The sequence below is a fragment of the Collinsella sp. AM33-4BH genome, assembly GCF_003469205.1.
Lineage (GTDB): Bacteria > Actinomycetota > Coriobacteriia > Coriobacteriales > Coriobacteriaceae > Collinsella.
This window is the reverse complement of the sequence record NZ_QSIN01000003.1, coordinates 153,529-206,522: the sequence shown is the minus strand read 5'-3', so window position 1 is coordinate 206,522 and position 52,994 is coordinate 153,529. Positions and strand designations below refer to the sequence as shown.

47 protein-coding genes and 1 pseudogene are annotated in these 52,994 nt (G+C 58.0%); 19 read left to right on the top strand and 29 right to left on the bottom strand.

Translation table 11 applies throughout. From position 1 onward, the window contains the following. From DW821_RS10180 to DW821_RS03910, 8 genes are all read right to left on the bottom strand, one after another. A partial coding sequence (locus DW821_RS10180; protein ID WP_199584264.1) for a hypothetical protein occupies positions 1–220 on the bottom strand: 220 nt, incomplete at its 3' end. Between the two features lie 56 nt (positions 221–276). Then, positions 277–810: a hypothetical protein gene (locus DW821_RS03945; RefSeq protein WP_033500213.1), complete on the bottom strand. Its 534-nt coding sequence runs from the start codon at positions 808–810 to the stop codon at positions 277–279. 201 nt (positions 811–1,011) lie between these two features. Beyond that, positions 1,012–1,800, bottom strand: a complete 789-nt coding sequence (locus DW821_RS03940) for an ATP-binding protein (RefSeq protein WP_158567539.1) — start codon at positions 1,798–1,800, stop codon at positions 1,012–1,014. A gap of 14 nt (positions 1,801–1,814) precedes the next feature. Beyond that, positions 1,815–2,330, bottom strand: a complete 516-nt coding sequence (locus tag DW821_RS03935; protein WP_117817937.1) for a hypothetical protein — start codon at positions 2,328–2,330, stop codon at positions 1,815–1,817. Positions 2,331–2,335: 5 nt separating this feature from the next. Continuing rightward, complete coding sequence (locus DW821_RS03930) at positions 2,336–2,584, bottom strand: AlpA family transcriptional regulator (RefSeq protein WP_101677788.1); 249 nt, start codon at positions 2,582–2,584, stop codon at positions 2,336–2,338. Positions 2,585–2,662: 78 nt separating this feature from the next. After that, positions 2,663–2,881, bottom strand: a complete 219-nt coding sequence (locus tag DW821_RS03920) for a helix-turn-helix domain-containing protein (RefSeq protein ID WP_117817940.1) — start codon at positions 2,879–2,881, stop codon at positions 2,663–2,665. A 738-nt stretch (positions 2,882–3,619) separates the two neighbouring features. Further along, the gene (locus tag DW821_RS03915) at positions 3,620–4,039 is read right to left on the bottom strand and encodes a YjdF family protein (RefSeq protein WP_233539241.1); all 420 of its coding nucleotides are present in this window, start codon (positions 4,037–4,039) and stop codon (positions 3,620–3,622) included. A gap of 504 nt (positions 4,040–4,543) precedes the next feature. Next, the gene (locus DW821_RS03910; protein ID WP_117817984.1) at positions 4,544–5,506 is read right to left on the bottom strand and encodes an Abi family protein; all 963 of its coding nucleotides are present in this window, start codon (positions 5,504–5,506) and stop codon (positions 4,544–4,546) included. 853 nt (positions 5,507–6,359) lie between these two features. Between DW821_RS03910 and DW821_RS03900 the strand changes: the two genes are divergently transcribed. From DW821_RS03900 to DW821_RS03885, 5 genes and pseudogenes are all read left to right on the top strand, one after another. Then, a complete protein-coding gene (locus tag DW821_RS03900) occupies positions 6,360–6,560 on the top strand; it encodes a type IV toxin-antitoxin system AbiEi family antitoxin domain-containing protein (protein ID WP_117817992.1) in 201 nt (66 codons plus the stop codon). Positions 6,561–6,729: 169 nt separating this feature from the next. Further along, on the top strand, positions 6,730–6,942 hold the full coding sequence (locus DW821_RS03895; protein ID WP_117583309.1) for a hypothetical protein: 213 nt from the start codon (positions 6,730–6,732) through the stop codon (positions 6,940–6,942). 16 nt (positions 6,943–6,958) lie between these two features. Beyond that, positions 6,959–7,291 carry a nucleotidyl transferase AbiEii/AbiGii toxin family protein gene (locus tag DW821_RS03890; protein ID WP_117817995.1) on the top strand — a complete coding sequence of 111 codons (333 nt, stop codon included), beginning with the start codon at positions 6,959–6,961 and terminating at the stop codon, positions 7,289–7,291. Further along, a pseudogene (locus tag DW821_RS10290) lies at positions 7,291–7,461 on the top strand (IS30 family transposase); the annotation flags it as partial. The gene DW821_RS03890 and the pseudogene DW821_RS10290, both read left to right, overlap by 1 nt. A 58-nt stretch (positions 7,462–7,519) precedes the next feature. Further along, positions 7,520–7,882 (top strand): hypothetical protein, encoded by a 363-nt coding sequence (locus DW821_RS03885; protein WP_117583307.1) that lies wholly within the window; start codon positions 7,520–7,522, stop codon positions 7,880–7,882. 26 nt (positions 7,883–7,908) lie between these two features. Here the strand turns inward: DW821_RS03885 and DW821_RS03880 are convergent, their stop codons facing one another. The 7 genes from DW821_RS03880 to DW821_RS03850 form a co-directional block, all read right to left on the bottom strand. Further along, on the bottom strand, positions 7,909–8,469 hold the full coding sequence (locus tag DW821_RS03880) for a restriction endonuclease subunit S (protein WP_118065718.1): 561 nt from the start codon (positions 8,467–8,469) through the stop codon (positions 7,909–7,911). Positions 8,470–8,490: 21 nt separating this feature from the next. After that, positions 8,491–9,483, bottom strand: coding sequence for a site-specific tyrosine recombinase/integron integrase (gene xerA, locus DW821_RS03875; protein ID WP_117818001.1), 993 nt, complete (start codon positions 9,481–9,483; stop codon positions 8,491–8,493). A gap of 37 nt (positions 9,484–9,520) precedes the next feature. Continuing rightward, entirely contained in the window at positions 9,521–13,366 is a 3,846-nt protein-coding gene (locus DW821_RS03870; protein WP_117818004.1) for an N-6 DNA methylase, read from the bottom strand. A 370-nt stretch (positions 13,367–13,736) separates the two neighbouring features. Further along, positions 13,737–14,483: an NAD-dependent protein deacetylase, SIR2 family gene (locus tag DW821_RS03865; RefSeq protein ID WP_118065716.1), complete on the bottom strand. Its 747-nt coding sequence runs from the start codon at positions 14,481–14,483 to the stop codon at positions 13,737–13,739. A 199-nt stretch (positions 14,484–14,682) separates the two neighbouring features. Further along, positions 14,683–15,591 carry a radical SAM mobile pair protein B gene (locus tag DW821_RS03860; protein ID WP_055252675.1) on the bottom strand — a complete coding sequence of 303 codons (909 nt, stop codon included), beginning with the start codon at positions 15,589–15,591 and terminating at the stop codon, positions 14,683–14,685. After that, positions 15,579–16,268 carry a radical SAM mobile pair protein A gene (locus tag DW821_RS03855; RefSeq protein ID WP_118065714.1) on the bottom strand — a complete coding sequence of 230 codons (690 nt, stop codon included), beginning with the start codon at positions 16,266–16,268 and terminating at the stop codon, positions 15,579–15,581. Before DW821_RS03855 ends, DW821_RS03860 begins: the two co-directional genes overlap by 13 nt. Next, the gene (locus DW821_RS03850) at positions 16,265–16,465 is read right to left on the bottom strand and encodes a hypothetical protein (protein ID WP_089572807.1); all 201 of its coding nucleotides are present in this window, start codon (positions 16,463–16,465) and stop codon (positions 16,265–16,267) included. Before DW821_RS03850 ends, DW821_RS03855 begins: the two co-directional genes overlap by 4 nt. A gap of 143 nt (positions 16,466–16,608) precedes the next feature. On the opposite strand from DW821_RS03850, the gene DW821_RS03845 reads away from it, so the two are divergent. After that, positions 16,609–16,959 (top strand): TetR/AcrR family transcriptional regulator, encoded by a 351-nt coding sequence (locus DW821_RS03845; RefSeq protein WP_118065712.1) that lies wholly within the window; start codon positions 16,609–16,611, stop codon positions 16,957–16,959. A gap of 28 nt (positions 16,960–16,987) precedes the next feature. Here the strand turns inward: DW821_RS03845 and DW821_RS03840 are convergent, their stop codons facing one another. Genes DW821_RS03840 through DW821_RS03830 form a run of 3 tightly spaced genes read right to left on the bottom strand, consistent with a single transcriptional unit; the run spans position 16,988 to position 19,491 of the window. Beyond that, positions 16,988–17,836 carry an NAD-dependent protein deacetylase, SIR2 family gene (locus DW821_RS03840; RefSeq protein ID WP_118065710.1) on the bottom strand — a complete coding sequence of 283 codons (849 nt, stop codon included), beginning with the start codon at positions 17,834–17,836 and terminating at the stop codon, positions 16,988–16,990. Beyond that, a complete protein-coding gene (locus DW821_RS03835; RefSeq protein WP_118065708.1) occupies positions 17,824–18,522 on the bottom strand; it encodes a hypothetical protein in 699 nt (232 codons plus the stop codon). The genes DW821_RS03840 and DW821_RS03835 overlap by 13 nt, the downstream gene beginning before the upstream one ends. A 3-nt stretch (positions 18,523–18,525) precedes the next feature. Then, positions 18,526–19,491 carry an NAD-dependent protein deacetylase gene (locus DW821_RS03830; protein WP_118065706.1) on the bottom strand — a complete coding sequence of 322 codons (966 nt, stop codon included), beginning with the start codon at positions 19,489–19,491 and terminating at the stop codon, positions 18,526–18,528. 143 nt (positions 19,492–19,634) lie between these two features. Here DW821_RS03830 and DW821_RS03825 point away from each other — a divergent pair, with 143 nt between their 5' ends. Next, positions 19,635–20,195 carry a TetR/AcrR family transcriptional regulator gene (locus tag DW821_RS03825; RefSeq protein WP_118065704.1) on the top strand — a complete coding sequence of 187 codons (561 nt, stop codon included), beginning with the start codon at positions 19,635–19,637 and terminating at the stop codon, positions 20,193–20,195. A gap of 198 nt (positions 20,196–20,393) precedes the next feature. Next, positions 20,394–20,924, top strand: coding sequence for a flavodoxin family protein (locus DW821_RS03820; protein WP_118065702.1), 531 nt, complete (start codon positions 20,394–20,396; stop codon positions 20,922–20,924). 108 nt (positions 20,925–21,032) lie between these two features. Here DW821_RS03820 and DW821_RS03815 read toward each other — a convergent pair whose 3' ends face one another. The 4 genes from DW821_RS03815 to DW821_RS03800 all read right to left on the bottom strand — a co-directional run bounded on the left by DW821_RS03815 (position 21,033) and on the right by DW821_RS03800 (position 28,193). After that, positions 21,033–22,127 (bottom strand): ATP-binding protein, encoded by a 1,095-nt coding sequence (locus tag DW821_RS03815; RefSeq protein WP_117758294.1) that lies wholly within the window; start codon positions 22,125–22,127, stop codon positions 21,033–21,035. Between the two features lie 247 nt (positions 22,128–22,374). Continuing rightward, complete coding sequence (locus DW821_RS03810) at positions 22,375–24,615, bottom strand: DNA gyrase subunit A (RefSeq protein ID WP_118065700.1); 2,241 nt, start codon at positions 24,613–24,615, stop codon at positions 22,375–22,377. 45 nt (positions 24,616–24,660) lie between these two features. Continuing rightward, a complete protein-coding gene (locus tag DW821_RS03805) occupies positions 24,661–26,658 on the bottom strand; it encodes a type IIA DNA topoisomerase subunit B (RefSeq protein WP_118065698.1) in 1,998 nt (665 codons plus the stop codon). A 152-nt stretch (positions 26,659–26,810) separates the two neighbouring features. After that, a complete protein-coding gene (locus DW821_RS03800; protein ID WP_118065696.1) occupies positions 26,811–28,193 on the bottom strand; it encodes an ATP-binding protein in 1,383 nt (460 codons plus the stop codon). Positions 28,194–28,347: 154 nt separating this feature from the next. Here DW821_RS03800 and DW821_RS03795 point away from each other — a divergent pair, with 154 nt between their 5' ends. Further along, the gene (locus tag DW821_RS03795) at positions 28,348–28,581 is read left to right on the top strand and encodes a hypothetical protein (RefSeq protein ID WP_118065694.1); all 234 of its coding nucleotides are present in this window, start codon (positions 28,348–28,350) and stop codon (positions 28,579–28,581) included. 90 nt (positions 28,582–28,671) lie between these two features. Here DW821_RS03795 and DW821_RS03790 read toward each other — a convergent pair whose 3' ends face one another. Then, on the bottom strand, positions 28,672–33,039 hold the full coding sequence (locus DW821_RS03790) for a hypothetical protein (RefSeq protein ID WP_118065692.1): 4,368 nt from the start codon (positions 33,037–33,039) through the stop codon (positions 28,672–28,674). A 155-nt stretch (positions 33,040–33,194) separates the two neighbouring features. After that, positions 33,195–34,199 carry a helix-turn-helix transcriptional regulator gene (locus tag DW821_RS10235; protein WP_199411428.1) on the bottom strand — a complete coding sequence of 335 codons (1,005 nt, stop codon included), beginning with the start codon at positions 34,197–34,199 and terminating at the stop codon, positions 33,195–33,197. A gap of 297 nt (positions 34,200–34,496) precedes the next feature. On the opposite strand from DW821_RS10235, the gene guaA reads away from it, so the two are divergent. Continuing rightward, positions 34,497–35,477, top strand: coding sequence for a glutamine-hydrolyzing GMP synthase (guaA, locus tag DW821_RS03780; protein WP_118065690.1), 981 nt, complete (start codon positions 34,497–34,499; stop codon positions 35,475–35,477). A 116-nt stretch (positions 35,478–35,593) separates the two neighbouring features. Here the strand turns inward: guaA and DW821_RS03775 are convergent, their stop codons facing one another. Both DW821_RS03775 and DW821_RS03770 read right to left on the bottom strand, forming a co-directional pair. Then, on the bottom strand, positions 35,594–36,742 hold the full coding sequence (locus tag DW821_RS03775) for a cell wall metabolism sensor histidine kinase WalK (RefSeq protein WP_118065688.1): 1,149 nt from the start codon (positions 36,740–36,742) through the stop codon (positions 35,594–35,596). Further along, positions 36,739–37,413 carry a response regulator transcription factor gene (locus tag DW821_RS03770; RefSeq protein WP_118065686.1) on the bottom strand — a complete coding sequence of 225 codons (675 nt, stop codon included), beginning with the start codon at positions 37,411–37,413 and terminating at the stop codon, positions 36,739–36,741. The genes DW821_RS03775 and DW821_RS03770 overlap by 4 nt, the downstream gene beginning before the upstream one ends. An 89-nt stretch (positions 37,414–37,502) precedes the next feature. Between DW821_RS03770 and DW821_RS03765 the strand changes: the two genes are divergently transcribed. From DW821_RS03765 to DW821_RS03740, 6 genes are all read left to right on the top strand, one after another. Further along, a complete protein-coding gene (locus tag DW821_RS03765) occupies positions 37,503–37,649 on the top strand; it encodes a CD1871A family CXXC motif-containing protein (RefSeq protein ID WP_197032826.1) in 147 nt (48 codons plus the stop codon). Further along, positions 37,594–38,553, top strand: coding sequence for a 4Fe-4S binding protein (locus DW821_RS03760; RefSeq protein ID WP_118065684.1), 960 nt, complete (start codon positions 37,594–37,596; stop codon positions 38,551–38,553). Before DW821_RS03765 ends, DW821_RS03760 begins: the two co-directional genes overlap by 56 nt. A gap of 35 nt (positions 38,554–38,588) precedes the next feature. After that, the gene (locus tag DW821_RS03755) at positions 38,589–39,551 is read left to right on the top strand and encodes a redoxin domain-containing protein (RefSeq protein WP_118065682.1); all 963 of its coding nucleotides are present in this window, start codon (positions 38,589–38,591) and stop codon (positions 39,549–39,551) included. 228 nt (positions 39,552–39,779) lie between these two features. After that, positions 39,780–41,471: an FAD-dependent oxidoreductase gene (locus DW821_RS03750; protein ID WP_117798075.1), complete on the top strand. Its 1,692-nt coding sequence runs from the start codon at positions 39,780–39,782 to the stop codon at positions 41,469–41,471. 221 nt (positions 41,472–41,692) lie between these two features. Beyond that, positions 41,693–44,947 carry an ATP-binding cassette domain-containing protein gene (locus DW821_RS03745; protein WP_118065680.1) on the top strand — a complete coding sequence of 1,085 codons (3,255 nt, stop codon included), beginning with the start codon at positions 41,693–41,695 and terminating at the stop codon, positions 44,945–44,947. A gap of 159 nt (positions 44,948–45,106) precedes the next feature. Then, positions 45,107–46,387: an MFS transporter gene (locus tag DW821_RS03740; protein WP_117635845.1), complete on the top strand. Its 1,281-nt coding sequence runs from the start codon at positions 45,107–45,109 to the stop codon at positions 46,385–46,387. Positions 46,388–46,589: 202 nt separating this feature from the next. Here DW821_RS03740 and DW821_RS03735 read toward each other — a convergent pair whose 3' ends face one another. Next, positions 46,590–47,153: a TetR/AcrR family transcriptional regulator gene (locus DW821_RS03735; protein ID WP_117563584.1), complete on the bottom strand. Its 564-nt coding sequence runs from the start codon at positions 47,151–47,153 to the stop codon at positions 46,590–46,592. A 239-nt stretch (positions 47,154–47,392) separates the two neighbouring features. Between DW821_RS03735 and DW821_RS03730 the strand changes: the two genes are divergently transcribed. The 3 genes from DW821_RS03730 to DW821_RS03720 all read left to right on the top strand — a co-directional run bounded on the left by DW821_RS03730 (position 47,393) and on the right by DW821_RS03720 (position 51,094). Then, entirely contained in the window at positions 47,393–48,631 is a 1,239-nt protein-coding gene (locus DW821_RS03730; RefSeq protein WP_117635844.1) for an agmatine/peptidylarginine deiminase, read from the top strand. Positions 48,632–48,752: 121 nt separating this feature from the next. Beyond that, positions 48,753–49,817, top strand: a complete 1,065-nt coding sequence (locus DW821_RS03725; protein ID WP_117635843.1) for an ornithine carbamoyltransferase — start codon at positions 48,753–48,755, stop codon at positions 49,815–49,817. An 11-nt stretch (positions 49,818–49,828) separates the two neighbouring features. Continuing rightward, positions 49,829–51,094: an MFS transporter gene (locus DW821_RS03720; RefSeq protein WP_117635842.1), complete on the top strand. Its 1,266-nt coding sequence runs from the start codon at positions 49,829–49,831 to the stop codon at positions 51,092–51,094. 123 nt (positions 51,095–51,217) lie between these two features. Here DW821_RS03720 and DW821_RS03715 read toward each other — a convergent pair whose 3' ends face one another. Beyond that, on the bottom strand, positions 51,218–52,351 hold the full coding sequence (locus DW821_RS03715) for a hypothetical protein (RefSeq protein WP_118065678.1): 1,134 nt from the start codon (positions 52,349–52,351) through the stop codon (positions 51,218–51,220). A gap of 63 nt (positions 52,352–52,414) precedes the next feature. Then, positions 52,415–52,994, bottom strand: a 580-nt coding sequence (locus DW821_RS03710) for a DUF3592 domain-containing protein (protein ID WP_233552991.1), incomplete at its 5' end; no start/stop codon positions are given.

The window sequence follows — 52,994 nt, the reverse complement described above, 5'->3', positions numbered from 1 at the left end:
GCCCAGAGAGCTCCTCGAGGCTGAGCTTCGCGTAGGCCGGCACGCCGTCGGCCGCGATGGGCTCGGCGCGCCCGCCGGCGATGGTCCCGCGGATTCCCGCGAGGCGCTCGGAGAGCTCCCTCGCGCTGCGCGTCATTGCCTCGGCGCCGGCCTCCTGGCCGATCCTCAGCATCCAGTCGAGCAGCTTGCCGCCCGCCTCGTCCCCGTAGTCGCTCGCCATCCCGCGCCTCCCTTCCAGTCGAGATGAAAAAGGGCGCCTTCGCGCCCCGGTCGTCCCTATTCGGCCCCGACGGCCCTCTCGCGCGCCATTGGGGCGCGGGCTTCCTGCCCGGCGTGCGCGCGGCTCGCCTCGCGGGCGGACGCGGCGCGCTGCGCCAGCGGCTCGGGAGCCTTCTCGTGCAGATGGGCCCACTCGCCGCTGCGGCACTGCTCCGGCGTCGCCTCGCACATGTCGCGCATGGCGCGCTCGAACCGCTCGGGCTCCTGGGCGATGGCGCCGAAGCTCCAGCTCTCGAAGCCGGTCCACGCGTCGCCGTCGCGCTTGAGCGTCCACCACTCGTCGCCGCCGTTCACCTGCTGGATGAACGCGAGGTCGCGGTAGCAGAACCCCTGGCGTATGGCCCAGTTGCCCGAGCCGAGCGCCTCGCGGAGCCTGTCGACGCTGTCCGTGCGGGAGAACTCGTAGGGGTACTCCTCGAGGAACGGGTCGTCCTGCCAGTCGAAGCCGCCGACCTTGAGCCAGCCGTTCTCCTGGCACTTCTCCACGAGCCCGTCGTGCTCGCGGCCGGTTATCCTCTCGAAGCCGTCCATGGGCCCTCCGCCTTTCGTTTGTTGCTTGGCGGGCGGCGTCCTCGCGATGGGGGCACGGTGCGAGTCGGAGCAGGCGTGCGTGCCGGCGCGCCGGCGCCGCCCAAGACGTGTATAGCGATTTCGATTGCGGCGGGCATCGGGGCCGCCCGCGATGGGTCGAGCTGGGTCGAGCCGTCCGCGCCTCCACGGGAAGCGCACAAGCTAGCCGAGGCGGCGCCTGTCCCTTCCGCCCAGGTAGACGGTCCTGCAGGTCTGGGAGATCCTGCTCGCGATCGCCTCTGCCGTGACGCGCTCGCCGCGCCTTGCGAGCCTGTCCGCCAGCGCGCCCGGCGCGTAGTTCGACGTGACGATGGTCGGGCGCATGTCCTCGTAGCGCGCATCGAGCACGCTGAACACGGTGCCGACGGACCATTCCGTCGCGTCCTCCTTGCCGAGGTCGTCGAGCACGAGGACGTCGCACTTGGCGTACCGCGCGACGGCGGCCTCGGTGCCGCCCTCGTCGAACGTGGCCTTCACGCGCTCGAGCATGCCCTTGGCCGTCGTGAAGGCGACGTCGTAGCCGGCCTCGGCGAACAGCCTGGCCATGGCGGAGGCGGCGTGCGTCTTGCCGGCGCCGACGCCCCCGTGTATGTAGAGCCCGGCGCCCCCGTTGCCGGCGAACGAGGCGATGTACTCGGCGAACTCGGGGCGGTCGGCCTCGGCGGCCCAGTAGCGCCTGGGGATGCCCGCGCACGAGAGCGCCTTCTCCCGGCGGGCGGCCTCCTCCTTGGCGGCGAGGGCCGCGCGCCTTCGCGCCTCGGACTCCCGCTCGCTGGCTGCGCCCTCGCACGGGCAGGGGGCGGCGGAGACCCAGGCGACCCTGCCCGCCAGCGCCGCGCCGAGCGGATCGAGGGCGGCGCCGCAGTGCGGGCACGCCCTCGGCTCCGGCTCGTCGAAGGAGAGCCCGGCCGCACGGGCCTGCTCCAGGGTGATGAGTCCCGCTCGGTCCATCGGGCGCCCCTTCCTTATCTTCTGAAGTCCTTGTTGTCCCTTTTGCTTATTGGGTGGCATATCGTCAGGGGTTTCCCTGTCATCTCGTCAGGGGTTCGGGCTGCGAACCCTGACGGTTCGTCACCCTTGCTCTCGGCGAACCCTGTCATTTCGTCACCCTTTCGGGCCGGGAACCCTGACGAACCGTCAGGGGTTGCCAGCGCTCCGGGCGGCAGTCTCTCGCGCACGATGCGGTACCGCTTGGTGGCGTGCCCGCGCGCCGGGGCGTGCACGCCGCACTCCTCGATGAGGCCCCGATCGAGCAGGTCGCGGATGGCGCGGTGGACGCTGCGCTCCTGCACGTTGAGGAAGCGGGCCAGGCCGCCCTTGCTCTCGAAGTAGCCGCACCCGGCGTCGCAGAAACCGAAGATGCGTGCGTAGACGAGCAGGGGAAGGCCGGAGAGGCCCAGGTCCGCCATCATGAAGTGCCGTACCGTCGTGAACTCGCGCGGGGAGGGGCCGTCGCGCCCCTTCGGGCCTGCGGCTGCCATCGGCGCTAGCCCCTTCTGGGCGAGCCGACGATGCTGTTCCGCTCGACCCATGCGACGAGCTCGTCGTGCAGCACGATGCCGTCGCGAGTCTTGCCGCCGATGTAGCGGATCGGGAACGGGTCGTCGGGGTCCTTGGCGAGCCGGTACATGGCGTCGCGGCTGATGCGCAGCATCGCGCACGCCTCGTCGGCGCCGAATATCGCGTTGGTCGATGCGATGAGCCTCACCTGGCTCCTGCTAATGCTCTTGGTCATGGTCGTCCTCGAGCTCCTTTCGTCTCGAGGCTCCCTCGCGTGCCCGGCCGCGGGCGGCTCCCGGGGCGGTCGCCGCCGTCATTTCCTGCCGCTCCTCGACTCGATGTAGGCGTCCACTGACGCCCTCGACACCAGGAGCTTCCTTCCGAGCCTGTACGAGTCGATCTCTCCCGACCAGACGAGGTCGTATGCCTTGCTCCGGCTCGCCCCCATGTACTCCTGCATCTCGATCACCGTCATCCATTCGTCCCGATCTTGGCTTCCCTCGGGCGCGGCGCATTCGGCTGTGCGTGCCATGGTTCCTCCAATCTTCCCGTGCGGCACCGCGCGAGGACACCGCACGACACCGTGTGCCTTTTCGTCTGCGCGACGATTGAACCGCCTGATGTCGATTGGTAAGCACGGCAGGAGCGGAGACGGGTCGAGCTGGGTCGAGCTGGTCGTGCCTTCACGAAACGGCTATGAGCCGCGTGCCTTAGCTCGCAGCTATGTCCCTGAAAAGTAAAAGGCGCCCATGCGGGCGCCTGCCTAGTAGCTGGAGTTGTTCGGTTGTGGTCGGAATGCTCGTCTTCCGCGGTGCTGTCGTCCGGGGTCCGGCATCTGTCGTTCGCCTCTTCTGTCGTGTTTGATGTTGCGTGTTATGCGAGCGACCTTGCGCGGGCCTGCTGGCCCGTTGCCCCAGGTGCACCCGGATAAATGGTACCCATCCGTTGGGACATGGACATCGCGGGAGGGCTGTTTGGGCAAGCTAGGATGGATGAGCGGCGGGGTTCTAAATGCAATAATTCGAGCTAAAGGGCCTTGTACTCTCTTTTGTAAAACGCGAGGGCGCAATAAACTCGACGATCCCCCTGAACCTTTTCTGAACGAATCAGCTCTTAGGCGGTATGACGCGACACGCATCGGTAGTGCTCGGACTGGGTTAGTCATCGAGTGGGTATAGAACATACGTTCTGTATAACGTTATAGCACCAGGTGGCAGGCGTAGTTTCAATCGAAGCTACGCCTGCTGCTATATATGGGTTGATGGTGGTATCAATGACCGCGATGCTTCTGTTTGCGCTTCAGTTTTCGCTGCTCGAAGCGCGCCTCCGCCTCATCCGCGCGACGCTGGCTTCTTGCTTGAGCCGATTCCCGCTTCATCGTCTCCCGCTGATTCGCGAGCGCCTGCTGCGCCTTGGTGCTCATCGCCGGCTGCTTAAGTGCTTTCGCCGCCTCGCGGGCGCGTCGCTTGGGGTTCTTCGCGGGCTTGCTCGCCTCGGTCGAATCGTGACCGAAGAACGAGAGCTTCGCCCATTTGTTGACAACGAATCGCAGGATCTCCTCATTGGACGGTTCTGCGCCGAAGACGATGCGGGCGGCGCCGTATCTGCCGTCCTCGACATGCTCCGCCAGCCCGACCCAGAATTGGCCGTCGTGATATACGGTCAGGGTGGATGACACGCTGATCTGCATGGCTGGTTCCTCCTTTATGTAGATGACCATGCAGAGAAGGGACAACCAAGGAGGCAGGTTACTGATGCGGACTCCCGCACGCCCACGACTACCCGACGGGGACTGTGTTTTCATCTCTGATGGTTGGATTGTAGCACGTGCGGATTCACGATGTTGATTGCCGGCGCCTAGACGGAGATGAAGGCGGTTCGATCTAGGTCAAGCCGGTCGCTCATTCATGAAGCGGCCGATTCCCTGAAAATAAAAGGCGCCCACGAGGACACCTACAGGCTATCTTCGAACTACTTGGTTTGGGGCAGACGGAGGAAAAAATAGGGCAGAATCGCTCTCACGATCCCGCCCCGCAAACCCGAGGGTTTCTAACTGGCTCCATTATTCCGGGCTTCTCAGTTCTGTCATTGACCCAGGTATCACCCGTCTCCTATAGCGAGTGAATATAAAAATAGGGCAGAGTCGCTTGCGCAAGTCCGCCCCTAAAACCGTGAAGGTTTTGCTATCTGCACGCTATTTTACCAACCCGAGCGATTCTGTCAACCTGCGAAGGAACTCGAGCGCGGAGCGAGCTGCGGCGTCGGGCCCCTTGTCGGGCAGCGCCTCGGTTTCGCCGTCGGCCCTGGCGAACATCTCGGCGAGCTCGGATGCGGCGCGCGAGCGCGAGGAGCCCTCGGGTACCAAGCCGGAGTGCGCCACGAGCACGGTCGCGACCTCCTGCATGGCCGTATTCCCCATCCACTTCCTCCTGGTCGCCTTGGGAATTCCCACGGCGGCGACCCTTCGGGAGACGCCGCTGGACGCCGAGCCCCGGGCGGCGCCCCTCTCGGCGAAGCAGTTGATCAGGCACGAGCCGTGCGCGGCGCAGTTGCGGACGGACTTCACGCGCTTGAGGTCGTAGTGGGAGGCCTCGAGGCGCCTGTCGCCCCATCGCCTGGCGCAGAAGCGCACGAAGTCGATGAGGGTGCCGAACGAGGTGAGCTCAAGGAAGGCCCAGGCAGGCATGTCGCCGGAGTACTTCGCGTAGAGGCTCGAGCTGTAGGGGCTGCGGCCGCTCATCTTGAGCTCGCGCAGGCGGTACTCCCTGTTTGCAGTGGTAAGCGATGCCATGTAGTCGGCCACGATGGCGTAGCCGTCCTCTCCGCGGTCCTCCATCTCGCGAAGCAGTGTCACCTTCTGGAAATGCTCGATGTCGAGCGTCATGCCGAGCAGGGCGTGGCGCAGCTCCTGGTCGAGCGCCGCGAGCAGGCGCAGCTGGCCGAAGTCGAGGTCTACGTAGCGGCCGTCGCGCGGGCCTCCCTCGTATTTCGAGAAGAGTTTGCGGTAGGATGCGAGCTTGAAGAAGTTGCACTTGTCGCGCAGGTAGTCCGCGGCCTCTTCCTCGGAACACAGCTCGAAGGCTACGCCCTTCTGCTTGAGGTGCTCTATCTGCTGCTCGATCGTGAGGATCGGCTTCCTATCGTGGGGTTCGGCCATGCTCGTTCTCCTGTCATAAAAAGTATTGCCTATTTTACCAGCATGTCCTCGACATTCGGTGGAAGCCTCATCGTCGACTCATGGGCAAGCCGCCCGATACGACTCCCTTTCCCTGTCAGTAGTGCAGTCGCCTGACCTGCGGCTTTGGAATCTCGTTGGAAGCCGCTCGCGACCAATCATTTGCAGTTGTTGCGAGTGGCTTGCGCGTGATGCTGCGGTTGAGTTTCAGAAACGGGCGATTCCGCCCAATTGGGCACCCGAATCACGGTCGGAAGCTCCTTTGGGACAAAAACAAAAACTCAATGCCCTGAGTTTGAAAAAAGTTTTTGAGGTTGTCCCAACTTTTGTCCCCGAAGCCGACGAAACGCGACATCGCGTCATTCGGCGGCACGCGTTCCGTGTCGATGCCGAAAACTGGGTGCAACTGGAATGACGGGACGGCAGAACCGAAGCCACCAGCGAAATAGTGGGAATAACAGCCCTCGAACCCTTTGGTTCGAGGGCTTTCTTTTTGCATCTCTACCTGGGAAAACGACCCAATTATTCCCGTGTGTCCCTACTGGGCGGTACAACGGAGTACTCGGCGGTACGGGAATAATTAGGCCCTGCGGGAATAATTCACAATTCGGGTCCCCCGAAGGCCGATTTCGAGCGGATGAAACTGACTTGAAACTGCGAGGCGGATTCAAGCCCTCTTCAATTGCATTCGCCCAGGTCAACAAATGGGAATAAAGAAATGCGAAAATCGGTTTCCGCAGTTTCAGTGACCCCGAATGCCGCCGAATAACGCCGTGTATTCTGAGCGTATTGCTTGCATTGTTGCATTATTTTCCACAATGCAAGCATGGAATAAATCGAAGTCATACGAGCCACCAACGACATCGCCTCTTCCCAAAGGGGGCTCTTCACATCTGTGCAGGCGAAGGTGCTCGGCGTCGAGCGGTACGCGCTCTCGAGGCGGGAAGGGCTCGGCAACATAGAGAGGCTCGCGAAGGGCGTCTACCGCATGGGCGGCTCGCCGAGCACGCGGGAGGAGGACGTCCTCGCGGCCTGACTGTCGATCGACCCGGGGAGGCGCCCCGTCGCCATGGGGGCGACGGCTGCATGGCTCTACGGCATCGGCGAGGTCAGCCCCTCGCCCTACGAGTTCTGCACGCCCGAGAGAAAGCAGACTAAGCGCCCGAACCTGATTCATCAGGAAGCGCCGCCTCGACCCGAAGGACGTGGCGATCGTCTCGGACATCCCGGCGACGAGGCCCTGGCTCACGGTGGTGGACCTGATAGACTCCGGGGAGGAACTGAGCCTGGTCGCGAACGTGCTCGCGGACGCGCTCGAAAGGGGCCTCGTCGAAGACGAGGGCGCGCTGAGGGAGAAAATCGACGCCGGGGGGCAAAAGCCGGGATGTCGGCGGGGGCCAGCCTGTACGATTCGTTAGCTAGGAGGCGGGAAGAATGACGTACGAGAACGGCGGTCAGCTCGACAGGGCCCTGAAGAGGGCCGTTCGCGACAGGGGCGGTGACCCCGGGGACGGCTGTCGTCGGGCTTTGCGCGACCGGTTCCTGCGCAGGGTGTTCAGCAACCCCGACGGCCGGTTTATCCTCAAGGGCGGAAGCGGGCTGCTCGCGCGCATCCCCGACGGCCGCGTCACGCGCGACATCGACTTCGCGACGGCATCTGTGTTTGATAGCGTTCAATTTACGGGTTGGGGCTGCGGTGGAAATCCTGGACCAAAAGAGGACCGGGATTTCCACCGCAGCCCCAACCCGAAAATCAGGCTTGACTAAACACAGACGGTCTGCTGCGCGAGTACTTCCCGAAGGGGACCGGCTTCTCTGCGGTCTCGGACGAGGAGGTCGAGCGGGTGTACGATGCCATCAACCGCAGGCCCCACAAGCGCCTGGGGTTCAGGACGCCCTACGAGGTCCACTACTCAGGGGTGTTGCAGTTGCTCTGAGAATTCAAGCTCGAAAAGGCGCAAGCAAAGGTATCTTGACTACGCTCTAAAGCGTGGCGTGAAGTCCGGCATCGTTGACGCGCTGAGGCTTCAGGGAATTGCCGCGAGCGAGGTTGATGCAGTTTCTGTTGTGGTTGACGAGCATTCGACTTCGATCGACGGAAAGTACAACCTGGCAGAATCGGTTGATGAGGAGCTGCGCTGCGGCATGTTCAACCCAACGTGGCAGACCTCCTACCCTCCTGTATTTAGCGACTGGCTGCCCAAGATTCCAGTCTCCTATGTCGACTCCTCCAAGGTGGCTATGGTGAGGGCGGCTGACGTGACGGCGAACTGGGCATTTATGGCCGAGCGCGACAAAGAGACATATCCGCGAGCCTACGAGATGCTATCAAAGGCGACGGTCCTCGGGCTTCTGTAGCGTTGGACATGTAACTATCTGTCTTTTCAAAAGCCGTGAAGATCTTGGTGGATGATAAATTGCGATTTGTCCGCCTCGGCAGCGAAGTCGGCGAACTCCTGTTGGAGGGACAACGGGGGAATTGCAATGGGAATAGCGGCCAAGTCTGCTGCGCTGATATTTGCCTGATGGACACTTCCCTTCGCTATATTACGAAGGACTCGCTTTCCTTCCTTTGAATTCAGGTAACCAGATACATATTCGGCAGAGCTGTGGTCAGCGAACCTTACGCACACGATGTACCCAGCAATAACCATGGTCTCTGACTGATGAAAAACGCAAGTTTTCCCAACCTTGTCAATGCTGTTGGTTCGATTAAAAAGCATATCGCCATAGCGGACGGTAGCATTTTCGAGAGCTTGGCCCTTTAGGGTGATTCGCTTTGTATCGGTTAGGTCAAGGATGCCGTCGTCGGTGATATTGTTCATTCGGATGTAGACATAATCGCCATCGGCGCCGGCTTTTGCTGAAGTGCCGTAGTGCATTTCTATGCTGTAGTTGCCAATTGTTTCGATTGGCCATGATGCGTGCGTCTTGGTTCTAAACATCTCGACAAACCGTGATTTGACTTAACAGATATACCTTCTATGAGAGTCCCTTACGTTGTCCTGATCGACCATTGCGTACATCAACGTTGTGTCAATCTTTTGATGGCCAAGCAGCTTCTGCACCTGCTCGATGGGCATTCCTTTTCCAATTGCTTTGGTGGCCAGCGTTCTCCTGAACTTATGTGGGTGGACGTGTTTGACGCCTGCTTTTGTTCCCAAGGAGCGAAGGCGGAGCTCGACTCCGCTTACTTGCAGCCTGGAACTCGGCTTTGTGAGACTACAGAATAGCGCGGCGACGTTATCGCTGCGTTCTTGCAGGTAGTTGTTTAGGTGCAGCTTTGTAGTTGCATCAAAATAGACGACTCTCTCTTTGTTGCCCTTTCCGAGTACAATGCACTCTCGCCGATTTAGATCAACGTCTTCTCGATTGAGCGAGACGAGTTCGCCTATTCTCATCCCTGTTGAACTAAGAAGGTTGATGATTGCCAGATCCCTCTTGCAAGAACAGGCGTCTGTGAGGGCTATAAGTTCTTCATCAGAATATACGGACTTGACCGTTCTCTTTGAGCGAATCTTTTTAATGCGTCGTGCAGGGCTTTTGAGTATATGGTTCTCGTCTTCAAGCCAAGAGAAGAATGACGACAGGATGCGCCTGACGTTGTCGACGGTGATGCTCCCCGCGTTATTACCTATGGGATATTCGCTCAGGTATGTTCGTAAGTCATCTGAACTAATCCGGATAATTGGTTTTTTGATTGCTTCGAGCGCCCTTGTAAGTGTGGCCTTGTAGTACCTGATGGTCTTAGGCGAGCATCCCTCGATGGTTTTGGCTGCGAGGAATCGCTCCATGTACTTTGAGGCCTCGTCTTCGACATTGCTGAGCGCGTTCACTTCAAGTTCGATGCCCCTGAGTTCGCTCATAAGGACGCTCTCGAGATACGAAAGCACTTCGCCGCTAACGAGTGCCTGCATTTTTGTGAGAACCGCGTTTGCTATTTCGACCGTCGTGTGCATCAGTTCCTCCCATCCCGATATGGATGGGAGGAACGTATCACGCGAGGAATCGGTTTAGAAGGGCGTCGCGCTCTGCGGAAAGGGCGTCGACCTCTTGCTCAAGTGCAAATTGCGATTTGTCGACCTGGGCGACGAAGTCGGCGAACTCTTGCTGAAGCTCAAGGGGAGGCAAGGGAACCGTCATTCTCTTTAGATCTTCTTTGGTAATTGCCTCCCTTGTTGCTCCAGCCGCTCTTGAGCCGTTTAGCAGGAGTCTCTGATACGAATCACTGATCAGCACCGTGTTCAATAGCACCGGTAGCATCCGTTTTTGGTCGACTCTGACAATTGAGACATGCTGATTAACACGTCCACCAGCCAATTCATCCGGCAAAAGACATGAACGAGCAACCGAAGCGCCAGTAATATTCAGAAGCACGTCACCCTTCATCAGCGTGACGCCTTCTAGTTTTGCGGCTTGTTCATCATCAATACAAGCAAGGTCCTTCCACACGAAACGACCGTTGTGAACATTCATACTTCTGACCAGCGGAACACCTTCGGCCTTGTATGCCGTTTTGCCGCCTCGTGGTGTTGCTCCGGAACCCAACTTGGTACAGAGGTCTTCAAGCCTAACGAAAGGCCATTTTTTACCATCGACCGGATCGCCAAATACCTCTACAAACCGTGATTTGACGCTTTCCTTGAGAGCGGCGATTTGCTGTCTTTTGCTATTGATTTCATCTGTTAAGCGATTGAAACCGTCGATGAGGGCTCTCTGCTCGGAGAGCGTCGGGACTGGGATGGGGTATTTGAGCAGCTCATTCTTGTCTCCGCGAGGCCTGCCGGTTCCCGTGAAGGTGGACATATCGTAGTCGAAGAAGTCCTTCTGCCACAGGAGCAGATGGAGGAACTCGGGCAATAGGCTGTCGGTATTTATGCTTCGGAATACCAAAACGTCCTTGGAGCACGCCCCATCGCGGTCTGCGAGCCAAATCTTCTGCAGATAGGGGCGAATATTGGAGACGAGCGTGTCTCCCTTCTTGTATGCGGTGCCAGCACTTGCCGGAAGCTCTCCGCTATAGGCGGTTATGCCGCCACGATCCTTGACCATGTTCTCCGTTGTTACGTAAGTGTCGGTGGTGATGGAACTCTGGGCCACGCTGTTGGTAACGTAGGATGTGATGTCTCTAAGCGTCTTGACTACGGTGCCCTGGGCGAACGAGCGGGGCTTGTAGAAAGAGCGGGGAATCGTAAGAGTCTCGTCGAACTTCTCGGCATCAAAGTCGATGAAATCGGTGGTCTTGGCATAGTAGTAGTACTGGGCAAGGTCGCCGGGCTCAACCTGCTCGCCGGAGAACCATGCTCTGATGATGCCGCTTAGCGAGTTCGTGTCGTCCGATTCGTCGTCCGAATAGAGCACGCCCTCACCATCGATGGGCTGTATCCCCTCGTTGCCTTTGCGATTGCTCCATTTGTAGCCAAGGAAAGAGGCGATTTCCTTGGTCGTGTTAGGTGAGTTGATGATGAGCGTCTGTTCGCCGCAGACGAGACCCCAAACGCGCAGGCGTTTGCGCTCTTCCTTGTGCGCATAGCGATAGAACAGCTCGTTCTCTGCTTTGAGCTGTGAGTTCTTGTCGGCCGCCTTCCAAGTCTTGCTCTTTCGAAGGGTCTTGAGCTCCTTCGATGATTCGAAAAGATGGCAATAAACGTTGAAGTGGCGAGTGTTTGCCCATTCGTTCCAGCCAGCCTCTCCTGCGAGAAAAGCCCGGTAAGTATCTCCGTCTACATTAATTGTGTCGAGATAAGCGTTGAAAGCGCTTTCGTCTTTCCAACCAGTGAGCTTCCTGCGCTCAAAAACAGCGTCAACGAAATCAAGTGCGTTCGCATTGCGGGGCGGGATCTCGTCAAAGCGACGTAGGAACATAATTGCGACGTTTGTTCCTGTGGCCGCGAATGTGCCTGATCCAAACCTGGCGATGGAGACGATCTCGAAGGAGCTCAAAAGCACATCGCGTGCGGCCATGAAACTCGAGCTCGTGCTCTTGTCGAGGATCGAGGTGGGGAGGACAATGGCGGCGTAGCCTCCGGGCCGAACAAGCTGTGCCGCACGCTCGACAAAGAGGGTCTCGATTTCCGAGCCGCTATCGCTGATGGTTTCCAGCACTTTGAGTTCGTTGTTGTGAAGCTTGAGATGCGGTTTGAAGGCCGCGACAGAGTACGGGGGATTGGCGACAAGAATGTCGAAGCGTCCCCTGTCGGTTCGGCTGTCGATTCCCTTGTCGGGATAATTTTCAAGTCCGTCGCCGAAGACCACGTTGCCCTGCCCTGCGCCATGCATGTAGAACGAGACCTTGGAAACGCGAGCGAGTCGATAGTCCTTCTCGATGCCGACGAGATTGTCTCTGACCCAGTCGGCGTCTCCGAGGTCATCCTCTATGGTCGGATCATATTGGCATGCGGCGTCGGAGATTTCTTCGAACCCTTCTGTGAGAAAGTGCCCCGCGCCGCAGGCGTAATCGATAACGCGTGGATAGTGCACGGCACCAGCCTCGTCCTGCACGATGCTGTCGAGTGGGAGTGACTTCCAAATAAAACGGGTGATGGGCACAGGTGTGAAGAATTGGCCCTCGTTTTGCTTAAAGCCCTGATTAAGGAGCTGTTCGAAGAGGTCGCCCAAGAATTGAATGTCTTGAGTTCCTACGATGCGATACGGCTGTAGAAGTTGCACCGTCTCTACGAGTACCTTGCCGTTCTGAAGAAAGAGTTCCTCGTTGTGGACGTCTTTGAACGCAAAGTCATTGTTGGTATAAAATTTAAGCTTGCGCAGCGTGCCGTTCAGCTCCTCGATGAGCTGCTTGCGGTGCTGGCCCGTATAGTTGCTTATGAGGTTTTCGGCGTAGTTGTTGGGAACGTACAGGACCTCTTCCCGCATGAGCTTTCTCATGCCGTCTGAGTGGAGTCTCTGGAGTCTGTCCTGGAGCGTTTCGTAGGTGTCTCGTCCTTGGCGGTATTGGAACTCAATCTCCTGGGTTGGCATTTTCGAGAGCTCGTCTTGGAGCTTCGCGATAAAGAGCGCAATAAGGCGATTGAAGGCGTTCTCTTTATCGGAGACGTTGTTGTGGCGGAGGATTTCCTCGAAGCGGTTGACGATGCTGTCTTCGGCCCTGAAGTCGACAAGGTCCTTCTTGAGAAGGGGAGGAACCATCGGGTGGTATGCCGTCGACCTATCGCCAAAGAGGATGTTTCCCTCGACTTGTTGGTTGTACGTTTCCGTCCAAACTTGATGGAGCTGTTCCACTGTATGGGCGTCGCGGTAGAGCGCAATGGTGTCATCGCGTTTGGCGAGCGCGATGAAGTTCTCGTCATCGCTGCAGTTAATTGAAACCTGGTCTAACACAATTTCGTTGTTGATGAAATCGCATGCAAAGAGTACCAACCAGCGAGTCGCGCGCTCTTGTTGCCAATAGGAGAGGAGTTGCCCTCCGTCTGACTGCATGTTCTTGAATTCGTTTTTGAACTCGGTTCCAGGGGTCTTGCATTCGACGATTGCGAGTGTGTCGCCCCTCTCGTCATTAATGCAGATATCAGCGCGGCCGCTCTTTTGTTCGTGCCCAAGGGCCCATTCGCGCTCCAGCTCGAGTGATTCGGGGCGATATCCTTTGTCGAGGAGCATGGTTACGCAGGCGAGTACGACGAAGTTCTCGTTATCGGAGAAGTTACAAGTTGTGTCTTTGTTGACCTTGAACCCCAGGTCTTTCGGGTAGCCGATGCGTTTCTTGGAAAAATCGACCGTGATTTGTGCGCTGGTCTCTTCCCAGGATTTCTGATAAACGGTGCCGTCGCCCGACGGCTCGTAGCACAGAGCCCTAAGTGCGTCGCGAAGATTGTCCAGCGTAATCATCTAATGTCTCCGTAGCTGCGAGGTGAAAACACAATTCGCTAATATTATCGCAGAGGGCACCGTAAGAACGTAGTGTGATTGGCGGTGCTGCTGCTTGCCGGGGCATTTGATTGGATGATGACGCGCACGGGGCGGGATTCGCCAGTCCGCTAAGCCACGCTGGCAACAGTAGCGTACCAGGCGGTTGCTTGCAGAGATCCTCACGCGCGCCGTGCTTGAACCACTGGAGGTACGTGTTTCTCGTCGTGCGTCCATCGGTGACCGATCCGCCTTTTACTAAACAAGTTTATCGAGCGCGCGAAGCGATTGAGCCAATGGCGAAGCTCCAACTTATTCGTCAACTCATGGGCAAGCCACCCGAGACTACTCATTAAGCGTCCACGCATGAAACACGGCGCGATGAACTGCGCTGCTCGTCGCCCGTTCGCGCCGCCGAGAGCAGCATGCTCAAATCGGCCAGAATCGCCTCTGCCTTGCTTCCAAGCTGCAGCGGAGCCGAGTCGCCCGAGATGTTTACGCTCAGCAGGTGCGCATCCGGCAGCTTCGCGGTCATGCTCCAGAACGGGAGCGTGATGATGCCGGGGGTCATCTCGCCCACGCCGAGCTCCAGCAACAGCACGCGGCGATCGCTGCGCTCGCGCACGAAGCGCTCATATCGTCCGAGGCTCTCGCGCCATGCCGCACCCTGCAGAAACGTGTCGTCGCGCACCCACGGCACGAGCTGCCAGCCGCAATGCGGGCATCGGGGGACGTCCTCGCTGCGGATCTCGAACCCCGCCATGCCCGCGAGCATGCGCTCGACGTAGGGGCTCGCCTCGAAGAGCTCGTCGCAGCATGGCTGCTTGCACTGAAGGTGCGCGAAGCTTCCCTGATAGTTGCAGATTCTCTCGTCGGGAAACGTCTTCTCGACCTGGGTGTCCACATTGGTGCTCAGGATGAAGTAGTCCTTATGGCCGATGAGGGACCGTAGGTCGAGATAGGGCTGCGAGGTCGGCTCGCGCAGCATGAAGTCGATGTATCGCGCGTAGTAGGCCCATTGCTGCTCGAGGCTGGGGTAGAGGTGGTAAAAGCCGTCGAAAAGGCTCTTGACTACTTTCGATTGATGCTCAGTGCCCATTGTATTCGCTACGATTAAACTCGGCACAGGGGGTACTGGTTTTCCGTGCGAAAACGCTCATGCCGCTAAATTGAGCGACCGCCTGTACTGCAGCGGGATCATCCGCCCGAGCGGTCCCTTAATCCGTCGCCCGTTGCGCCAATCGGCAGAAGCCACGCGTGGACGCTAATCGCTCGAGCGAATCGTCGTCGGTTTCCGTTTAACGATTTCTTTTTCCGCTATTATCTGACCCTCGGACTTCCTCGTGATAGAAGTAGTCCACGATCACCGGATGCCCCTGGGGGACTCTGCCATAAGGCATTTCGTTGTCCACAAAGGGGCAATCGTACTTCTTGGCCATTTCCTCGGCTTTTACTTCAAGCGCTTCAAAATAGCTACGGTTGCGCTTGTTATAGATCTCATCGTAAAGCGGTACGAGATTGGGATGTTTCTCGGCGATATAATCCAGGATCGCTTTTTTGAAACCACCCCGAAGATTGAGATTTTCGAGCCAAAACAAATCGCACCGATCTTTTACTCGCTCAAAAATCATCTCAAAATCCGTGATGCCGGGAAATACCGGGGACACGAAGCAGACCGTACGGATACCTTCGTCATACACCTGCTTCATAGCAGCGATACGACGCTCGATGCTCGACGCGGAGTCCATATCGTTCTTGAAGTTCTCATCCAGCGTGTTGATCGACCATGAAACGGTCACTCGTCCAAGCCTCTTCAGCAGATCGATATCCCGTACCACAAGATCGGACTTTGTGCAGATCAGAATATCTGCATCGCTGCCAATCAGCTGCTCCAGGAGTTTCCTGGTATTCCCGAATCGCTCCTCCTGTGGATTGTAGCCATCCGTCACAGAACCGATAACCACCCGCTGTCCAGCGTATTTCTTCGGATTCTTGATTTCCGGCCAATGCTTCACATCAAGAAAGGTGCCCCATTCCTCCTTGTGTCCGGTAAAGCGCTTCATAAAGGAGGCATAGCAATACTTGCAGGCATGCGTGCAGCCTACATAGGGATTGACCGAGTAGCCGCCTACCGGCAGGCTGGACTTGGTCATGATGTTCTTTGCTTCCACCTCATTGATGAGGATTCCATCGATCACTTCTGCCATGTTCTCTGCACCTCCAGCACTCTTTCGAATTCTTCCGGCAATTCCTGAATCATGTTTTCGTCCCCTATGACAGAGACGAGGTCTTCCTTCATAAACATTGGAATGCCAAGCGCGTACGCCTGGTCCGTCAAAGACCATGCCCACTCCGGTTCCGTATGAACCTTCCTGCTCTGCGCCCCGGTCATAGTACCGACGACGATCCAGTTGATTCCGGAAAGGTCGACCGTACCGGGATCGTCGAATAGCGGCTCAAAAGTAACGAAGAAGTGATTTGCTTTGACGTTTTTCCGAAGGGCGTCGATACGCCACAGCTCCGCTTTCCTCGTCACCGTAACGCCGAACCATGCGTTTTCCAGGTCGGTATCTAAATCCAGCAAATCGGGTCTCTTGGTCAGGAACAGGAACTGATGCTGTGGATTCTCATGGATCTTTGCAAATACCTCGTCTCGCCATTCCAGCTTCCACCCGGAGAGATCGCTCATGCCGGTAAGGAGAAAGTTCTGCGGGCGTTTCTTTTCCATCATCTTGAGCTTGCTCGGGAAGAACGCAGGATCAGCGAAGTCGTCAATCATATGCCAACGTTTCACATTGTTACGGGCATAGCAATATGGACACCCCACCGTGCAGCCGATGACGATATTCATATTCTGAATCTGATTTTTGATGCAGATGCTCATAACGCCTGCCTACCTGCCTCTCCCGTAAACACGCAATCAGCCTCCCCCACCTTGCGGGCAAAAGCCTCGATATCTTGCTTGCAAGCAGCAGGCTCGCAATCGCTCAAATCGTATGACGTGCCGCCGTTTCGATAGACGGCCCGATGGGAAAACGATCGGCTGACAAGCCCGATGCCGAGCTTCTCGCACAGGGTCATCCGTGCTCCCTTTCAGCTATAAAAAACAGGTGTCTATAAACAGTATCCTTGTTGATTTTCGCAGGGGCAATGAACAAACGCGTGCACCTGTCGATAAACGAACAGCTACTGGACATTGTCAAACGACTCAGATTGGAGAGGCGATGGGAGAAACCAAGATCGACCGCCGGCGGCGCTACACCCTCTCGGTCATACGGGAGGCGTTCTTCGCGCTGTTGGCCGAGGTCGGCTTCGCGAAGATGACGGTGGCGGACATCTGCCGCCGCGCCGAGATCAACCGGGGAACGTTCTATCTGCATTACGAGGATAAGTACGCGCTGCTCGATGCGCTTATCGACGAGGCCCCGAGTTCGCCCATGCCCAGGAGCTGCTCAACGCCTATTCCGAAGGGGGCTTACTGGCGGTATCCGCTCTTCGCGATTCCGATAACCCATCGTGACCTGCGATTCAGGAATACCAGCCTCCGAGCCCTCTCGTTCGGAGGCTGCGGCTAAAACCTCATTGCGCGTCTACCGCTCCGCGTTACTCGCCACCTGCCCGCGCCGCCGAGAGCAGGGCGCCCAAATCGGCCTGGATCGCCCCTGCCTTGCTTCCAAGCTGCAGCGGAGCCGAGCCGCCCGAGATGTTTACGCTCAAAAGGTGCGCATCCGGCAGCTTCGCGGTCATGCTCCAGAACGGGAGCGTGATGATGCCGGGGGTCATCTCGCCCACGCCGAGCTCCAGCAACAGCACGCGGCGATCGCTGCGCTCGCACACAAAGCGCTCGTATCGTCCGAGGCTCTCGCGCCAGGCAGCACCCTGCAGAAACGTGTCGTCGCGCACCCACGGCACAAGCTGCCAGCCGCAATGCGGGCATCGGGGGACATCCTCGCCGAGGACCTCGAACCCCGCCATGCCCGCGAGCATGCGCTCGACGTAGGGGCTCGCCTCGAAGAGCTCGTCGCAGCATGGCTGCTTGCATTGAAGGTGCGCGAAGCTTCCCTGATAGTTGCAGATCCTCTCGGTGGGAAACGTCTTCTCGACTTGGGTGTCCACATTGGTGCTCAGGATGAAGTAGTCCTTATGGCCGATGAGGGACCGTAGGTCGAGATAGGGCTGCGAGGTCGGCTCGCGCAGCATGAAGTCGATATATCGCGCATAGTATGCCCATTGCTGCTCGAGGCTGGGGTAGAGGTGGTAGAAGCCGTCGAAAAGGCTCTTGAAGCCAAAGGCTTGCTGCCAGTCCGCCATTCCTGCGCGCGCCATGCCCGCGCGGTTGTAATGGTTGAACCCGGCGGCGCTCGACATGCCCGAGCCGATGCCGACGATGATGGCGTCGGCATCGTCGATAAGGCTTCGAAGCCTACGCGCTTCTCTTTCTAGGGGTGGCATCGGGCGATCTCCTCGAAAGCCGGGGCCATATCGCCGTCAACGAGAATCGTCTCGCACGAAGCGTCGGGCGCCATGGCCTGGCCGTAGTTGAACACGATGTAGGTGGCGTGCTCGCAGGCGTTCGCGATCTGGGCGAGCATGCGCTTTATGACGCCGTTGTGCAGTCCCACGCCAAGTTCGAGGATGGCGACCCTGCCGTTGCGATGGGCTTGCACAAGACGCGCGAGCCCGTCGAGCTGGGCCATGGCGAGGGCGTCTGGATGGGCGAGGCGCCGCTCGTCAACCGACGTGCGCGTGCCCCCCTCAGTCTCGAGCACGCGCTCCTCGTCGAACCCGGCGCGCGCGAAGTGCCCGTCGATGTTGCATGTGACCACGAAGGTGTCGGCGTGCTCCGTAAGACGCCGCAGCCCGTTCATGAGCGAGCCGGGCTCATATTCGAGATACTCCTTTTGATGGAACCGCTCGGCCCATCGGCGTCGCACGCTGGCATCCGGGGAAGCGAGCCCCTGCAGTATGCAGCCGATGCCGTCTGCCTGGGCGAGGTCCCCGTACGCCTCTTGGAAATGAGCATCGGCGCAGAAAAGGTTGAGCCCCTCCGCCATGTCGAGTCCGTTGCTAGCGCCGATGATGACAAGATCCGCTTCGGCTAGCGCCCTGCCTATGCGAACTGCTTTCGCCGTCTCCATGCGCTACCTCCCCAGCGTCTTGCGCACGTCGGCGAGCACGTCGGCGATGTCGGCGCGAACGGCGAGCCCCCGATCCTCGATCGCGCGGGGGAGAAACTGCGTCTTGTTGTTTACGGCGATGTAGCTGGCCTGCGGTAACTGCGCCGTGAGGGCCCAGAACGGCTCCTGGATAAACGCGGGCGTCATGCGGCCCACACCCAGCTCGAGGAAGAGGACCCTCTGCCGTGCGTGCGCGTCGAGCCAGTCGGACACCTTGCGGTACTGCTCCTCGTAGAGTTCGCCCTGCAGGAAGTTGCCGTAGCCGCGAACCCAGGGGAACGCCTCTGCCCCGCAGTGCGGGCAGCGCGGCACGAGCTCTGTCGGAACCTCCAGACCGTCTCCCATGGCCTCTACCATGTGGGAGACCGGCTCGACCGCGTTCCACACCTCGTCGGTGCAACAGTGGGAGCACTGAAAGAAGCGGTGGTCGCCTTGGATCTCTGCCACTTTCTCCCAGGGATAGAGCTTCACAAACTGCGTGTCCTGGTTGGTGGTGAGCACGAAGAAATCCTTCTCGGCGAGAATGGCGTCGAGGTTCCTGTAGGGCTTGCGCAGCGGGGCGTTGAGCGTGGTGTCGAGGAAGGTGGCGAGGTATCCCCAGCGCGCCTCGGCGGTGGGCCAGCGGTAGAACGACCCCTCGAAAGCGCCCTTGAAACCGTAGCGCTCGGCGAATTTGCCGAAATGCCTGCGATAGGTTGCGTTGTCCTCGTAATAGAAGTCGCCGCCGCCCGCCGCGGAGAGCCCGGAGGCCCCGCCCGCCAGCACGCAATCGGCTTCTTCGATCATACGGGCGAAGTCCTCGATTTGCTGGTCGTAGGGCTCGGGCTCGCGGTCACTCAGCTCATAGGGCGTGCTGCCGCTGCGGTAGGCTGCTTGATGGGAAAACGATCGGTTGGTGAGATTGATGACGAGCTGCTCGTACGGAGTCATTCGATACCCTCTTTCAGCTATAATGAACAGGTGTCTATAAGCAGTATCGATGTCGATTTACGCAAGAGCAATGAACAGCTCCGAGATGCTGTCGATAAACGAGCAGCTGCTGGGTATTGTTGGGCAGATCGAACGGAGGAGCCATGGATACAGGGAAAATCGACCGTCGCCGGCGCTATACGCTCTCGGTCATACGGGAGGCGTTCTTCGCGCTGCTGGCCGAGGTCGGCTTCGCGAAGATGACGGTAGCGGATATCTGCCGCCGCGCCGATATCAACCGTGGCACGTTCTATCTGCACTACGAGGACAAGTTCGCCCTGCTCGACACGCTTATCGACGAGGCCTTGGCGGCGGTGCCGCCGCTCGAGGGAACGGAGGCGGGTGCCCTCTGCCAGCGTCCGCCGGCAAACGATGACTATTATCTGCTCTACTCGGATGACGACGCGTACGCCCGGGTGGCACAGCGCGTCGTCGAGCGCGGCGCCGAGCAGATGGTTCCCTCGATCATGGAGGAGACTGGGCTTTCGCGCGAGGACGCCTATCTGCTCTTCGTCCACAACGTCCAGGGAAATCTCGCGGTCAACCGCCTGCTCGGTTGGAGGCGAGGGCCCGAGTTTGCCCACGCTCAGGAGCTGCTCAGCGCCTATTCCGAAGGGGGCATGCGGGCGGTATCGGCTCGTCACGATCCTCGTAGCTCGTCTTGACCGCATGTCATTTCAGGCAGGCGACGTTGCTATGGCCCCTCTTTGGTTTTCGATGTTGTATAAGGCAATCGCAATCGCCTTGAGCTTCTTTAGGGAACTTGAGCAAGAGATATGGCCTGCTGGCGATTGATTAACCCCATTTGTTTTGGTTACAAGAAAAAATGCTGCGCGCCTGCAGCATGAAGGAGAGGGAATCCTATGAATATCGTTGTATTGAGCGGCAGCCCGCGTAAGGGCGCCAATACCGATACCATGGTCGAGGCGTTTGCCGAGACCGCGCGTGAGGGCGGCCATACGGTCGAGGTCATCCGCGTTGCCAGCAAGAAGATCGCCGGCTGCTTGGGATGCCAGTACTGCTTCGCCCATGAGGGCGTCTGCGTGCAGAAGGATGACATGGCCAACGTGATTGAGTCGCTGAAAGACACCGACATGGTTGTCTTCGCCTCGCCTATCTACTGGTTTGATATCACTGCGCAGGAAAAGACCGCCATCGACCGCCTGTACGCCTTCGGTGCCACGGGTTTCCCGTTCACCAAGACGGCCCTTTTGCTCGATAGCCACAGCGAGGGTGTCTATGATGCGGCGATTACCATGTACAAGTCAACCTGCGCGTACTGCAAGTGGGAGGACCAGGGCATTGTCACCATTAGCGGCATGACCGAGCGCGACAGCATGGCCTCCTCGCCCAAGTTGGAAGAGGTGCGCGAGCTCGCCCGCAAGCTCGCCTAAGGACAAGAGGAGCGCATGGCAATCAGCACAAGCGGAAATGCTTGCTGCCCTTACCAAGAGGATTGCTGATTGCCATGCAACGATGCTCCCGCGGACAATTCCGGTGTGCTAAAACGCCTTCTCGTTCAAGAATTCCCTGAACGCGGGGATGTCGAAGCCGACGAGGCCACGTCCACGTTCCCCGATAACGCCGTCCTCGAGGAGGCGGCGTTTGTATTGGCTTGCGTAGTTGCTGGCGACGCCCATGCGTTTGGCTATCTCCGAGACCCTGCTGGGGCCAGAATCGGGCAGCATCGCGAGCAAAAACTCAATGTCTTTATCGGAAAGCTCCTGATAGGTCGTTTCGAGAATACGATCGCGCAGCTCCATACGGGCAAGCAGAGAACCCTGCTGGACATCGGATGTACTGATTTGGGGCGAGTTTTCCGAAACATCCCAAGTGCGATATCCGACGAGCTGCATCATGTAGGGAAATCCGTCGACGGCCTTCACGGCATCCTCGAGCGCTTCTGGCGTGATTGAGCGTCCTCCTGCTTCAATGGTTTTACGAAATGCATTTGCAATCTCAACATCAGTGATTCGTCCCAGCTGATGATACTGGGAGCGTCTGAGGAACGAGACGGAATCGTTACGTAGCAACGCCGATACTTTGTAGGGCAGTCCTGCCATGAGTAGGGCAACTTTTTTACCTTCGCGTACAAAGTGCTGGTAAACAGAGGCAAATTGAAGCATTTCTTCGAGATCGACGGTGACTTCATCGATGGTGATGAGAAGTCCGATGTCATGTTTTTCGAGTTGCTTAAAGATGCCATTCATGCGCGTGCGCCAGTTGCCCTGAGCCTCTTGAGCGTATGTCCAATCGATGCCCACTGGGCCAATTTGAACACCGTTTATGCGCGCGTGAGGCTGTGAGAGGTAGCTATCTGCGGCTTCTTTGGTTCGCTCGATAATATCTTCGAGCATGCCTGGCATGGCGGAGACATTTGCTGCGATCCAGTCGTGTTCAAGCGCCGTTTCTGAAAGGAGCGAGAGAAGTGCCGTCTTGCCCGTTCCCCTTGCGCCAGTAAAAATGGTCGACAGGTTGGGATCTCCTGGGCCGTTGATAAAGCCACGGTTGATGTCGCGCAGGATATGCTCGCGACCCGCTAGAAAGGGAGGGACGCTTCCAAATGTTGGGGTAAAGGGGTTCTTGCTGTACTCCATGGTAGCTCCTTTGCAGGTTTTGCTAATTTTTGCAAGTTTTGCTAACTTTTGCAAGTTTTGCTAACGACTGACCAAAGGGCATCGAAGTAGTGACGCTGACATTTTTTACGCAGAAAAATAAGCAGAAATCAATTTATCTGCGTTAAAAAATAGTTGAGAAGAAAAACGACGAGTCCCGGGCGCAATGCCGTTGCGTTCCGGGCCTCGTCGCTTTGCGAAGTATCTAACGATCTCGTTGCCGTGGTACCTAGTCAAACAAACTCGGCATGTCATTTTCCTTCATGAGGGCGCCGGCGGAGGGCAGGCTCTGCGCGGTGAACTTCTCGGCCGAGACGCCGGCGCCAAGAATCTCCTCGGTCGTGCCGACGGTGGTGACCGAGCGGCCCTTCTTGGCCGTAAAGGCCTGGACGCCCTGCGTGTTGGTGGTCGTCTTGGTCTTGAGCAGCGACGTGTTGAAGTTCATCAGGCGGTAGTCGCTCGAGACCAGCGCGAGGTCGCGGTCCTCCTTGAGCACCTGCGCATACAGCAGCTTGCTGCCGCCGTAGATGGCGTTCTTAAGGCGCTTGCGGTTGGTCTTGGTAACGTATCCAGAAAGCGCGACACGCACCACGCGGCCGTTCTCAAAGACGAACAGCACGTCGGCCTTGTAGTCCTCGGGGTCGATGACCCAGATGACGCTCTCGTCGGGTTCCATCTCGAGATCGGTCGGAAGGTACGAGCCCAGCTGGGCCGACTTGGTATCCTCAAACGCCGCGACCTTGCACTTGTACACCTGGCTCTTGTTGGTAAAGACCAGCAGCTCGTGCGTGTTGGAGGACGGGAACTCGATAAAGGGTTTGTCGCCGTCCTTGTACTTGAGCGTGGTCGCCTTCTTGAGCACGCGGTCCGTCATCTTCTTGAGGTAGCCATCGCGCGAAAGCATGATGGTAACCGGGTACTCCTCGACCTCGGGCTCCAGGCTTACCTCGATAACCTCATGGGGCTCGATCCTGCCCGTGCGGCGCGGCATCACGTACTTCTTGTTGACCGCGGCCAGCTCGTCGCTGATAACCTTCTTGATGTTTTCCTCGCTCGAAAGGATCTCCTCAAGCTCGGCGATCTCGCCCTCGAGCTTTGCAATGTCCTTGGTGCGGTTGAGGATGTACTCCTCGTTGATGTTGCGGAGCTTGAGCTCGGCGACAAACTCGGCCTGGGTCTCGTCGATGTCGAAACCCTTCATAAGGTTGGGTACAACCTCTGCCTCGAGCTTAGTGCCGCGGATGATGGCGATGGCCTTGTCGATGTCGAGCAGAATTGCCTCAAGGCCGTGCAGCAGGTGCAGACGCTCGGACTTTTTGCCCAGGTCAAAGTTAATGCGGCGACGCGTGGACTCAATACGCCACTTGACCCACTCGTGCAGGATCTGGCGCACGCCCATAACACGGGGATAGCCGTCGACGAGCACGTTGAAGTTGCACGAGAACGAATCCTGCAGCGTGGTCGAGCGATAGAGCTTGGCCATGAGCTTGTCGGGGTCGACACCGCGCTTAAGGTCGATGGCGATACGCAGACCCGAAAGGTCGGTTTCATCGCGGATGTCTGCGATCTCCTTGACCTTGCCCTCCTTGGAGAGCTTGACGATGCGCTCGATGATGACATCGGTCTTGGTGGTGTAGGGGATCTCGTAGACCTCGATGATGCGCTCTTCGGGAATCCAGCGCCAGCGGGAGCGAATCTGGAAGCTGCCAAGGCCGGTCTCGATGATCTTTTCCATCTCCTCGCGGCGGTAGATAATCTCGCCGCCGGTCGAGAAGTCGGGCATGGGCATGTACTCGAGCAGGTCGCAGTCGGGATCCTGCAGGTAGTGCATCGTGGCGGTGCAGACCTCGTTGAGGTTGAAACCGCAGATGTCGGACGCCATGGCGACGCCGATGCCCTTATTGGCCGAGACAAGGATGTTGGGGAACGTGGTGGGCAGCAGGCGCGGCTCCTTCATGGCGCCGTCGTAGCTGTCGACGAAGTCGACCGGGTCCTTGTCGATGTCCTTGAAGATCTCGGCGCTGATGGGGGAGAGCTTGGCCTCGGTGTAACGCGAGGCGGCGTAGCTCAGGTCGCCCGAATAGTACTTGCCAAAGTTGCCCTTCGACTCCACGAAGGGGGCAAGCAGCGCTTCGTTGCCCGTCGCCAGGCGCACCATCGTTTCGTAGATCGCGGCATCGCCGTGCGGGTTGAGCTTCATGGTCTGACCCACGATGTTGGCGCTCTTTTGGCGCTCGCCCTTGAGCAGGCCCATCTTGTACATAGTGTAGAGCAGCTTGCGGTGCGAGGGCTTAAAGCCGTCGATCTCGGGGAATGCACGCGAGACGTTGACGCTCATAGCGTAGGGCATGTAGTTGACCTCGAGCGTCTGCGTAATCGGCTGGTCGGTGACCTCGGAGTGCAGGCCGATGACGTTCTCGGCGTTGACCTGCTTTTTCTTTGGCTGGTTCTTCGTCTTCTTCTTTGCCACGATTTCCTCTTGAACTTCTTATAGGCCGTCGTTATCGATTTGCTGCTACTGCAGGTCCAGCTGGTCCAGGTATTCCTTGCCGTGCTCGGAGATATGGCGCTTGCGGCCCGCCTCGTCGTTGCCCAGCAAAAGGTTGAACATGGTTTCCATCTTGGTGACGTCCTCGGGCTCCACCTTGATCAGGCGGCGCGTCTCGGGATTCATAGTGGTGAGCCACATCATGTCCGGGTCGTTCTCACCAAGACCCTTGGAGCGGTTGATAGAGCACTTCTGGTCGCCGATTTCCTTGAGGATGCCGTTTTTCTCGAGCTCGGTGTAGGCAAAGTAGGTCTTCTCTTTGCAGTTGATCTCGTAGAGCGGCGATTCGGCGATATACACATAACCTTCGTCGATAAGCGTGGGCACCAGGCGGTAGAGCATGGTGAGCACGAGCGTGCGGATGTGATAGCCGTCGACGTCGGCGTCCGTACAGATGATGACCTTGTTCCAGTTGAGGTTGTCCAGGTCGAAGGCGCCAAGGTTCTTGATGCGCTTGTCCTTGATCTCCACGCCGCAGCCCAGCACGCGCATAAGGTCCATGATGATGTCGGACTTAAAGATGCGCGGGTAGTCCTCCTTTAGGCAGTTGAGGATCTTGCCGCGGACGGGCATAACGCCCTGGAACTCGGCGTCGCGCGACGTTCGGATGGCGCCAGCTGCCGAGTCGCCCTCTACGATGTAGATCTCGCGACGGTTTTTGTCCTTGGAACGGCAGTCGATGAACTTCTGCACGCGGTTGGCCATGTCGGTCTTCTGCTGCAGGTTGGTTTTGATGCTCTGGCGGGTCTTCTCGGCGTTCTCACGCGAGCGCTTGTTGATGAGCACCTGCTCCACAATCTTGTTGGCGGCGTCTTTGTTCTCGATCAAATAGGTCGAGAGACGCTCCTTAAAGAAGGCGGTCATGGCCTGCTGGATAAAGCGGTTATTGATAGCCTTCTTGGTCTGGTTTTCGTAGGACGTCTGGGTGGAGAAGCAGTTGGTCACCAGTACCAGGCAGTCCTGGACGTCCTGCCATTTGATGCCGCTCTCGTTTTTGTTGTACTTGCCCTGTTGCTTGATGTAGGCGTCGACGGCGCTGGTCAGAGCACTGCGGGCCGCCTTCTCGGGCGAACCGCCGTTCTCGAGCCAGGAGGAATTGTGGTAGTACTCCTGCATCATGAAAGTGCGCGAGAAGCACATGCAAGCAGTGATTTTTACGTTGTAATCGGGCAGGTCCTCGCGATCGCGACCGCGACGGTCGGCCTCGATAAAGAAGGGCTCGGTAAGGTAGTCGGTACCGACCTTCTCGAGCACGTAGTCCTCGATGCCCTTGGGATAGCAAAAATCCTCTTCGGAAAACTCGCCATCGTCGCCCTCGATGCGCAGGCGGAAGGTCACGTTGGCGTTGACCACGGCCTGACGACGCATGGTCTCGCGATACCAGTCGTGGGGAATGCTAATCGAGGTAAAGACCTCAAGATCGGGGCGCCACTTGATGGTGGTGCCGGTGCGGTTCTCGTCGCTGGGCTCAATCTCGAGTGCCTTCTTCTTGGCGCCGACGACCTTGCCTTTCTTAAAGTGCAGGGAGTACTTGTTGCCGTCGCGCCAGACGGTGACGTCCATGTACTCGGAAGCGTACTGGGTCGCGCACGAGCCCAGGCCGTTGGTGCCGAGCGAGAAGTCGTAGTCGCCGCCCTGGTTGTTGTTGTACTTGCCGCCGGCGTAGAGCTCGCAGAAGACGAGCTCCCAGTTAAAGCGCTTCTCGGAAGGGTTCCAGTCGAGCGGGCAGCCACGGCCATTGTCCTCTACCTGAATAGAGCCATCGCGAAAGGCGGTGAGGGTGATGAGCTTGCCGTAGCCCTGGCGCGCCTCGTCAACGGCGTTGGACAGGATCTCGAAGGCGGCATGCGCGCAACCGTCGAGTCCGTCCGAGCCAAAGATGACGGCGGGGCGCAGGCGTACGCGCTCCTCGTCCTTGAGCTGGCGGATACTGTCGTTACCATAGTTTGCGGTGTTTTTTGCCATACTCGCTCTCTCGGTGCTCCTTTTCTGCGTTTTAGTCATATAGATAGTCAAGGTAGCATAGCCCAGGCCTTGGGCGATTCCAACCAACACGAATTCCATCGAACAATAGTTCGATTAGATAATGGATGCTTGGGATGCGGGTGGGGTCTGTCCTATTCAAACATCTGCGGCAGGTCGATGAAGACGGTTCGATCGCTTTCGTCAGCTTCGAAGCCCGAACGGGAGAAGAATCCGTAGCGATGGCATTTGAGCCCCGTTGCCTCGACTTGGGTGATTTCCTCGTCGACCATTTTTTGCGTGACGGGGGATTTGCGGAACTTTGCTTCGTAGAATGCGTAGCCCTCGGGGTCTTGCGTTACCACATCGAATTCGCCGCTCGTTTTGTTTGCGGGATCGTCGTACCAGTACTTGCCTATGGCATCGAAAGCCGGTTCGATCTTGCCAGTCCTGTTTTGCCGTACGAGGTATTGACGGCAGATCTCCTCGAACATATGTGGAGTGTAGTTTTCCTCGAAGTCTTGGGAGACGTGACGATCATAGAAGACTTCCGGGTCGAGCAGCTGACGCGCAGAAGCATTGCGGAAGACGTAGCGATAGTAAAAGAGCGAAAGTGGGTCCACCACAAAGTAGCCAGACTTGCGCTTATTCGTAGGGTCGTTGATGGGTGCACGCTTTTGGACGATTTCGAGTGACATGAGCTTGTCGAGTACGTCTGCCATGGCCGGACCGCTCGAGACGTGCGACTGTGCCAGCACGTCCCCCCAACGGGAGTAACCTTGTGCGAGAGCCCCGAAAACTTCGTTGGCGTTGGTCATCTTCGAGATCTCGGCGTTGAGATAGGACGGTACTTCGCTTTCTAAGCGGGCGCCAGGTTCTGTGACGAGCTCGATGATATTGTCGCGTACGCTTTGGGACTGATCGATGAGGCGATTGTAAAAGGGGATGCCGCCAAAAACGCTATAGAGCCGCACCTTGTCCTCGGGTGAGAACGCGGGATAGAACTTTGCAGCGTCAAAGTAATCCATGGGCTTAAGCTCAAGCGCGAGATCAATTCGCCCGTAGAGGGGGCTTTCATGCTCGATGAGAGATTTCATAATCTCAACATAGGAGCCGCACAGGACAATGTTTAAACGTGAGTCTTCCCTGTGAGCGTCGATTGAGGTCTGGAGAATGCTGTCTAAGCCTTTAACCGCATCTCTCAAGTAGGGGTATCCGTCGAGAACGAGGGTAATGTTCTTGTCTTTGGCTTGGGCAAACAGAAATTCGATGAGCTCGCGGATGCCCGTGAAGGCGAGCGGAGGAAAGCTTAGCGCTTCAGCAGCAAGGGCGGACAGACTCTCGAGGTTGTCTGCCTCGGAGGTTTGGCGGCACTCGTAATAGATCGTTGCGACGTCCGATAAATCGGTTAGCGCCTGCTTGATGAGCTCACTTTTGCCGACGCGACGCCTTCCGTAAATGAGAACATTGCGCTGCTCGGGCGCATTGAGTGTTTTCTTAATACGGGCGAGTTCAAGCTCCCTGCCAATGAATTCCACTTACTCGGTTCCTTCCGACTCGGTTTTGTCCGAGTTAATTGTATCGCATGAACAAGTTTATGCTCGAGTTTACTCGGACAAAACCGAGTCGGTTCTGTCCGAGTAAGTTTGAATAGCGAATCGAAATTGTTATGTCCACATGGCGATGGCGAACATGGTTTCCATAAGCGCCGCGTTCGCGCTTGTTATTGCCGCAATGCGCTGTGTCGCTGAGGCGCAGATCGTACCGCTCGAAAGCGTCTTTTGGTTGGCGAACCTGGCCACGGGCGTGTTCTGCGGAGCGACGATTTTCGCGGCCACGTTTGCCGTCCTGTGCGTAACGTTTTTCACGGCGAAAAGACGCCGCGCCAAGCTCGAGGCTGAACTCGACTCCTCAGACGACATTTAATGCGTAATGGGCCGGCTCTGGGTATCCAGAACCAGCCCATTTTGATATTCGATGAGCCGGGTCGGCGTCTCTCACAAAAGTAACTAGAAGCTAGCGACGCTTATCAGAATTGACCTCATTGGCGGTGTTGGTTTCGAGCGTCGTGCGGCGGGCGCTGTAGGCGACGAGGCCGGCGCCTGCCGCGGCGAGTGCTGCGGCGGCTGCCGTAAGGGGAGCGTTGGCATCGCCCGTGCCCGCAAGCGTGCCCGCTTTTCCGGAGCGCATGTTATTGCCGTGGTCCTTGCCACTGCCGGAGCTGCTTCCGCCGGAGTCGCCGTCCTCATCGGTACCGCCGCCACTCGAGCCACCATCGCCGTCTGCTGTCATCGGGGCGTCGTGAAGTCCTGTCGTATCCGCGCTGTCGCATACACCGACCTGAACTTCTGAGCGTTCGCATGCCGCGTCGGGCACATGAAGCTCGTGCAGTACGGCACCCAGCGCCGAGTTTGCGCCCGGTCGAATTTCCTCGAGCGTTACGGGATCGAGCGCCACCAGATTACGCGCCTTCGCATACAGCGTTACGCGTTTGCCCACTTCGTCGCTCCAACTCTCGGGGATGGCGAAGCTCATGCGGAACTGTGCCGTGCAACCCGGTGCCAGCACGGCGTTGCCGTTGTCGGCTACCAGCGGGTGCGTTGCAAAACGTGTGCCCAGCGTCTCGAGTGCGTACTTCACGTGTGCCATGTCGTTGGCCGAAGCGTCCTCGGCAAGCTCTGGATCGTAGATCGAAGCCATGCGTGCGTTCACTCCGAATCCGATGGATGCGCTGGAGAACGGCTGACTGGAGCCCTCTCGGTACAGATCGATCGTGCCGGCGGTCAGCAAGGTGTTGCCGTCGTTTCGCACCGTGACCATGAAGGATTCGCCTGCTGCTCCGGGTACCACCGCGCCCGAGGTAGCGACCGCGCCCGTCGGAGTGGCACACGCCACCAAGGGCACTTCGATGCCGTGCAGCTCCGCCTTGCTCTGCTCGGCACTCACAATGTGCGTGGCGAGCGCGGAGAGCATGCCTCCCGACGTCAAAAATGTCGTTATCTGATCGACGGGATGGTCCAGCTCGCACATCACGAACGGCTCCGTGAACAGATCGCCTGCCAAGGTGCTGGCGAAGATGCGGAAGTGCTTGCCCATCACTGCTACCGGGTTGCCTTCTTCGTCGTAGGTTTGTCCCACCTTGCCATCGGTGTTCTCTACATAGAGCACGCACCTGCCGTTGCTGCTTACGCTAAACGATGCCGGGCCACAGCCTGCGGCACCCACGGGCTGCGTTGCAAATGCCGATGCGCCTCGCGTCCAAGTAATATGCTGCAGTTGTTCGTTGACGGTGGCCAAAAAGCCCGTGTGCTGCGGCCATGGCACCGCATGGGGCACCGCGGCGTCCGGCGGCATAACGCCCCAGCCCGCGATAGACTGGCCGATCACGGCGTACGATGCGCAGCCGCAACCGTTTGCGGTCTCGTACGTAACGGGCACCACCATTTTGCCGTTGATATTCTCGGGCTCGCCCAGCTCGATACTCGACGGTGCTTGCGGAAAGCGGAGAACTTGGCGGAACGTCAGGCTGTCGCCCGAAACGTCCGACCACAGGGTAAAGCACTCCAGCGCAACCTCAGCCTCGCTGCCGAGCGCCTTTTCTGCGGTGGTTCCGCGGCGGTGGAGGTAGGCACCCGACAGGCGCCCGTCGACCAGCGTCTTGCCCACCGTGATACGTGGGCACTGCAGGCAATGGTAGCCATCCTCTTGCAGGCGGCCGCGCGAGATGCTGCGCCATGACGTATGCGACACCACGCGGGTCTCGTCATTACTTATGCGCAGGCGCACGACGGACAGTATGCCGGCTGTGCTTGCCGTATCGAAAAGGGTGTTGTCGCCGTCGGGGCGCTCGCCCGAGACCAGCAGCACGTAGGCGTCCTGGTTTCCCCTCCCGTCCGTATATTCCACCACGTCGAAGTCGTAATCGTATATGCCGTCGCGCTCCACGTCGCCCTCGCCAAACCCAAGGGGGAAGTCCACGGGCGTGGGGGCGGACCACGTGCCGTTTGCCCTTGTGTGCACCACCAGGCGCGAGCGGCCATTGTCGCCGTAGCACACCGAGGCGATACGGAACAGGCATTCTACGCCGGCAATCATTGCCAGCTTCATGTGGGCTTCGCTGAGCACGCCGGAAAACAGCACGTTGTCGCTCGAGGGTTTTATGCCGCCACGCTCGTCCTCCGACACGCCGGCAGAATTGGCGTTGGGGTCCGCAACGGCGTTCGTCGCCTGCCCGATATAGGTGTACTTATACATTGGCGCGGCGTTTTCGTCGTTCTCTATCAGTGCATGGACGAAATGCTCGATCTGTCCCGTGTCGTCGCTTTCTGCATCCGCCTCGAGCTCAATGCGCGTGACCGCTTGATCCCAATCGCGCACGACAGGCGCGGCGTTTACGGCAGTGGCCTTAACCTCGGCGCGTGCGAGCAGCTCGGCGTTGGTGACGATGGTGGCCGACGCGATAAACTGCGGCACACCACCTGCCTCGGCGTTGCCGCCCGAGCCGAAGCAGGCGTTCAGCGTATAAGGCGTATCTCCACCCAAGGCCAGCTCAGAGCGCTGGAGTACATACTGGTCGCCGTTGTTCACCGACATATTCCACGAATCGGCGAGTGTGGGCCACGATCCCGACCAAGCCTTGGTGGTCCACTTGAACATAACGAACTGGAGTATCACATCGACATCGACGTCTGCACCTACGCGCAGTCGCGGAAGCTGGTGTCCATCCGCCTTCTCGTACCCAATGCACAACGTGAGGGACGCGGCGCCGCGCACGGCAGACGAGGCGACGCCTGCAACGCCGGCGCCAAAGGTGACGGCAAGCCCGATCTGGATGGTGAATGAGCCCGAGGTGTTGGAATAGTCGAGCGAAATGTTCTTGAAAAACGCTGCGCCGCTGCCGTGCGTATGGGCACCCACGGCGAGCGCCAGCTTCGCCAGCACCCAGGGGTTGACGTTTAGGAAAAAGGGCACCGGTCCCAAGGTGAACTGCTCAGTCCAATTGAGGTCGGTTCTTACCTGGAAGAGGGCCTTAATATTGCCGTATGCGGGGTCGTTGTTGTTGCCCCAGGTTTTGCCCGCCCAATCGTAGGCGAGCGAGCCGTACAGCTGTGTGGCGATATCCATCGTGAACAGCAGCGTGCAATGGTGGCGAAGGAGCTTGGTGTTTCTTGGATCGGTGCCCGAACCGGCACTCATGCTCTTGTACTGATTCCACTTCCCTTCCATTTCGTCGAGGTAGCGGCTTGCCTGCTTGGCGCCCGACTCACGCGGCGATTTCTTCCAGTATTCCGGATCAGGGTTGCCCGAATCGTTCATATAGCTGGCTGGTTTGTATCCTCCGCCAAACAGCACGTATCCAGCAAACGAGAAATCGAAGAGGATCGGAAATGTGGGTATCCAGCACGTGAACTTATTGCCGCCGATGCCGGGAAACGCCGCGGGGAAATCAAACGGAGTGATCTCTTGGTCCATGGTGGTGGGAATGATGGTGGTCGAGCCCGATTCCGCCTTTGCGGCTGGCGCAGTGACAACGGCCATGGGGGAGGAGAGCGTGTAGGTTTTACCCTGATATTCGAGGACAAAGCGCAGCTTGCATCCTTCTTCCAGAAGGCTCGACGCTGCATCGAGGAACTTGTCTTCGAGTATGAACGTCGCCAGGTTATCCGCGCCCGATGCGCTGGCCTTGACTTGGCCAATCTGCGTGACGGTTTCGGATGAGCTGCCCGCGGCAGGCGTCACTTTGTTGATGCGCAGCGTTGCCTGTCCACCCTGTGGCAGATGTGCCTGCACGGTAAAGGCGTGCGTATCGGGCTGTTCGTTTGTCGTGTCGTTCTTCGGCAATGCCATGAACGTGGCTTCGGCGTATTGGATGTCCCATTCGTCGAATGTGAGCTGGCGGAAGTACGGCTCGTCGTCGGAAAGCGGACGCGTGGGCGCGGTTATGGCGGTGCCGCCCTGGATACGCGCAAGGGGAATCTCGACATCACGGTAGCCCGCCATGCTAATGGAGATGCCGCCGTTAAAGTCGTACGCGTCGAGAAGCGTCGCCTCGTCCACGTAGCCTTCCGAAAGCGGCGCGACCTCAAAGATGGCCGTGCCCTCATCGTCGGTCGTGGCGGAGAGCTGCTTGCCCGCGGCATAACGCGACGCGAGCGTGACCTGCGCTCCCTTGACGGGCATATTCTTGTTGGCGACGTCGACCACGACCACACCAAACATGGTGCGCGAGAGAACGAGCACCCTGAAGGGGTCTTTTTCGTCGGCATAGGCTTCGGTGGGCGCGAACGGCAGCAGGAAGGCATTTTTGCTTCCCGGCACGCGAGGCAACATGATGCTCGCTAGCGAGGACGCTCCGGCAACAAGTAACGAACGGCGATCAAGCATTTTTGGCTCCCATCCCGCAAATATCGGTGGAAATAATCCAATTTTGCGAGATGGCGCCCCGTGGCGGTAGTGCCGTTCAAGGGCCAAAATGTCCAATTTAGGCGAGCGAAGTGCCGGGTTCCGGAACGCGTTCGATGCGCTTGGCAGCCCGGTCGCTAACGCAGCATATGCGCGACCAGCTCGGCGCGCGTGCCGATGCCAAGCTTTGCATATACGCCGGATAGGCGGTTTTTAACAGTGCCCGGCGACACGCCCATATGGCGTGCGATTTCGGCGTTGGTCCACCCACGGCAGGCGAGCATGGCCATGGTGAACTCCGTGGTCGTTAGATCGTCGGCCACGTCCTCGCCCGAATCGGGGTTGTGGATGCGCCGCCAGCCGTAGCTGAATCGATACGTGATCTCGATGATGCGAGCGAAATCGTCAGGGTATTGCGATTTTAGGCATGCCTCGATGAGTCCCTGCAAAAGGCCATGGTGTTCGCCGATGAGCTCGATAAGGCCGTCGGGGCGTGCAATGTCCCAAGCGGCGCCAAAGTGCGCTTTTGCGGCGTCGACGTCTTTGAGACTCATACAGGCCATCGAGGCCGACAAGTGCAGGAATAGCTCCGAGATGGGGTAGCTTCCCTGTTTCATAATCAGGGCGTTTTCCGCCATGCCCAGGCTGCGGCCGTATTCGCCGCGCAGATACAACGCGTGCGCCATCACGTAGCTGGCGAACAGGCGCAGGCCTTCGGGCAGATGCGCCGCAAGTGGATAAAACTCTTCGGCAGAATACGGGGAAGGCAAGTGCAACAGGACGCTCGCGGCGGAGGCGAACAGGATATGCGTGGCGTGGACGGCAGACGATTCCTCGTCAGTTGGCGTATCGAGGATGCCCGCAAGGCAACGACGGGCATCGGTGATACGGTTGAGCGACAGACTGGCATATCCGCAGATAAGGCATGCGGAATAGCGCAGCGCGGGGTCGGTGGCGTCAAGATAGGGGCGTGCTGTCTCGGCGGCGAGTGTGGCCTGTCCGCGAAAGTACAGCGCTTCTGCCGTGGCGATGGTGCGTGAATCGGGGTCGGAAATGCCTGCAACCGCAGCGTCAATCTGCCCCGGCACAAAGGCAGTGCACATCAACGGCATGGGAATGCGCGGGTAGCCATCGCAGTCCATCTTCCATCTCCCAACAGCTGGCAACATTAGCAGCAATTGTACCCCTGTTGATCGGGACTGGAATTTGTGGTTATCGCCTACGATTATGCCGAACGTATAAAGGAAGAGTCTATTGGCGATGCTCCCAAGGTGACTACCGAAGCCTAGCTGACCTCGACATTAGGAAAAATTGCCACCCCTACAAAAAGCTCCGTCGCAGCGATGGGAAACGAACCTCGCTCTGCATATAATGAGGTCATATGACGGTGCGTTTGCATACGTGTAGCGCATTCCCATCGAACCGAAAAGGAGCTTTGCATGGATCCCAACAAGCGCCCCGACGACATGGTGCGTATCACCACTCCCGAACTTGCCCAGGTGTTCATCGATGAGCAGGTTGCTGCAATCCGCGAGCAGATTGGTGACAAGAAGGTCCTGCTGGCTCTTTCCGGCGGCGTCGACAGTTCTGTAGTTGCGGCCCTGCTCATCAAAGCTATCGGCAAGCAGCTCATCTGCGTGCACGTGAACCACGGCCTGATGCGCAAGGGCGAGAGCGAACAGGTCGTCGACGTCTTCAAGAACCAGATGGATGCGAACCTGGTCTATGTCGACGCTACTGATCGCTTCCTGGATAAGCTCGTCGACGTCGACGAGCCCGAGACCAAGCGCAAGATTATCGGCGCCGAGTTTATCCGCGTGTTCGAGGAAGAGGCCCGAAAGGTGGGCGACGAGGTCAGCTTCCTCGCCCAGGGCACCATCTATCCCGACATCCTGGAGTCCCAGGATGGCGTGAAGGCTCACCACAACGTGGGCGGCCTGCCCGAGGATCTGCAATTTGAGCTCTGCGAGCCCGTTAAGCTGCTGTACAAGGACGAGGTGCGCGTCGTGGGCCGCGAGCTCGGCCTGCCCGAGAACATGGTTGAGCGTCAGCCGTTCCCCGGTCCTGGCCTGGGCGTCCGCTGCCTTGGCGCCATCACCCGTGACCGTCTCGAGGCGCTGCGCGAGGCCGATGCCATCGTGCGCGAAGAGATCGACAAGGCCGGCCTGACCATCTGGCAGTACTTTGCCGTAGTGCCCGATTTCCGCGCTACCGGTGTGCGCGAGGGCAAGCGCGCCTACGACTGGCCCTGCATTATTCGCTGCATCAACACCGTCGACGTCATGACCGCCGAGGTGCCTGAGCTCGACTGGGCGCTGCTCAAGCGCATTACCGCTCGCGTGACCGCCGAGGTCCCCGGTATTTGCCGCGTTTGCTACGACCTCACGCCGAAGCCCGTTGGCACGGTCGAGTGGGAGTAAGCTAACTCAGCTGGTAGGCGACGAGAACTAGCAGATGTGACAAAGGGACAGTCCCTTTGTCACATCCTCGATATTATGTGCGGGATGGTACGCCACGCGGCGTGCCATCCCGTTCGTTATTTTAATGAGCCGAGTGCGCGAGTGGGAAGAGTCACGAGCATGGTCGTTCCGCGCTCCGAGCTCTCTTCGACCTCGATGGAGCCGCCGTGGAGTGCGGCAATCTCCCAGACCAGTGCAAGCCCCAGCCCCACGCCGCCATATGCCCTGCTGCGCGATTTGTCGACGCGAAAGAAGGGCTGAAAGATGCTCGTCTGGTATTGCTCGGGAATGCCCGGTCCCTGGTCGCGCACGCGTAGCAGCACGCGGTCGCCTTCGGCGCAGGCGTTGATTTGCACGGTCGAGTTGGGCGCGCTATAGCGTATGGCGTTTTCGGTCAAGTTGAACAGCAACCGATAGATCAGCGTGTCGCTGCCGATCGTTTGCGCGTCGCCCTCACTTGTAAGCGTGATGTCTTTTTGCTCGGCAAGGGGTGCCAGGTCCGTGAGCACTTCTTCGATCATCGGCGCCAGGTCAATCGCATCGTTGCAGGGGACGCTGCGCAACTCGCTCATCTCGAGCAGGGTCTTTGTCATGTGCGTCATTCGCTCGGTCTGCTCTTGCAGCAGCCCGAGCAGACGCGCTGTATCTGCATCGGCGTCGGGGTGCTCGGCGCAAAACAGCTCAACCTGAGCTTGCATGAGCGCAAGCGGCGTGCGCAGCTCGTGCGCCGCATTGCCCGTAAACTGTTTTTGTGCAGAAAAACCTTCGTCAAGGCGGGCAATCATGTCGTTAAACGACGCGCTGCAACGCCTAAGCTCAGAGGGCACATCTTCGCTGATCTTTGTGTCGGCGAGGTTGTCGGGCCGCACGCTCTCGACTTGCGCTGCAAAGGTACGCAGCGGCTGCAACGCATGCCCGCTCACAAAGTAGGCCAGCACGCCACCGAGTAGCGTCACCGCTGCGGTTATGTACCAGCTCGTCGCACCAAACGATTCTTGGGCGTCGCTCACGACGATGGTCAGATCGTCGTCGAGCTCCTTGCTCGTCGGGTCGAACGAGTTGGGCGAGGCCGCCTCCGCCTTGCTATGCTCCGACATTTCAGTACCGATTGAGTCCATGTAGCGCATGCCGGAGTAGCCAACCAGGCAATTAATAAGTACGCAGGTCAAACATATCAGCAGAGCTGTCATCAACGTGATGCGCCATTGCAGGGACAGTCGCTTCATTCGCCGTCCTCCATAACGTAGCCCTCGCCGATTCGGTTACGGATGGGGTCGTGCCCCAACGCGCCGCGCAGCTTTTTGCGCAGTGACGAGATGTGCACGCGGGTCGCGTTGCTAAAGCTGTTGACACTGCTATCCCATACGTGGTCGATGAGCTCCTCTTGGCTCACCGGTCGTCCCTGGTTAAGCATCAGGTACTCCAAGATGCCGGTCTCCTTGCGTGTGAGGGATAGGGTCTCGTCGCCCACGGAGGCGACGCGCGCCTTGGTGTCAAAGCTCAGCGATCCGCAGGTCAGGACAACATCGCTTTGCGTAAAGCGCCTGAGCGTGAGGCTGCGGATACGTGCCGCCAGCTCGTCAAGGTGGAACGGCTTGGTGAGGTAGTCGTTGGCGCCCGCATCGAGCCCCGCTACCTTGTCGGAGACCTCGCCGCGTGCCGACAGCACGAGCACCTTGGTCTCACAATCGGTAATTCTGAGCTGCCTGAGTACGGTCATGCCGTCGACGTGGGGGAGATTAAGGTCGAGCACGACAAGATCGAAGGTCTCGATATCGAGCAGATCGAGGGCCTGCTGCCCGTCGTAGCAGCAGTCGACGCTATAGGCCAAGTTGCGCAGGCTGCGTGCGATTGCATCGCACAGCGCCCGCTCGTCCTCGACGACCAAGATGCGCATAACGTTCTCCTTGCATAGTCATTCGCGCTTAACACGGATTTTATAGTCGGTATGGTCCAATGGGTCGCGAAACGAAAGGAGTGGTCAGATTGTTCAAAGCGATTAAGCCTGTGGCGCAGGTGGCTTTGCTGATCGTTGGGGTAGCCATGGTTGGCTTTGGCATTATGCGCGGCGAGGCAGATGCCGTGCTGGCCAAGGCAATCAGGCTGTGCTTGGAGTGTATCGGAATTGGTTAAAAGAAAAAATACCGTATCGCATCTTTTGGCGAGATTTCGCGGATTGATTCAGGCGGCGGCAACGCTTGCGACCAACATTCACCTGCCTAATTTTGCCAAGGGAGGCATCTACCAGGGGGCGGGCAAAGCCGTCTGCGTGCCGGGGCTCAACTGCTACTCGTGTCCGGCGGCCTCAGGTGCGTGCCCCATCGGGTCGTTTCAGTCGGTGGTGGGCTCGTCTAAGTTCAGCTTTTCGTATTACGTCACCGGAACACTCATCCTGATCGGCGTGCTGCTGGGACGTTTTGTATGCGGCTTTTTATGCCCGTTTGGATGGCTGCAAGAGCTTCTGCATAAGATTCCCGGCAAAAAGCTCTCGACGAAAAAGCTCAAGCCGCTCACGTACATCAAGTACGCCGTGCTGCTGTTTGCCGTGGTGCTACTGCCCGTTCTGGTAGTCAACGATGTGGGCATGGGCGACCCGTTCTTTTGCAAGTACATCTGCCCGCAGGGTGTGCTCGAGGGCGCGATTCCGCTGTCCATCATGAACGTGGGAATCCGCTCCGCGCTGGGAAAGCTCTTTACCTGGAAGCTCGCGATCCTCATTGTGGTTGCGGTGCTGAGCGTGCTGTTCTACCGCCCCTTCTGTAAATGGATTTGCCCCCTCGGTGCGTTTTATGCACTCATGAACAAGGTGTCGTTGCTGGGGATTCAGGTTGACCAGTGCAAATGCGTCTCGTGCGGTAAGTGCGCCAAAGTGTGTCAGATGGACGTGGACGTTACGCGTACGCCCAACCATGCCGAGTGCATTCGTTGCGGCAAATGCGTGGGCGCATGCCCCGTCGATGCCATTAGCTTTCGCTACGGGCTGGGTGTGACGGGCGACAAACCCGCGCAGCCCGCGCAAGCCTGCGAAAACAAATAGGTATCTATATAAGCTTCGATATAAACGGAGGAACCATGAAACTGTCAAAAATTGCGGCCTTGTTGATGCTGCCCGTGCTGGCGCTGACTCTCGCAGCGTGCTCTGCCCCCAAGGGCGACGCAAAGGATGCCACGAGCGGCGATACGCAAATCGCCGAGCTTGTGGCACAAAAGCCGTCGAGCGCCGAGGAGGCGGCCGAGCTGTACCAGCAGCTGCTGCAAAAGGAAAACGAGATCTTTGCGAGCGATAACGCCCTATGGGAAAAGGTGTTTCTTGCGGCCAACAAAGACACTCCCATGATTGAGGACGGCAAGAACTACGGCGACTTTTTGCTTGATACCATCGAGGGCGCCAAGGATCAGTTTACGGCTGACGAGCTCAAGACGCTTAAGGCCGGCGCGCAGCAGGTCAAGGAGATCGAGGATAAGCTCATGGCGCTGGAGAAGGAGTTTCCCGGATGTGGCAGCACGCCCGGCGAGGGAGAGAGCGTCGATGCCTCGACCGCAGGCATGACCAACGGCGAGAGCGGGGAGACGAAGTTCCCCAGCTTTAAGGGCAAGGACTTGGACGGCAACGATGTAAACAGCGACGAGCTGTTCTCCAAGAACAAGGTCACCGTCATGAACTTCTGGTTTACCACCTGCAAGCCGTGCGTGGGAGAGCTGGGCGATCTGGAGAAGCTCAACAAGGAGCTTGCCGAGAAGGGCGGCCAGGTCGTGGGCGTTAATTCCTTTACGCTCGATGGCAACAAAGACGAGGTGGCAGACGCCAAGGACGTACTTTCCAAGAAGGGCGTGACGTACAAGAACATCTGGTTCAAGTCGGATAGCGAGGCCGGCAAGTTCACCTCCAACCTGTACTCGTTCCCGACCACGTACGTGATCGACCAGAGCGGTAACATTGTGGGAGAGCCGATCATGGGCGGCATCAACTCCGCTGAGCAGCGCGAGGCGCTCAATAAACTGATCGATCAAGCACTCGCGAAGAGCGAACAGTAGATTCGTGGGACAGGCAACTGAAGGGGAGTCGCTGGAAACAGCGACTCTTTTTTTTCTGCTTCGGGGTAGCATCATGGGTATACGTCGAAAGGGCACGCAGCTTTTCGTGCATTGCCTGAGCGGTGCGCGAAGCAACCAAGCTGTGAGTTTTCTTAAGCGTTCTGGGTATGGCAGTGTCAAGAATATCGGCGGCATAAGCGGCTACACGGGAAAGGTGGTGCGTTAGCTATGAAGGTGGTTATCGTTGGAGGCGTCGCGGGCGGCGCATCGGCGGCCGCACGTTTGCGCAGACTCGACGAGCAGGCCCAAATTGTCATCTTTGAGCGCACGGGTTTTGTATCGTATGCCAACTGTGGGCTTCCGTACTACATTGGCGGCGTGATAGAAGAAGAGAGCGCATTGACGCTGCAGTCTCCCAAGGGCTTTTGGGATCGCTTTCGCATTGCGGTCAAGACGAGTCACGAGGTGTTTGCCATCCATCCCGATTCGCATACGGTCGAGGTTCGCAATATGCTGACGGGCGAGGAATTTGTCGAGACGTATGACAAGCTCATCCTGTCGCCGGGTGCAAAGCCGATTCGCCCTGCGTTGCCGGGCATCGATTCGGATAAAATCTTTAGCCTACGCACCGTTGAGGACACGCTGCGTATTCACAGCTATGTTCGAGAGCGGCGACCGAGCAGTGCCGTCGTGATCGGCGGCGGCTTCATTGGCGTCGAGACGGCGGAGAATCTGTGCGAGCTAGGGCTCCAGGTGACCCTTCTGCAGCGTCCCGTCCAGCTTATGAACAACCTGGATTACGACATGGCGACCCTTTTGCATACCGAGGTGCGTGAGCACGGTATCGATCTGCGCCTCAAGGCCGATGTGACAGGTTTTGAGGAAGTTGATGGCCGCGTTGTCACCCATGTTGCGGGCGATGACCCTATCGGAGCCGATATGGTGCTGCTTGCCATTGGCGTGGCACCTGAGAGCCATCTGGCGCAAGAGGCGGGGCTCGAACTGGGCATCAAGGGGGCTATTGTGGTCAACGACCGCATGGAGACCTCTGCTGCCGACGTGTATGCCGTGGGCGATGCCGCGCAGGTCACGCATCAGGTGACCGGCGAGGACGCGGTCATTTCGCTCGCCGGCCCCGCCAACAAGCAGGGGCGTGTCGTTGCCGATGTCATAGCCGGCATGGACAGCTGCTACCGCGGATCGTTGGGCTCATCGATTATCAAGGTATTCGACTTGACGGCGGCAAGCACGGGACTATCCGAAAAGGCAGCACACGCGGCGGGAATTGACTGCGACAGCGTGGTCCTGTCGCCCGGTTCGCATGCGGGTTATTATCCGGGTGCAACGCCCATGACCATGAAGGTTATCTTCGAGAAGCAGGGATTGCGCCTGCTGGGTGCGCAAATCGTGGGCATCGATGGTGTGGACAAGTGTATCGACGTTCTGGCGACTGCCATCCAGGCAGGCATGCGCGGCGATAGGCTTAAGGATTTGGACCTAGCATACGCGCCGCCGTACTCATCGGCGAAGGATCCCGTCAATATGGCGGGCTTTATGATCGAGAACCTCAATCGCGGCATACTGGCGCAGTGGCATTGGGAGGATGAGCCCAACTTGCCACGCGATGGCAGCGTGCAGCTGCTCGATGTTCGTACGGAAGGGGAGTATGAGCGCGGGCATATCGATGGTTTCGTAAACATTCCCGTCGATGATCTGCGCAATCGCCTGGGCGAGCTCGACCGGGCCAAGCCGGTCTACGTAATTTGCCAGAGCGGCATTCGCAGCTACATTGCTTGCCGCATTTTGGCGCAGCATGGCTTTGAGTGCTTTAACTTCTCGGGCGGCTATCGCTTCTTTGCAGCCGTGACTGAGGCTCGCCGCGGCAGCGCTAACGTTATGCCGTGCGGGCTCGAAAAGTAGCGCGCATTGGAATGTGACAAAGTGACAGCCTCTTTGTCACATCGGGGATGTTATATGCGGGATGGTGCGCCATGCGGCGTGCTGTCCCGTTCGTTTTTTGGCGCGGTTCGTTACATTCCTCACTGGTATCGGCCAAAAATGAGGATAGAGTAGGACAAGCGCGCCGAACGTGAACGGCGGGGGAGCGGGCGAGCGCGCCCGCGCGAGAGAGGTTGCCGTCCATGCTGGATCTCAGAGATATTTGCAAAAGGTACGTTACGCAGTCGTTTACGCAGGTAGCGCTCGACAGCGTAAGCCTGTCTTTTCGCGATAACGAGTTTGTAGCCATCCTGGGTCCCTCGGGTTCGGGTAAAACTACGATGCTCAACGTCATTGGTGGACTCGACCATTTCGATTCCGGCGACCTGTTGATCGATGGCATCTCGACCAAGGACTTCAGCGACCGCGATTGGGATGCCTACAGAAACAATCGCATTGGCTTTGTGTTTCAGAGCTACAACCTCATTCCGCATCAGACCATTTTGGAAAACGTGGAATTGGCGCTTACGCTCACGGGCGTGGGGCATGCCGAGCGCCGCCAGCGTGCACGCAAGGCGCTTGAGGCAGTCGGTCTGGGCGAGCACGTTAACAAGCGCCCGAGCCAGCTATCGGGCGGCCAGATGCAGCGCGTGGCTATTGCCCGCGCCCTGATCAACGATCCCGAGATTGTGCTGGCTGACGAGCCGACCGGCGCCTTAGACTCAACGACATCCGTGCAGGTCATGGATTTGCTCAAGGACGTTGCGCGCGACCGTCTGGTCATCATGGTCACGCACAATCCCGAGCTGGCGTACCAGTACGCCACGCGCATCGTCAACCTGGCGGACGGCAAGATCACCGACGATTCCGATCCCTTTGATGTTGCCAATGCCGCGCGTCGCGAGGCTAAGCCTACGCGCAAAACCTCGATGAGCTTTGTGACGGCGCTGGGGCTTTCGGCGCGAAACCTTTTGACCAAGAAGGGCCGTACGGCTATGACGGCCTTTGCTGGTTCGATCGGCATCATCGGTATCGCGGCGATTCTGGCGCTCTCCAACGGCGTAAACGGCTACATCAAAAAGGTCGAGGAGGACACGCTCTCAAGCTACCCGCTTACGATTTCCAAACAAGATTACGACCTGTCGTCCATGATGGGCGGACAGGGGGCCACGGATGACGATACGTCCAAGGGCGAGGGCTCGTCCGATGACGCTACCGGTGGCAAGGCTAAGGGAACCGATAAGATTCCCGTGGTCACAGCCGTAAAGGATATGTTCGCAAGTGTTAAATCTAACGATATGACGAGCTTTAAGGCATGGCTTGACGGCGGCGGCGACGGTATCGACAAAGAGGTCAACGCCATCCAGTACGGCTACGGCGTGACGCCGGTTGTCTATCGTGCCGGCAAGGGCGATGAGAAGCCTGTCCGGCTGGTGCCCAACGCTATGACCGAGGCCATGAGCGGAGGCGCGAGCTCGGCGGCAACGGTGAGCATGGAATCCATGGGAACCTCGGTCTTTAACGAGATGATTGACGACCAGAACCTGCTCGACAACCAATACGATGTCGTGGCGGGGCATTGGCCTACGTCCGCCAACGAAGCCGTGATGGTGCTTTCGAGCCGTGGCACGGTGGGCGACTACACGCTTTACAGCATCGGTGCGCTGGATATCGATGAGCTCAACGACCTGGTTAACAGTGCTATGACGGCCGACGGCAAGGTCGAGACGCCCGAGACCGGCGCCGACTTTACCTACGACGATGCGCTGTCCACGACGTTTAAGGTGTTGTCGCCGGCCGATGCCTATCGCAAAAACGAAGAGACCGGCATGTGGACTGACATGTCCGGCGATGCCGACTTTATGACGGCCAAGGTTGCTGACGGTATCGACGTGCGCATTGTGGGCGTGGTACGACCCAACGAGACGGCTAACGCGAGCGCATTGTCCCCGGGCATTGCCTATACGCATGCGCTGACTCGCCAGCTTATGGAGCGCGCTGCCGATTCTCAGATCGTGCAGGAGCAGCTTGCCCACCCCGAGACGGATGTCTTTACGGGCAAAACCTTCGATGAGTTGCAAGGCGAGGCCAAGCAAGGCGTTGATTTGGGTAGCATGTTCAGCGTGGACGAGGCGGCACTGAAGAGCGCGTTCTCGTTCGATACGTCTGCGCTCTCGGGTGCTGCCGGCGGTATGGACCTGTCGGGTCTTGACTTGTCCGGGTTGGATATTGACCTTTCGGGCGTAGGTAAGGATATCGACTTTAGTGACATCATGGCCAAAGCGCCGACCCCAGATTTCTCGGGCATCTTCGACGGCCTGGAGCTCACGCCCGAGCAAATGCAGCAGGTGGGAACGCTTGCCAACCAGCTGTTTGAGGGCTTTTTGCAGTCTGATCAGTTTAAGGCGCTGTCGCCCGAAGATCTTAAGGACGCATCAAAGCTCGCCGCCGCATTCTCGACGTATCTTGAGAATGATGACGCGGCCCAGCAAATCCTGGCCCAGCTAAAAGCGCTGGGCGGCGATGCCCTGTCCGAGCGCCTGCAGCAGGCGATGACCGACTATGTGCAAAAGCAGCTGGCTCCGTATCTGCAGCAGGCTATGGATCAGGTGATGCAGACAATTAGCGAGCAGATTGCGACAACGGTGTCAGCTCAGCTCAAGGCGGGCGCGGCGGGGCTCATGGGCCAGATGGCGATGCAGATGTCTTCGAGTTTTGCCAACTTGGCAAGGGCGATGCGCGTGGATGCGAGCGCCTTTGCTCGTGCCATCCACTTCAACATGGACGCCGAGGACCTGAGCTCGCTCATGATGAGTTACGCCAAGGCGTCAAAGCTCACCTACGACAACAATCTGACCACGTTGGGCTATGCGGATGAGGCAGACCCTATCTCGGTCAAGATTTTCCCGCGTGACTTTGAGGCCAAGGAGCGCGTACTCGATCACATCGATGCGTACAACAAGCAGGTCAAAGCCGATGGCCATGATGAGCAGGAAATCTCGTACACCGACTACATGGGCATCATCATGGGTTCGGTGACCGACATCGTGAACACCATCAGCTTGGTGCTCATCGCATTCGTGAGTATCAGTTTGGTGGTGAGCTCCATCATGATCGGCATCATCACCTACATCAGCGTGCTGGAGCGCAAAAAGGAGATTGGCATCCTGCGTGCGATCGGCGCGTCAAAGCGCAACGTGGCCAACGTATTCAATGCCGAGACCTTTATCGAAGGCCTCATTGCCGGCGTCTTTGCCATTGTCGTCGTGGTGGCCGTGAGCTTTCCGGTTAATGCCTGGGCGCTTGCGGCCAAGCAGGTGCCCAACCTGATGAGCCTGCCCGTTCAAGACGCGCTGATGCTCATTGTAATTTCGGTGCTGCTGACGGTCGTTGCCGGCCTGCTGCCGGCTCGCAGCGCATCCAAGAAGGATCCCGTGGAGGCCCTGCGCTCCGAATAATGCGACAAAGGGACAGTCCCTTTGTCGCATTGGGGGCCCAATTACCGTTCGGCACGTTAAGGGTCCCCGCTCCCCGCTTAACACTTGACGAAGAATCTCCATCTTTATATACCTATCGGTAGGCATATAGGTTGCATTGCCGATAGAAACGGAGTAACCATGACTCTCATCGCACCAGCCGAAAAGGACCGCCCCCGTGAGAGCGGCGCATTTGCTTGGATTGTCGTTATTGCGCTCGGTTTAATGTCTGCGGGAACAACCGGCACCTACAGCATCATTGCCGGCTCATTCATCGCTCCTGTATGTGAAGACCTGGGCTTTGACTACACTTCTTTCTCTTTCTATTTCACCGCGATTCTTCTTGGCCTTGCGCTTGGGCTTCCGCTTTTGAGTCGTTTCATTCCAAAAGTAATCGGCAAACCATGGCATATTTGCGTTGAACTCGTCCTTATTGCCGCCGGCGCCGCAATGGCGTTCTACACCGAGGTCTGGATGTTCATCGTCTCCGCCGCAGTGATCGGCATCTGCTTTTCGTTCACAACGGGTGTCTGCATGTCCGATGTCATTGACCAATGGTTCAGTAAATCGTCTGGTCTTGCCATCGGCCTTGCGTGGGGCGTTAATTCTCTCTGCACGCTGCTATTGAGTCCTGTCATTACACTGGTCATCGAGCAGCAAGGCTGGCGTACGGGTTACATCGTACTTGCGGCCGTTTCTGCAGCCATGATATTGCCCACAAGCGCATTTATCATTCGCCTTAAGCCTTCTGATCGCAATATGCTTCCGTACGGAGAGACTACCTCCGAAACCCATGAGAGCTACAGCGCCGATGAAAAGGAAGATGTCTCTTCGGGCATGGCGCTCCGCGATGCCGCGAAAACGCCATCTTTTATTCTCTGCGCCCTTCTGCTCTGCGTGGCGCAACTCACCTGCTGCATGAACCAGCTGTTCCCGACCTATGCAAGCGAGGTCGGCTTCAATCCCATCGTGGGAAGCCTAATGGTTTCGGCGGCTTCGCTCTCCGATATTTTCCTAAATCCCTTCGTAGGCAAAACATGCGACAAGCTCGGTGCTATTAAAGCAACGGTCGCATGGACGGGAGTCAGCATTCTTTCATTCCTACTTCTCATCTTTGGCGGAAGCAACGAGACCGTTTCCATCATCGCGGCCGGCGTAAACGACGTCATGTTCGCCATCGTTGGAACTGCAATGCCGATGATTCTCCTCTCGCTCTTCGGATCACGCGATTTTGGAAGGATCTATTCGATTATTTGCTCAGCGGGCTATGTTGTCGGAGCTTTCGGAATGCCAGTCATGATGAAGGTTTACGGTATGGCAGGGTCTTTCCAAGGAGTATTCGTCTTCTGTATCATCTGCAACCTTCTGATTGCGACATTTGCTTTAGTTTCCGGTATCCTCAATAAGACTACCGCGAAATAACCTGACCAACGAACTGCCCTTCAGCCCTGTCATTTGTCTCCGCAAGTTAAAACGAAATTGGGGCCGATTCCAACATAGCTGGAATCGGCCCCAATTTCTATTCAACAACTTTTGCAATCATCGCGAACACGGGTTTCGAACCATTCCGCGACCCCGCAAGTCGTCGCATCGCGCTTGCCAAGGTGCCTCTGTTATTACGCGCCTATTTAAACATGAGTTCGACGATCCCTGCCCAAACAGCCTTTTCATCGATGTCTTCATCTTGGGCAACGGTATTGCTCGCTCCCTCAAGTACGGTGTAAAGAATCTGCACGTACAGCATGACGTCTGTTTCATCGGAAAACGCGCCAATTTCTAGGCCATGGAGAAGGATGTCTTTAAGCGCGTCCATAGTTCGGTTGATCGCCGTTGCCTGACGTTCCTGAACTGCAGGGATTCGATTTGCCTGAATACTGACCTCGGCCAGCACGCGACGGCGCTTTTCATCACTACGATAGCCACCTATAACCGAATTGCCGAGCTCGATAAGCGCCGCCTTGAATCCGTCCCTATCGACTATTAGCGAGTAGTCGCGCTGATAGTCGATAGTCGGAAACATACTATCTAAGAGCGTGGTGAAAATATCCTCTTTAGAGGGAAAGTAGTAGTACACCGATGGCTTGGATATACCGACACGGTCGCAGATTTTTCCAATGGACGCCTTGTCGTAACCGACTTCTGCCACAAGATCATACATTGCGTCCAATATTTTTCCCTTTGTGCTCACGCTTCACTTCTCCATTGCAAATCACTTCCGCATTGCCAACATTATTAAGAATGGCAACGGAACATCAATTCGTGTCCAAACACGACCACTATAAACGGTGAACGGTAGGTATCGACAGGCGAATGGCAATTATACAAAAACACCTACCGAACGGTAGGTATAGTAGTACTATAGCTGGTGTAACCCCGCTATTGTCGCGGCCGGACAGCATTGCGGGAAACCCGACGGAAGGACCAACCATGTACGAGAACTATCGTATGCCGGGCGAGTTTGAGAAGCGCTCCAACGTCTATGTGACATGGCTCCCCGATTACATTCGCGCAGAGGGCTTCGATAATCGCCAGCCCTGCGTTGACGTAATTAAAGCTTTGCTTGAGTATGGCGACGTTACGGTCAATCTCAACTGTGGCACCCCCGGCTCCTACGAGGAAGCCTGCTCGCGCCTTAAAGAAGAAGGGGTGGATCTCGACCGTATCCAGATTACGCAGTTCGAAGACTCCAACTTCTACGTTCGCGACAACGGCCCCAGCATCATGGTCGACGACGAAGGCCATTCCTATATGGTCAACCCCGCTTGGACCTATTATGGCGTGTGGGACAAGAACTCCCCAGAGTGCCAGTCCGCACGCAGGGCAGCTGTTCACATGGCGGTTGCGCTCGGGTGCTTCGATATCGTCAATTCCGAAATGGTTTCGGAGGGCGGCGACCGCGAGTTTGACGGTCACGGCACCCTGATCGCCATCGAGGACACGGAATGCCGCAAGCGCAATCCCGAGTTCTCAAAAGAGGAAGTGGAGGCCGAGTACAAGCGCATCTACAACCTCAACAAGGTTATCTGGCTGCCGCAGCCTATGCTTGAGGACGACGACTATCGACTGGGCATCCTCGACGAGAAGGAAGATGGAACTCCTGTCTTCGGCATGAGCTTCGCCGCCCACATCGATGAGATGTGCCGCTTTATCACCCCGAACAAGATTCTTCTTGCCGAGGTATCCGATGAGGAGGCCGCCTCGAGCAAGGCGGGCGCGGAATCGCATCGTCGCATCGACGCCGCCTACGAGATTCTACGCGCCGAGACGGACTGGGAGGGCAAGCCCTTCGAAATCGTCCGCATGCCCACTGCCGAGCCGATCGAGGTTGTCATCGCTCCCGGCGACGAGGACTACGAGCTGTATAAGGGCTTCATCGACGAAATGGGCGGCAAGTTCATGGATGGCACCCCTTGGCCCGAAGGCCCCGTTCACTTTTATGCCGCAGCAAGCTACTGCAACTTCCTCATCTGCAACGGCGTCGTTCTTGGCCAGCGTTATTACCACGAAGGCATGAGCGAAGTCGTGAAGGAGAAGGACGAGCAGGCCAAGGCGGTTCTTGAGAGCTGCTTCCCCGATCGCAAGGTCATCATGATCGACTCTCTCGCGCTTAACCTGTCCGGCGGCGGCGTGCACTGCTGGACCAAGGACGTGGCCGCCAGCTGCTAGCAAGTTCTTAAACTTGCGCTGCCTGATCCAAGCGCCACACTTACAGTCCCCGAGGGATATCCGTGTTTCCCTCGGGGGCGCATTCGACACTTACCCATCAAACAATTGAAAGGAAATAGGCATGAACAACAGCCTTCGCGGTCGCGACTACCTCAACATCCACGATCTTTCCTCTGAGGATTTCCGTTACCTCATCGATCTTGCCTGGAACCTCAAGGCCCAGAAAAAGTCCGGTGTCGACCAGCGCTACTTCCCCGGCAAGAACGTTCTCGCCAACTTTGAGTGGGGCTCGACCCGCACTCGTTGCGCCTTTGAGACCTCTTGCAACGACCTGGGCATGGGCTTCACCTATCTGACCAACTCCCACATGGGCGATTGCGAGACCATCGAGGATGCCATGCGCGTCTTCAACGGCATGTATGATCTCATTGTCTATCGTGCACAAAAGGACGAGCAGTTCCTCTATGATGTCGCCGACTTGGTCGATATTCCAGTCATCAATGCCCTCACCCTCGGCGATCACCCGACCCAGATGCTCGCTGACGCTCTCACGATGGAGGAGCAGTGGGGTGGTCTGCGCACGAGCCGTGGCAAGAAGATGGCCTTCGTTGGCAACTGCGCCGGCGCCCCCGTGTGGTATGGCCGTCTGTGCGCGATGCTCGACATGGACTTCCTCGCCATCGGCCCCGACGACCTCCGTCACCAGATGTGCAAGGAAATGATCGAGGAGGTTGAGGCCTGCTACGCCAAGTACGCGCCTAACAGGACCTTCACCATCACCTCTGACCTTGATGCTCTGGACGGTGTCGACGTAATCGTTACCGAGGAGTGGCGCTACATCAACCCCGAGTGCGGCGACGAGGTTCTGGACCCTGACGACTACAACTCTTGGCTTGGCGACGCCGAGTCCCTGTACCCCTATCGCGTCACCAGTGAGCTGTGCAAGCGCACCAACAACCCCGACATCTTCTGCATGCACGAGCTCCCCTCTGTTCACAACGCAAATCACCGCGTTGGCAAGATGTTGCTCGACCAGTGCAAGAACGACCTGCATCGTGAAATCATCACCGAGGGCTTTGAGATTGCGGACGAGTGCTTTGAGGCCAACGCGTCGGTCATCTTCCGTGAGGCAGAGAACCGTCAGCACACCATCAAGGCCGTTATGTGCGCCCTTCTGGGTCTCTAGGAGCTGTATCAATGGAAAATGCAAAGTTAAAGAGCAGCAAGGTTTACGCATGGGTTCTCGTGATCGCGCTCGGCCTCATGTCTGCCGGTACGACCGGATCCTATAGCGTAATCGCTGGCTCCTTCGTCGCGCCCGTGTGCGAGGAGTTCGGATTTGACTACTCCATCTTCTCGTATTACTTCACTGCAACGCTCATTGGTCTTGCAGCGGCTCTTCCGTTTGTCGGAAAACTCATCCCCAAGGTTGTTGGCAAGTTTTGGCTCCCCGTCGTCGAGCTTATTCTGCTCGCCGCTGGCGCAGGCATGGCCTTCTACACCGAAGTCTGGATGTTCATCGCAGCTGGTGCTTTGATTGGCGTTTGCTTCGCCTTCACTACCGGCGTCGCCATGTCCGATGTTATTGACCAGTGGTTCAAAAAATCTGGCGGCCTGGCAATTGGTCTCGCTTGGGCAGTGAACTCGATTTACATGCTCATCATGAGTCCCGTCATCACCTCTGTCATTGAGGCTGCTGGCTGGAGGACTGGTTATCTGGTGCTCGCTGGCGTCTCCGCCGTGCTCATTCTTCCCGCTTCCATCCTGATTATCCGCTATAAGCCCCAGGACAAGGGCATGCTGCCCTATGGCTATGTCGAAGGCGAGACGGTCGCCGAGACCGAGGAGACGACCGAGGATAGTGCACGTGGCGTTAGCTACGCACGCGCTATTAAGTCGCCTGCATTCTTTTTCTGCATCGGCTTCCTCTGCCTCGTTCAGCTTACTTGCTGCATGAACCAGCTGTTCCCCACCTATGCCGCCGAGGTCGGCTTTAGCCCCATGGTGGGTGGCTTCATGGTTTCCGCCGCATCGCTGTTCGACCTGTTCCTCAACCCGATCGTCGGTACCACTTGCGATAAGTTTGGCAGCACCAAGGCCATTCTGAGCTGGCTCGCCGTCTCGATTCTCTCCTTTGTCATGCTCATGATGAGCAGCGGCAACTCGACGCTCAGCATTCTTGCTGCCGGTGTTAACGACGTCATGTACGTCATCGCCGGCACCGCTCTGACCGTTTTGGTGATGGACGTCTTTGGCTCCCGTGACTTTGGTCGCATCTTCGCGCTCATCTGCTCCGTGGGCTATATCGTCGGCGCCTTTGGCATGCCCGTCATGATGAAGGTATACGAGCTTGTCGGCTCCTTCCAGGGCGTTTTCATCTTCTGTATTGCATGCAACGTCATCATCGGTCTGTTCTTGCTGCTGGCAAAGAAGACTGGTAAGAGCCTCTCTTGGGACGAATAGTTCGATTCGTCTTAGTCATACGCTGTAGGAGTTAATCTGCAGCAGCTTTAGGGCATCGGCTAACGCCGGTGCCCTTTTTCATGGAATGTGACAAAGGGACAGTCCTTTTGTCACATTGGGCGCCTAGCTCGTTTTGCCCACCAACGTGATACGGATGCTTGGATGGGTGTACTCGTCAAACTCGTCCTCGGGCTCCGTGTCAAACGAATAGTACGTTTTGATGAGGTCGTCACTCGTCCTGATGGAGATTCTCTCGTAGAGCGAACCGTTCAAAAAAGCCTGCCTAAACTCTTCGGGGAGCTTTTGCGGTGCTAGGAGCTCGGGACTCACGGTCTTGACGTCTACGGTTTGGACGACAGAGGAAAGCTCATCCAAGTCGAGCTCGATGCGGGCGAGGTTGTCCTCAAGGCTCGCGTCGGGGTCGATCTCCGCTATGTAACTCACTTCCTTGAGCGTTCCCTTGTTATCGAAATCCAGGTACGTATAGGTCTTCTGGGTATCGGAGTCGCCGTCGTGCAAGTAGCCGCGGACATGATAGCCGTAATCTTGATATCGCTCGTAGGGGTCATCGGCGGACACGTACTCGCATGCGGGCTCTAATGCCTTGCGGGCGATGGCGATCTGCTCGGCCGCGGCCGCGGCGTTCTGTTGCATCTTGATGTTTCCCTGCGCCAGCTGCGGGATATAGGCACCGCACACGATTGCGAGGGGCAGTGCCACAAGCGCGACGATCCACTTTTTTGCACGGGGGATAGGCACGCCACAGGCCTCTGCCATGGCCTTTGCGTTGGCAAAGCTTTCGGCAAGCACGTCTGCCGCGGTGGCGACGGCGCCTACGGCAGCGGCGACTTCTGCCGCGCCGCCCAGGTTGCGCGCGGTCTCGTTATCGCTGTTCTTAAGCAGGCGCGCGGCAGCCTGCGTACCGATAACGCCTGCGATTTGTGCCGAGCGGTCTTTCTCGGTCTGCTCGACGACGAGTCGGTGCTGCATTTCCTTCCACTGCTTGCCGCGCATGCCAAAGCGCGGCGCGAGCGCGCAGTAGCAGAATATGACGAGCTCGATGGCAGTGAGCGCCAAGGCGGTCATCATGCCCGTCTCTTGGAAGCCTTCGTGATGGAAGACGATATCGTCGATCATTTCGAAGGGAATGATCAAAAAAGGCAGCACGAACGCCATGGCAAGCGCTGCACCGGCAATCTTGGGATAGATGCAGTATCGCTGGATACGCTTGCGTTCTTGTTCGGAAATTGTTGCCATGGCTGGTCCTTGGTGTCGTAACGGTCGTTGCGGCGCATGGGGCGCGGGGCGCATCAGTTTGAGCTAGCGCTGGATAAGAACATAGAGCAAGATGCTCATCGCGATGAGCAAGAAGCCTGCGATGTTAAACATCAGTGTGGCAAAGTTGCCCACGATGGGGCGTTCGACATAGCTTTTGTCTGGGTTGCTGGGGTTGTAGTACACGGTCATTTGGCTACCGAGGGGCCAAAGCTGCTCCGCGAGGGTGCCTAGGCGGGCGATGGGGCCTGTCTGCACGTGCAGCCAGCCCTTGGCGTCTTCGTAGGCGGTGGCTTGCGTGCGGATGGGGAGTCCCGACAAGCTTTTGGTCATTATGCCACGGAATTGTTTTTTCGCGCGGTATTGCGTGCCGTCGACGGCGTATTCCAAAACGGGATACATCCTGCCTTCGCCCATAAAGCGATGGTCGATGACCGTTCCCATGGTCACGGCGGTACAGGCCTTGGCTTTCTTGCGAGCGGCGGCTTTCATGAGCGCGCTCACTCCGATAAGCAGGATGCCGATGCCCCCAACCAAGATGAGCGCGAGCAGGGATATCCGCGACGTGGTCACGGCGTTCTCCTTTGGCGCGATACCGTCATATGTGACCCAGTATAGAGAATCC

Excerpts from the sequence above, each read along its gene's own strand:
- DW821_RS03945 (WP_033500213.1), bottom strand. The coding sequence starts at position 810 with ATGGACGGCTTCGAGAGGATAACCGGCCGCGAGCACGACGGGCTCGTG.
- DW821_RS03940 (WP_158567539.1), bottom strand. The coding sequence starts at position 1,800 with ATGGACCGAGCGGGACTCATCACCCTGGAGCAGGCCCGTGCGGCCGGG.
- DW821_RS03935 (WP_117817937.1), bottom strand. The coding sequence starts at position 2,330 with ATGGCAGCCGCAGGCCCGAAGGGGCGCGACGGCCCCTCCCCGCGCGAG.
- DW821_RS03930 (WP_101677788.1), bottom strand. The coding sequence starts at position 2,584 with ATGACCAAGAGCATTAGCAGGAGCCAGGTGAGGCTCATCGCATCGACC.
- DW821_RS03920 (WP_117817940.1), bottom strand. The coding sequence starts at position 2,881 with ATGGCACGCACAGCCGAATGCGCCGCGCCCGAGGGAAGCCAAGATCGG.
- DW821_RS03915 (WP_233539241.1), bottom strand. The coding sequence starts at position 4,039 with ATGCAGATCAGCGTGTCATCCACCCTGACCGTATATCACGACGGCCAA.
- DW821_RS03910 (WP_117817984.1), bottom strand. The coding sequence starts at position 5,506 with ATGGCCGAACCCCACGATAGGAAGCCGATCCTCACGATCGAGCAGCAG.
- DW821_RS03890 (WP_117817995.1), top strand. The coding sequence starts at position 6,959 with ATGACGTACGAGAACGGCGGTCAGCTCGACAGGGCCCTGAAGAGGGCC.
- DW821_RS03880 (WP_118065718.1), bottom strand. The coding sequence starts at position 8,469 with ATGTTTAGAACCAAGACGCACGCATCATGGCCAATCGAAACAATTGGC.
- xerA (WP_117818001.1), bottom strand. The coding sequence starts at position 9,483 with ATGCACACGACGGTCGAAATAGCAAACGCGGTTCTCACAAAAATGCAG.
- DW821_RS03870 (WP_117818004.1), bottom strand. The coding sequence starts at position 13,366 with ATGATTACGCTGGACAATCTTCGCGACGCACTTAGGGCTCTGTGCTAC.
- DW821_RS03865 (WP_118065716.1), bottom strand. The coding sequence starts at position 14,483 with ATGGGCACTGAGCATCAATCGAAAGTAGTCAAGAGCCTTTTCGACGGC.
- DW821_RS03860 (WP_055252675.1), bottom strand. The coding sequence starts at position 15,591 with ATGGCAGAAGTGATCGATGGAATCCTCATCAATGAGGTGGAAGCAAAG.
- DW821_RS03855 (WP_118065714.1), bottom strand. The coding sequence starts at position 16,268 with ATGAGCATCTGCATCAAAAATCAGATTCAGAATATGAATATCGTCATC.
- DW821_RS03850 (WP_089572807.1), bottom strand. The coding sequence starts at position 16,465 with ATGACCCTGTGCGAGAAGCTCGGCATCGGGCTTGTCAGCCGATCGTTT.
- DW821_RS03845 (WP_118065712.1), top strand. The coding sequence starts at position 16,609 with ATGGGAGAAACCAAGATCGACCGCCGGCGGCGCTACACCCTCTCGGTC.
- DW821_RS03840 (WP_118065710.1), bottom strand. The coding sequence starts at position 17,836 with ATGCCACCCCTAGAAAGAGAAGCGCGTAGGCTTCGAAGCCTTATCGAC.
- DW821_RS03835 (WP_118065708.1), bottom strand. The coding sequence starts at position 18,522 with ATGGAGACGGCGAAAGCAGTTCGCATAGGCAGGGCGCTAGCCGAAGCG.
- DW821_RS03830 (WP_118065706.1), bottom strand. The coding sequence starts at position 19,491 with ATGACTCCGTACGAGCAGCTCGTCATCAATCTCACCAACCGATCGTTT.
- DW821_RS03825 (WP_118065704.1), top strand. The coding sequence starts at position 19,635 with ATGGATACAGGGAAAATCGACCGTCGCCGGCGCTATACGCTCTCGGTC.
- DW821_RS03820 (WP_118065702.1), top strand. The coding sequence starts at position 20,394 with ATGAATATCGTTGTATTGAGCGGCAGCCCGCGTAAGGGCGCCAATACC.
- DW821_RS03815 (WP_117758294.1), bottom strand. The coding sequence starts at position 22,127 with ATGGAGTACAGCAAGAACCCCTTTACCCCAACATTTGGAAGCGTCCCT.
- DW821_RS03805 (WP_118065698.1), bottom strand. The coding sequence starts at position 26,658 with ATGGCAAAAAACACCGCAAACTATGGTAACGACAGTATCCGCCAGCTC.
- DW821_RS03795 (WP_118065694.1), top strand. The coding sequence starts at position 28,348 with ATGGTTTCCATAAGCGCCGCGTTCGCGCTTGTTATTGCCGCAATGCGC.
- DW821_RS03790 (WP_118065692.1), bottom strand. The coding sequence starts at position 33,039 with ATGCTTGATCGCCGTTCGTTACTTGTTGCCGGAGCGTCCTCGCTAGCG.
- DW821_RS10235 (WP_199411428.1), bottom strand. The coding sequence starts at position 34,199 with ATGGACTGCGATGGCTACCCGCGCATTCCCATGCCGTTGATGTGCACT.
- guaA (WP_118065690.1), top strand. The coding sequence starts at position 34,497 with ATGGATCCCAACAAGCGCCCCGACGACATGGTGCGTATCACCACTCCC.
- DW821_RS03775 (WP_118065688.1), bottom strand. The coding sequence starts at position 36,742 with ATGAAGCGACTGTCCCTGCAATGGCGCATCACGTTGATGACAGCTCTG.
- DW821_RS03770 (WP_118065686.1), bottom strand. The coding sequence starts at position 37,413 with ATGCGCATCTTGGTCGTCGAGGACGAGCGGGCGCTGTGCGATGCAATC.
- DW821_RS03760 (WP_118065684.1), top strand. The coding sequence starts at position 37,594 with ATGCCGTGCTGGCCAAGGCAATCAGGCTGTGCTTGGAGTGTATCGGAA.
- DW821_RS03755 (WP_118065682.1), top strand. The coding sequence starts at position 38,589 with ATGAAACTGTCAAAAATTGCGGCCTTGTTGATGCTGCCCGTGCTGGCG.
- DW821_RS03750 (WP_117798075.1), top strand. The coding sequence starts at position 39,780 with ATGAAGGTGGTTATCGTTGGAGGCGTCGCGGGCGGCGCATCGGCGGCC.
- DW821_RS03745 (WP_118065680.1), top strand. The coding sequence starts at position 41,693 with ATGCTGGATCTCAGAGATATTTGCAAAAGGTACGTTACGCAGTCGTTT.
- DW821_RS03740 (WP_117635845.1), top strand. The coding sequence starts at position 45,107 with ATGACTCTCATCGCACCAGCCGAAAAGGACCGCCCCCGTGAGAGCGGC.
- DW821_RS03730 (WP_117635844.1), top strand. The coding sequence starts at position 47,393 with ATGTACGAGAACTATCGTATGCCGGGCGAGTTTGAGAAGCGCTCCAAC.
- DW821_RS03725 (WP_117635843.1), top strand. The coding sequence starts at position 48,753 with ATGAACAACAGCCTTCGCGGTCGCGACTACCTCAACATCCACGATCTT.
- DW821_RS03720 (WP_117635842.1), top strand. The coding sequence starts at position 49,829 with ATGGAAAATGCAAAGTTAAAGAGCAGCAAGGTTTACGCATGGGTTCTC.
- DW821_RS03715 (WP_118065678.1), bottom strand. The coding sequence starts at position 52,351 with ATGGCAACAATTTCCGAACAAGAACGCAAGCGTATCCAGCGATACTGC.